Origin of the sequence: Pseudovibrio sp. W64, from assembly GCF_001623145.1 — a bacterium.
Taxonomy (GTDB): Bacteria; Pseudomonadota; Alphaproteobacteria; order Rhizobiales; family Stappiaceae; genus Pseudovibrio.
This window is the reverse complement of sequence record NZ_LMCI01000028.1, coordinates 294,503-352,173: the sequence shown is the minus strand read 5'-3', so window position 1 is coordinate 352,173 and position 57,671 is coordinate 294,503. Positions and strand designations below refer to the sequence as shown.

The following is a 57,671-nucleotide window of genomic DNA, read 5'->3' as shown; positions in this document are numbered from 1 at the left end:
GGGTTCACGAACTTCAGTTCCTTCAACTTGCTCAGCCATGAACGGGTCCGTGAAATCCACCTTGCCAAGAAAATAGTCGATCAAGAAACCTCACGTGGTTTTAGTGTATGGCAGCAAGGCGATACCTACCGACTTTACATTACCGGTAAAGAAAACGGCTACCTGAGTGAACCGTTCGAGAAAAATGTAACGCAGCACACCGTAAAAGCAGAAGCGGCCCCCATGCCGAGCACCGAAAAGTTGAGCATGCGTGATACTATCAAGCTCCGCAAAGCTCTTGGAGAGATTTCTGTTCAACTGCCAGACGGTGTCATTCTCAAAAACTCAGGTCTAAGAAAGTTCGCTGCCCAGATGCCGGAGTTCCGTGAGACGCCTGAAGGAGTGCTCATTTCAAATTTGGATGGTTCACGGTTATTCCCAAACTCTGAGACTGGATTTTACACCAATGAGATGACTGGGGAGCATGTCTCTCCAGGCTGGCGAGTTTATATCGGGCTTACCAACTTTAAGCGGATCTTTCAGTCTGAGGGCATTCGTGCCCCCATGTTCTCTATCTTTCTCTGGACCTGCCTTTTCGCACTGCTTTCAGTCGGGTTGACGTTTATTTTAGGCTTGGCACTGGCTGTTACTTTGCAATGGCCTCATCTTCGCGGCAAAGCAGTTTACCGCATTCTTTTGATACTGCCCTATGCAGTTCCAGCCTTCATTTCGATCCTGATTTTCCGTGGTCTGTTCAACCAAAACTTTGGTGAGATCAACATGATCCTGAATGGGCTCTTTGGTATCCGCCCAAGTTGGATGACAGATGGAGGCATGGCGAGAACAATGCTCGTGATCGTGAATGTCTGGCTTGGCTATCCTTATATGATGCTGCTCGCGATGGGCTTTTTGCAGTCTGTACCAGAAGATCACAAAAAGGCTGCAACACTTGAAGGAGCAAGTGCCCTTCTAATTTTCCGCAAAATTACATTTCCGCAAATTCTACCGCCTTTCCTTCCGCTTTTAGTCGCAAGCTTTGCCTTTAACTTCAACAATATCGTGCTTGTTCTTCTCCTGACACGCGGACTGCCAGATATTCCGGGCACGATCATTCCTGCAGGTCAGACGGACATTCTTGGATCGTTTACCTACCGCATCGCTTTCCAAAATGCCGGTCAGGAATACGGCTTAGCAGGGGCAATTACACTTATCATCTTTGTTATTGTTGCCGCATTGGCCTACGCCAACTTCGTTGCCATGCGTCGCCAAGCAGCTAAGAGGGCAGCGTCATGATCGTAGAGCACTCAAGAAGACTTCAGTTGCAGAAAATCTTTGCTCATGCATTCCTTTTGAGTTTTCTGGCTCTTATCCTCTTTCCCTTCTTAATGGTCATATCAATTAGCTTTCGTGAAGGGAACTTCACAACAGGTTCGATTGTTCCGGAGAGTTTGACGCTCGAACACTGGGCACTGGCGCTGGGGTTGGATTACACGCGAACAGATGGAACAGTGGTTGAGCCTGCATTTCCAGTTTTGTTATGGATGTGGAACTCAATCAAAATCGGGTTAGTCGCATCTATCGGCGTAGTCACTCTTTCTACGATCTCAGCTTACGCGTTCAGTCGCATTCGGTTTAGAGGTGCGGGGGTAATGCTGGATTCCATGCTGATCATTCAGATGTTTCCAGCCACACTAGCATTGGTAGCTCTCTTCTCAATCTTTGATGGCCTCGGAGAAGTATCGCCCGTGCTCGGTATCGATAGTCATTGGTCGTTGGGTTTGGTTTATCTGTCAGGGATTACACTACATGTTTGGACCATTAAGGGTTATTTCGATAATCTGGACCCAGCCATGGACAAGGCAGCGCAGGTTGACGGCGCTACCCCCTGGCAAACCTTCCGCTTCATCTTCCTGCCATTGGCAGTCCCAATCATCGCTGTCGTCTTTGTCCTGTCGTTCATTGGCATAATCAACGACTACCCTTTAGCATCTATTCTGCTGCGCTCAGAAGAGAACCTGACACTCGCAGTAGGATCGCGGCTTTACCTTAATGAGTTCAAGTACCTCTGGGGAGACTTCGCCGCCGCCGCCATCTTATCAGGCCTCCCAATCACTGTCGTCTTCATGATAGCCCAAAAATACCTCGTCGCAGGCCTTGGCGATGGTGCGGTCAAGGGATAGGTGATGCTGCCTTCAAAGCAAAACGTTGACCGCGGTGAGGCAAGCAGTGGTTGACTAGCAAAGTGAGATGCTGAGAGTATGATGGTCGTTGAATGTCAGCTATTGGTCACGTTGGGTAATTCTAGATCGCACATAAGAGCTACTGTAGAAGTCTTCGGGTGACGGTATCTCAACCCATGTTGGAAGCGATCGAAGGTCCGGCTTTAGCCCTATCAGAGTGAAACTTTATTTTTTTCGCATCAATGCTGCTACAATCTCTGCCTTGTCGCTATGCCGCGCGCTATCGAGGTACGCATAGTGTCGCCGCGCTGTCGTTAAGTCAGAATGCCCTAAGATGTCCGCGATATCAGCCAGATCAACCCCACTCAAACGCAGATGAGATCCAACGGTGCGGCGCAGGTCATGGACTTGCAAGTCAGAAATGCCAGTCTTCTTGCACACATCATTATGTGCACCATAGAGAGTATGCTCATTTACAGCTGTGTTCCCCTTACCAAAAGAAGCAAAAACATAATCACAGCCTTTTACTGGAGGGATACTTCTCAGGTGACCGACTACTTCTTGGGCAAGTCGAAATGTCTTCTCCCCGGTCTTCGTTGGCTGTGACACCGCCCCCATCTCCAAGTCAAGCTGGTCCTAGTGCAGACTGAGCGTGTCTTCCTTTCTTCGGCCAGTCATCAGAAGAAAGCGCAGAGCATGGAGACCCATGATCCAATGCCGCCCACCGGCCTGAACCTCTTCCAGCCCATTCCAATACTTGCTCTGCTCCTCTGAACTCATAAACCGTGTTCGCGGCTTACGAGGACTCCTCGTTACGTGGAGCCAAGGATTAGCAAACGAAAGAGGGAGCAAACCCTGGGAGATCGACCAGTTGATTATTACCTGGCTTGTGATCGCCGCAGTATTTGCTGCGATCGGGCCATGCTTCTCAGAAAGCAGTCCAAACTTCATGCGACACCTATCGACTGTCAACGCTGCCGGGCTTAAGTTGTACCAGTCCTTAAACTTGTTTTTCCAATCAGATTTGTACTTTGCCAGGGTAGTGTTTGCGACCTCCCCCTCTCTGCGCTTGAAGTAAATCTGAGCAAGCTCATCCAGGGTCTCGATATGCATTAACCCTTCGCGCATAGCTTTTTTCATTTTGCGCAGTTCCTCACGCGCTTCATCAACACTGAGTTCTGGGAAATACCCCAGCGTCTCATACAAGCGCTGACTTGCAACTTTGACGTAAGCACCGAAAAGGTTCTTTTCTTTGCGCCAACTGTGACGAGCAGCCCCTCCTCTACGGAATCGGAGAGCCGGATACGTTTGTCTTCATACTTAAAATTTTTGAGATATAAGTTGGTGAGCCGGGTTGCCATGGAGATGGCTTAAATCACACACCCCTATATGAACACGAAGAATAACTTACACGCTAGTCACATGACCATTAAAACTTGCGGCATTTCGATATAACTCGAAATAACCGCAAGCCATTCAAATTAAAAGAAGAGATAGCTCAGCCTAAACCCATCAAACAGCACCCGGATAATTCGGGCTTTCGCGTGTAATCGTGACGTCGTGGGCGTGGCTTTCACGAAGGGAGGCGCCGGAGATGCGGACGAAGGTTGCGCGGTCTTTGTACTCTGGCAGGTTCGGCGCACCGACATATCCCATGGACGCACGAACACCACCTGCGAGCTGGTGCAGAACGGAAGAGAGAGGACCTTTGTAAGGCACCTGTCCTTCAATACCTTCTGGAACCAGCTTCAGCTTATCAGAGACCTCTGCCTGGAAGTAACGATCTGCGGAACCACGTGCCATTGCACCGACAGAGCCCATACCACGATAGGCTTTGTAGGAACGCCCCTGATGCAGATAAACCTCACCTGGGCTTTCTTCGGTACCAGCCAGTAGTGAACCCACCATGCAGGAGCCTGCACCTGCTGCGAATGCTTTTGCCATATCGCCGGAGAACTTGATGCCACCATCTGCAATGATTGGCACGTCAGCCTTAGCAGCCTCGGCTGCGCACTCAAGGATCGCTGTGAGCTGAGGAACGCCGACACCAGCAACAATGCGCGTTGTACAGATAGAACCCGGCCCGATACCAACCTTCACGGCATCTGCACCAGCTTCAATCAGCGCTTTTGTTGCAGCTGGAGTTGCTACGTTGCCAGCCACCAGCTCTACACTCGGGAAGCGCTTCTTGATTGCAGCTACCTGATCGATCACTGCTTGCGAATGGCCGTGCGCGGTATCCACAACCAGAAGGTCGACATCAGCCTCAATCAGGGCCTCAGCGCGGCGCATGCCATCTTCACCAACGCTGGTTGCAGCACCAGACAGAAGGCGTCCCTGCCCGTCCTTGGATGCATTCGGATTGAGCTGTGCCTTTTCCATGTCTTTTACAGTAATAAGACCAACACAATACTGGTTCTCATCAACCACCAAAAGCTTTTCGATACGGTGTTGGTGCAACAGACGCTTGGCTTCATCCTGACGAACATTGTCACGCACTGTGATCAGGTTGTCGCGGGTCATCAGTTCACAGACCAGCTGCTCAGGGTTTGAGGCAAAGCGTACGTCGCGGTTGGTCAGAATACCAACGAGGCGACCTGTAGCAGTACCGCCGCGACCACCGTTGTCAACCACTGGCACGCCGGAGATCTTGTGCGCCTCCATCAGATTGAGAGCGTCTTCCAGAGTTGCATCGGGACCAATCACCAATGGATTGACGACCATGCCGCTCTCGAATTTCTTCACCTGACGGACTTCTTCGGCCTGACGTTCTGGTGTCATGTTCTTGTGGATGATGCCGAGGCCACCAGCCTGTGCCATAGCAATCGCTAGGCGCGCTTCTGTCACTGTGTCCATTGCGGAAGAGAGGATAGGCAAATGCAAATGAAGATTGCGAGAGATTCGCGAGTGCAGTTCGACCTGCGCTGGCATGATCTCAGAATGCCCTGGAAGGAGCAGAACATCATCAAAAGTCAGCGCTTCGTGACCTGAAGATGGTTCGTAAAATGTAGGCATTGCCAAGTTCCCTTCGGATGAATATAGACCGCCCTGACCCACTCCCTGCTCAAGTGGATTTGACTGCAGAGTTGTCTGAAAAGATAGAGAAGTTGACGCGGGTCACTACCACGGCTTTTGCGATTTGAAAAGGGGCATTTATCAATTTCAGGCCGCGGATTGCATATTTGAGCCTCACTCCATTGATTTTACTAAATTGCCAGTATCACCGATGAGTGTTGGTAGACCGAGTTCCTTTAGGGTCAGCTTTCTAGAACAGACACCTTCAGAGATACTCAGAGGCCTCAACAGACACCCCTGAGTGAATTCAGACCGGAAAGCTCCGAGTATGCCGCACCGCCTCCGCATGACGACTGTGATCGTTGGCATGACGCTTTTGCTGGTGCAGCTGGACGCCACAGTGCTTGGAGTTGCGATCCCCACGATCGCCCGCGACCTGAAAATCAATCCACTTTCGTTGCATATGACCATATCGCTCTATCAGCTCACATTAGCGGTGTTTATTCCCATTTCTGGCTGGGCAGCTGACCGCTTCGGCTCAAAACGATTGTTCGTTGGTGCAGCGCTCCTGTTTATGAGCATGTCGGTGGCTTGCGCTCTTTCAAGCAATCTGACCCATCTTTTAATTGCCCGGGCAATTCAGGGATTTGCCGGAGCCTTTTTGATGCCGATTGGACGCCTAACAGTCATCCGCATGGCAGGCACGAAGAACCTTGTGCAAGCGATGGTTTGGGTCGTCACGCCCGCTGCATTCGGGATCGCCTTTGGACCCTTTCTGGGCGGCATCATTGTGCACTACCTCAATTGGCGCTAGATCTTTTTGATCAATGTGCCGGTTTGCATTGCCGTTGGCGCAATGAGCAGCTTTTACTTTCGCGATTACAGGCGGAAGAACAAGGTGCCCTTCGATTTCCCAGGGTTCATTCTGCTTGGAAGTACTGCCGCATCGCTCCTGGCTGGGATTGCTAATCTAACGAAGATCGCGGGCGATGCATTTATTCCCCTTGGCCTTTTTGCGGCAAGTTTATCATTCGCCCTGATCTTTATTTGGCATGCGCGGCGTGCTCCCCATCCAGTGATTGACCTGAAGCTCTTTGCAAATCTCAGCTACCGTGTCTCGACCTATGCAGCTGTCCCATTGCGCATCGGCGTCGCTTCCTTTGCGTTTGTGATGCCACTCATCCTGCAAATCCCTATGGGCTTAGATAGCTTGACAACCGGCCTTCTCATGGGGGCTGCTGCCATCGGTGCCCTGCTTTCACGCGTGGTCGCTCACCGATTAATCAAAACATTCGGCTTTCGTGGTGTCCTGCTGCCCTGCACCGTTGCTCTTTCCGCTCTAACGATGGCTGTAGGCTTTGTCTGGCTTACCAAGTCACTTGCAGCAGTCACACTCCTTATCCTGCTCACGGGCTTCACACGAAGCCTTGTGTTCACATCTGCTAACACAGCAAGCTATGCAGATCTGACCAGATGTCTTGTTAATCAGGGTGTGAGCTTTGCAGGGCTGGTTCAGCAACTGTCCATTTCACTGGCGGTTGGTTTTGCTGCAGCCATTTTGCATGTTCGACAGAATATCACAGAAGAGCCCATGCTCTCCGGGCCTGATTTTATCTGGCTTTCCGTTTGCACTGGTCTGTTTGCATTGCTGCCTGTTCTGTTTTTCTGGTTCCTCCCTGTCAATCTTGGAAAGAACAAGGTGGATGAACAGGCACATTTGCATCATTAAAAAAGGCTGGTCGAAACCAGCCTTTTTGAAAACTATTTAGACCCTCTGTAGCCCTTGGCGAGAATGAACATCTCAGGGCTGCCTTTGCGGCTCGCTGGTGGTTTGATATGCACCACCGACTTAAATTCCTTTTTCAGATCCTGAAGCAGCTTTGCCTCAGCGCCTCCAGCAAACACCTTGGATAGGAATGCGCCGCCTTCGTTCAGGTTCTGACGAGCAAAATCGATCGCGATCTCGAACAAATAAGTCGTACGCAGGTGGTCTGTCTGACGATGACCTGTTGTCGGTGCCGCCATGTCTGACATCACCAGATCGGGACGATGCCCGCCGAGCGCTTTCATCAACTCATCAGGAGCATCATCATCCAGAAAGTCTTTTTGAAGGATCACAACACCCGGGATCGGTTCAACTTCAAGATAATCAATCCCGACCACCAGTGGCTCATCATCCATAGAGCCGACGATTGGCGCAGTTAGCTGTGACCAACCACCCGGGGCACACCCCAAATCAACCACACGCATACCCGGCTTCAGGATTTCATGCTTCTCATTGATCTCGATCAGCTTGTAGGCCGCCCTGGAGCGATAGCCATCGACCTTGGCACGGCGGACGTACGGATCATTAAGCTGGCGTTGTAGCCAGAGCGTTGAAGAGTTGGACCGTTTACGCGCAGTTTTCACGCGCTGAAACATGCCCCGATCACCTGATCCACGACCACTTGAGTTGCCGCTCATCTGTTATATTCCTTTCTAGGGGTGCGCCGGCGCTTATGGTTGGAGTTGCTCCAGACTTTGTCTGCAGCCATCATCTCCATCAAAATACCTTCTCGCAGTCCTCTGTCAGCAACACGTAAACGCTGACAAGGCCATCTGCGGCGTATTCCTTCCAAAATTGCGCAACCTGCTAGCACCAAATCGGCTCGGTCCTCACCAATACAAGGGTTTTCTACCCGTTCTTGGTAGGACATATTCAAAAGCTGGTTAATCATGGCTGAAACATCTTCCTGTTCCATCCATGCTCCATCAACGCGGCGGCGGTCATAGCGCTTAAGACCCAAGTGGACCCCGGCCAATGTGGTCACCGTCCCGGATGTTCCCAGCATATGGACATTTCCGCGCTCTATAGCACGGGAGAGTTCATTGCCAAGAGGGAAATTCTCCAATCTTTGCGAGACATCATCAACCATGGCTTCAAAAACATCTGGCGTAACGTGCACGCCGCCATGTCTTTCTGCCAGATTTACGACACCCAGAGGCAGAGACGTCCATGTTCGGACAAAGCGCGTCAGTGCATACCCGCGCGCACCATATCTGTTGCGCAGATCGAGCCAGACAATCTCAGAGGATCCGCCTCCAATATCGAAAAGCAGAACACCATCAGCCTCAGGATCGACCAGAGAAACGCACCCAGCAACAGCTAAGCGTGCTTCAGTCTCCTGACTGACGATCTCAAGCTCCAGCCCCGCTTCTTTCTTGGCACGGCTGACAAACTCCTCGCCATTTTCAGCTGCCCGGCAGGCTTCGGTTGCAATGAGCCGTGCCCGCTGAACGCCCCGCTCGGAAATCTTTTGCTGACAAACCTGCAAGGCCTCAATGGCTCGAGAAATGGCGTCATCGGAGAGTTTCCGGTTACGCCCGACACCCTCCCCCAAGCGTACAATCTTGGAGTAGGCATCGACAACGCGAAACCCACGCTGCTCTGGTCTGGCAATCAACAAACGACAATTGTTGGTGCCTAGATCCAAAGCTGCATAAAGTTCCTGAGACCCTGCCGCCTGATGCCTGTGGCGCGAAGGAAAACGATGCGTCCCATCACCACGCGTATCCGCATGATGATGGCGTCGGTTTGCATCACTTTCGCGAGATCTGTAGCCTTGAGAAGGACGCGGAGATTGTTGCTCTACAGGCCCTGACTGTCTGGCCTGCGCTGACCCATGCGTTTTGGCCTCCTCCTTAGGTGCAGGAGCAGGTTGTATAACTTCTACTGATGTGCCGCCCGGATCAATATTGACAACGGGCGCATGTAGTTTCTGGTTTAGGAGCGCACGTCTTTCTGCCCGATTAGGCTTTGCGCGACGTGCTTTCCTCTGCCGCTTGGCGCCTTCAGGACGAGAACTACCGGCCTCTTCCGCAATCCCAGCAGAATGACCAGCTTCAGCGCGGTGCAAAGACGCATTTTTGGCGTCACCACCCTGGCGCTTTCTATGGCGTTGCTTCCGTCTGCCCTTTTTCGAGCTTCCCGGGACGCCGGGCGTTCTCGCTCCATCCGAAGAGGACCGCTCACCCGTTTTCTTCAAGTGCTATGCCTTTGTGCAGTCCTTGAGGCATCTAAATGCGATCTGGACTGAAGTCATTTTAAGTTGGCAACATTGTAACAGTTTCATGGCAAACAGCAATCGCCCCATTTGAATGGTACAGTCCTAAATTTAAACGAATTCTCTCAAATTGCAGGAAACTCCAGAGGCTTACAGTTCGGCTCGCCGGTGGCCGGAGTTGATACAGCTGTGCCATAGCCAGAGCACATTTGCGCATAAACACGCAGAGCCATGCCCTTATTCACAAGAGAAGGGCATGAAATCCGCTTAGCCCACTGATTTTGTTAAAACTCACGAGAACCAAGTTGACAAGGTCCGGTCCGAACACTAAAAGCCCTCTCACCGACGAATTGAGCAGCTTGCTTCACTTTGTTGGTTGGCAGTAGCTAACGTGCTGTTATTGCTGGGGATTAGTTTAATGGTAGAACAGCGGACTCTGACTCCGTCGGTCCTGGTTCGAGTCCAGGATCCCCAGCCAATTATTCACGTATCAAAAGCTTCAACTGCCAGGTAGGGAACACTTCCCTCCTGTTCTGCTGGGGATTAGTTTAATGGTAGAACAGCGGACTCTGACTCCGTCGGTCCTGGTTCGAGTCCAGGATCCCCAGCCATATTCTTCCATACATCACATCTAAACAAATTGACTGAGCGGCTCTCATATTCCGCTAATTGACGGTTTTGTGCGTCTCAAGAACACTGCTTGCGTCTTCAACGGTTGCAGAGGCCCTGTCATGCCCTTTTCTCCCAAACGGATTGCCGTTTTTGGTGCCAGCGGCGCGATTGGCTCTGCTTTTGTCAATGAATGCCTTGATCGCTATCACACGGCGACTGTGTTTTGTTTTGCCCGTTCTTTAGAGCGCATCCCAGTCCATGAGCGTGTTGAAAGTCGGACTTTCTCATTAGAGGATCCAGAAGGGCTCAATGCCAGTGCAGATGCAATTAAAGCAGCTGGTGGGCTTGATCTGATTTTCGTGGCCACGGGGCAGCTTCACAGCACCACCACGAAACCAGAGAAAACTATCCGCGCCCTCACCTACGCCGGAATGGAAGAAACGTTTTGCACGAACACGATCTTACCAGCGATGATCATGAAGTACTTTCTGCCGCTGTTACCCAAGCATAAGAGGGCCGTTTTTGCAGCCATTTCAGCACGCGTTGGCAGCATTTCTGATAATTATCTTGGGGGATGGTATTCATACCGGGCCTCAAAAACAGCCCTTAACATGCTCATCAGGTGCGCTGCGATTGAGATGCAGCGCACGCATCAAAGCTCGGTGATTATTGGCGTGCATCCGGGCACGGTGGATAGCTCCCTATCAAAGCCGTTTCAACGCGGCATTCAAGAAAGCCAGTTGATGCAACCAAAGCAATCCGCTGCAATGTTGCTGGATGTGATCAGTAAGGTGGATCAGTCCCAAACCGGCAAATGCCTGGCCTATGACGGGACTGGAATCGCACCCTGAGCGGTCATTAAGCGTCGATAGCGGCTTTCAAAACGTACTGTTCAAAAACATCGCGGCTTTGCGTCAGAAGTGCTTCACACCACTCTTGTGTATCAACAAAGAGCGCGTCCTTGAGCTCCTGCCTGATTTCGGCGGCCAGCTCTGGGGCTACAGTGTCCCGATTGCGTTTCAACCAGTTGTCTCGGCGATGAGCGTCCAGCACTTGTTCAAATGGGACTGTGCCAAACTCCAGGATCAGCTTGGTTGGTGGGACCACCAGATCCAAACTGTCCAAAGTATCGCACATGAAACCGCCAATGAGGCTCCACTCCGCCTCTTCACCCGGCTTTGAACTGAGGTCCATCACCTCACAGAAGCCGCAGGGACCAACACCAGTGTGCAGATCAATGATCGTTGCACGTTTTGCGCCTTGTCCATAACAGACAATGACCTGCTTTAGGGTTTTGGTGGACCAGGAGGTTTCCTCCCCACCATAGAACAGACCCATTGGGACCGTGTACTGCCCCTTCAACACTTTTTGCGTCAGAGCGCCAGCCCCGTTCTTTTCCGTATAAGCTTTGATTTCGGCATTGGCAGCCTGCCACTCCTCGCCTGTGATCTGCGGCGCACAAATGGCAGGGTGCAGCTCCTCATAGTCTGGGTTTTGAGGAAGGTCTCCATCAAAACTAATGGAGTTGCGATTGTTGTCGACGTTGTTCTCATCTGTCCGCGTAAATATCGCGCAGCCAGCAGGATTAACTGCATGCACCCAGACCACTTTTGTATTGTCTGGCAGCTGCTCCAGATAGCGCTGCATCAAGTCCAGCTGAATTCCAGAGCCCGCTGTGAGTTCTGTTCCATGCACGCCAGAGGTGATGAACACCACATGCTCACTGTCTGGCTTGCCTTGCAAAGCAACAGCCATCTGCACAGGTCCCTCTTCACTCTTGAAGGTTGGGTGCGGGATGATCTCTGTCTCAAATCCAAGTCGACTGGCCAGGTCCATGAAACGCTGTTGAGCTTGGAAATAGTCCTCAGAGAAAATGGGATTTGCAGGCATTATGTACTCTTCAAATAACGGGATGAAGCTGTGATATATCGGCGGTTACATTACACACCTAATTGACCCGGAAAGAATAATCTAGTCTGTTGTTCCTTATCTCTTTTTTCTCGCATCACATGCAAGTTTTCAATCAATTGCGATGATGCGTCTTCAGATCAGGCTGCCGCTGCGCACCCATAGAGTTAGCAGCGATCAGCTTCCCGGGAGCGAATAATGAAAAGAAAACTGATACTAGATGTGGACACCGGCACGGATGATGCTGTTGCCATTATGTTGGCTGCTTTGCATGAAGATCTTGACCTGATTGGCGTAACCACTGTGAACGGGAATGCCGAGCTGCATTATTGCACAGATAATTCCTTGCGTGTTCTCGACTATATCGGCAAGCCTGAGATTCCGGTTTACGCTGGTTGTCACAAGCCTCTGGTACGAAATGACTTTCCAACTCCCCGCACCAAAAACGATCTGACCGAGAAGATCCACGGCAAACATCTTCCTCTGCCGGTAACCGCTTTAAAAGCACAAAAGCAGCATGCTGTTGAGTATCTGGTAGAGACCTACCGCAGTGCGACTGATCCAATCACGCTGGTTCCGGTTGCGCCACTCACCAACATTGCTGCAGCGCTGGCTGTTGAACCAAAGTTGGTAGACCTCATTCCTGAAGTCGTGATCATGGGTGGTGGTCATGATGTTGGTAATGTGACCCCTGCTGCGGAATTCAACATCTGGGCTGACCCTGAGGCTGCTTATGCAGTCTTTAATGCTGGCTTTGAAAAGCTGACCATGGTGCCGCTGGATGCAACACACAAAGCGCTGGTGACAGCAACGCAATGTCGTCAGTTTGATGAGCTGGGCACGCCTGCTGGTAAGGCAATGGCGGCTTGTACAGGCCATCGCATTGGCATTCACGACAAGATCCAGAAGATGGATGTTGAGCACAGCGCCCCAGTGCATGATGCGCTTTGTATCGCGCACCTCATTCAGCCAGACGTGATTACGCTGGGAGAGTACCCGGTCGATATTGAAACACAGGGTGCGCTGACTGTTGGGCGTACAATTGTTGACAAGAACCACCGCGGCACCAAACAAGCCAATTGCAAAGTGGCCTTTGACGCGAATGCGGCACTCTTCGTGGACATCATGATGAAGACGTTCGCCAGCAATAAGTAAAATTAGAAAGCGCCGAGAGCATCAGGCTGTCGGCGCTTTTAAGCACCTTACTTTGTGAATGCTATTTGATTGGCATTGCCGAGCATCCAGCGCGACCCGAACTTATCAATTGCAACGCAGCTTGCAGATGCTTCAGATCCGAACATCAGGCATTTCACTTTGACTGCGGTCGCCAATTGACGGCGCAAAGAGTAATGATTTTCCGCAGGCCACATCAGACCAACGCGAATAATCCCATGTTGGTGATAGATATTGAGCTGGCGTTTATCGACAACTTCCGCTCGTCCGCTCACTTCTGTCAATTGCTGTATGCCCAAGGCATTACCGAGTGAGACTGATATCATCAATGTCGACAGACCTGTCAGTATCACCATCAAAAACTTAAGTGAGCGCATCATTTCTCTCCGTGGTCGCACCTTTAATTCCATTAGGGAAAATCAAAGCATACCACGATCAAGGCGCACTCAATGCGCTTTATTGCATTTCTGTGACAATTGAGGGGTATTGTAGACTTCAGTGATCTGATGCTGTGCAATCAAATGGCTCATGCCTTCAATTTTATCGTTTGGTTTTGAGGGGAAATCAGATCTTTGGACTATAATTCGCTCTGCAATTTGCATCTGAAAGGCTGGGTATAGATTAGATGCTTCGTTCTAGTGTTCATCAACTGTTTGACGAGCTGGTCTCCTGCGAGCAATTTCTTGATAATTGCGGCGAGCTTATGTGGCGCGACAAACTTCGCCAGACCCGTGTCGTTGACGCCGCCGGCAATGAGGCGCTCGATCTGGATTTGCTGCTCTCCTACTTTTCTCAAAGTGAAGCGTTCTTTGAGTTGGAGCTGTCGCAAGATCTCGGCCACCGTGTGAGTGAGACGACCGAGCTGGGCGCAAACTCCCACCTGGTCACACTGCGGCTGGACATCTTTTATCTTGCGCAGAAATGCCGAGATGAAGGCAATGCAAGTATTGTTATCATCTCGGCTTGTCCTTAATCGCAGTTATTCTGCTGGCGTGTTCGTGGTGCCCAGCGCTTTATCAAGCTCACTGTGCAGCTTCTCTTCACTGGCTTTGCGTGGCTTCGTGAAGCGCATCAGCAGCAAGTAGGCCGCTGGTGTCACGAAGAGTGTGGAGAGTGTTGCAAAGCCTAAGCCACCAACGATTACCCATCCCATCTCAATGCGCGCTTCTGCCCCTGCACCAAAGGCCATGACCAGCGGCACACCGCCAAGGACCGTCGAGACCACAGTCATGACAACTGGGCGGAAGCGGATGAGGCATGCATCATGGATCGCTTCAAACACTGAACGCCCTTCCTCCCTCAAGGTATTTGCAAACTCCACAATGAGAATGCCGTTCTTGGCCATCAAACCAACGAGCAAGATGATACCGATCTGAGAGTAGACGTTGATGGAGCCACCCGTCAGGCCGATAGAGATAATCGCTGCTGAAATGCCAAAGGGCACTGTGCAGAGAATGACAAAAGCGCTCATGAAGCTTTCAAACTGCGCAGCGAGCACAAGGAAGACCACCAGGATCGCAAAGAGGAAGGTCATGTACACGTTGGACGTGGTTTTCTCCAAAACCGCTGCTTCACTCAAAAGCGTGACGTTGGTGCCTTCCGGCAAAACCTCTTCAGCAACTTCTTTCATGTCAGAGATTGCCTGCGCAAGATCATAGCCGTCATTGATGGAAATGGTGACGGGGACTGCTCTTTGCTGCTCTTCACGCGTCAAGCTTGGTGCCACGGCCTCTTCTTCAATGGAGACAATAGAGGACATCGGCAACATGGTGCCGTCTTTGCTCTTGATGAAGATGTTTTCCAAATCACGGGTAGAGCGCAATGGTAGACCACCTGCTTCCATGACCATTGGAATACCGTCATCTTCTACGAAGAGATCCGCTACTGAGGAGCCATCAAGCAGCATGCGCAGATTGGAAGCGATCCGGTCGGAAGACAGTCCCAGATCATTTGCGCGTTCTCTATCTACACTCACCAGCAATTGCGGCTGTGTCGTCTCATAGGACACGGAGGCAAAGCCAACTTTGTCACCGTAACGAGCCTGCATCTCCGAGACGATATCATCTGCATTTTCGGCTAGTTCATCATAGTTGGTGCCGGTCACAGCAAAGCGAAGTCCCTGCCCAGCGCCGCGAATTCCAATTGTATTGGGTTGAGCAACACGCACCTTCAGGCCGGGGATTTTAGCGGTCTTGCGTTGTAGTTCGTTGACAATTTCCTGCTGACTGCGATCTCGCTCTGCCCAGTCTTTCAAAGACATAACAAGGAAGCCGCGATTGATCTGCCCCCCCATGCCAACAAGGCTCATGACGCTTCGGGCCTCGCCATTTTCAACATAGGGCTGAGCGATATATTCCAACTCGCTCATCTTGCCCGCGGTGTAGTCCAAACTTGCCCCTTGAGGTGTCGATGCAATCATGAAGATCACAGACCTGTCCTCAGTCGGGGTGAGCTGCCTTGGCAGTGAGGTATATTGGGATGCACCCAGAATGACGAAGAGCGTTGCGGCGCTCAGCAATATGAATGGACGGCGTAATGTCCAATCCAACGTGCTGGAGTACCAGCGCTCAATGGCAGTCCCCATATTGGAGATCACAACCCAAGCTGCAGAGGGTTTGTGCGTGTCCTCATAATTTTTTGTACGCAGCAGACGGGATGCCATCATCGGCGCGAGTGTCAGCGCAACGAAGGAGGACAGCATCACGCTGATTGCAAGCACAAAGCCAAACTCAGAGAAGAGCTTGCCGACACTGCCTGGTAGGAATGAAATTGGAATAAACACAGCAGCCAGAGTTGCCGTTGTGGTGATAACTGCGAAGAAGACCTCACGCGTACCAAGGATCGCAGCGGCACGCGGCCCCTGCCCTTTGTGAACGCGTTTAGAGATATTTTCCAGAACCACAATTGCATCATCAACCACCATACCGGTTGCCAACAACAGCGCCAGAAGCGTCAAAACGTTTGCGGAGAACCCCGCCAGCCAGATGCCAACCAATGCACCAATCAAAGCGACAGGAACAGTTACGGCTGGAATAAGCGTGACGCGGATGGACCCAAGGAACAACAACATCACACCAATCACAATGCTGGTGGAGAGGAACAGCGAAAATACGACTTCCTTAATTGCACCACCGATGAACGTGGCATCATCACTACTGACGTTGACTTCCACATCGTTTGGAAGCTGATCCTGCATACGCTCTATTTCAGCGCGAACATCGTTGGAGATATCGATCGTGTTTGAATTTGCCGAGCGAATAATGCCCATGCCGACAGCACGTTTACCGTTATAAAATGCGCCAGAGGATGCGCGTTCCGGCCCATAACTCACAAAGGCAATATCGCGAATTCTGGTGGTCTCATTGAGCTTGACCATGCCGATTTGCTCGGCTGTTTTCACATCGGAATTCGCGCGAACAAAGAGCTCCTGATCACCTGTTTCCAGTGAACCGCCAGAGGTATCAAGCGCGAGTTCTTCCAAGACAGAGCGAAGATTGTCCGGTGTCAGGCCACGAGAGGACATAGCCTGCACGTTGATCGCGACTTTGAAGACTGGTGTTTGAGAACCATACAAATCAACACTGGCAACGCCAGGCACGGATGTGATGCGATCAACAATCTCATCATCAACAAACTTGCTGAGTTCCTCAATGCGCATTTCATCAGAAGTTACGACAACGCGCATAACGGGATCTGCATCCGCGTCGGCCTTTACGACAACCGGTGTATCCGCATCTTCGGGCAGGTTACGCCCTGCTCCGCTTACGGCATCACGAATGTCATTGGCTGCTTCACTGACATCGACACTGTCATTGAACTCGACAGTAATCCGGCTGCGGCCATATTTTGAGTTGGAAGAAATGGATTCAATGCCTGCGGTGCGCGAGATCGCTTTTTCCAGCACACTGGTTATCTCGGCATCCGTAACTTCTGGCGGAGCACCTGAATATGTGGTCGTGACCGTCACAACGGGTCGGTCCACATTGGGCATTTCGCGCACTTCAACACCTAGCAGCGCTGCAATACCTGCTACGATAATCAGGAGATTTAGGGTAATCGCCAGAACGGGGCGCCGTACACACAGCGCATACAGTCCGCTCAGATGACTTTCCCGTGTAGAATTTTTATCGGTTGTCATAGAAACACCTTGGGGTCAGTCATTCAGGAGCTGGATTTAGTCGTGCTATCAGCCGATATTCCAGATTGAGAACCGGAGCTTTTAACTGGTTCGCTCTTATCGGTTTGACCTGTGTCTGGCTTATTCTTGCCTTGACCGTTACCCTTCCCTTTACGCTGTGCACCAACGTTCTCATCTGAGGTCTGCGTCTCACTCACGAGTGGGGCGTTTACACCTTCGGGCTTGGTCAGAGTAAAGCCCGGCTCAGCCTGAAGCGTAACTTTCGTGCCTGGGCGCAAGTCGCGAACTGACTCTGTAATCACGATATCACCTGGCTCTACCTCACCTTCGATCAATACCCGGTCAGCGCTGCGTTCAATGACGGTTACGTCGGTTCTCAAAGCTTCACCATTTTCCGCTAGCCAGACATGTGGGCCGGACCGATCCCATTTGAGCGCGATGGACGGAACAGATGGCCATTCATCCCCTTCCAATTGGACACGAGCATCAAAAGCGATCCCAGATCGGAGGAGATCGTCAGGGTTTGCGACTGTTGCCTGAACTTTCAAAGTGCGGGATTCAGAATTAACGCGGTTTTCCAGAGCTGTCAGCTCGCCACTGAACGTATGCCCCGGCATGGCTTCTGTGCGCAGTTCCACCGTATCTCCGCGTTTGACCTTGTTCGCAAACCGTTCTGGTACGACAAATTCCACCAAAATGCTGGAGCGGTCATCCAGACCCGTGATCCGAGAGGATTGCGTTACATAGTCACCAATTTCGACATCCATAATGCCGAGAATACCTTCAAACGGAGCTCTCACCAGTCTGCGATCAAGGTCGATGCTGGCTTTGTCCAAATCCAGCCGGGCCTGATTGGTTGCCAGCAGAGCGTTCTGCATCTGGACCGTTGAAATGGTCTGCGAGGACATGAGTTTTTCGTATCGCTCAACCTGTTCCTCGGCGTCTTTCAGCGCGAGCTTGGCGCGATTGACCGCAAGCTTCTCTTCCGCATCATCCAGACGTAAAACCACATCCCCTGTAGAGACTCGCGTTCCTGCCTTGAAGGGTAGCTCTTGAATACGTCCGGAGCTCTCCGGATAGAGGTCTGTCATCTTGGCTGCACGACCCGTACCAATTGCGCGGACGAACGTGTCCGTTACGCCTGTGGTCACATTGCGAGCACGGGCCAGAATTTCCTGACTGCCACCGCCACGTTTTCCGCTGCCACGCTTGCCCTGCTGTTTGTTGTCAGAGCCCTTCACGGCCACATCAGCCGTCTCAACTGGCCAGAGCGTTAGTCCAACGGAACTGAGCAATGGGACCGGCTTGGAGAACAGAGCCGGTTTGCCGATATATAATCCTGCAACGCCAACTACGACGGCGATCAGACCAACTTTTACAGCCTGTCTAGAACGGGACATAAACACCCAACTCCTACCAGAATTTGCAGTACTTACGGCTATTCAGGCTCACTGGATCAATGAGGAGCCTCTTGGCGATTCAAGTATGCATGAAAGAACACTTTAGTTGAGAGTGTTTTACATTGCTTTTGTGAGACATGTGCATTTTGAAGTTTGTAAAAACGTAATGACATTGTCTGAACTGGCGTTTTGCTACAGTTCGTTACACTTTCATTGATCTGCCCCGCGCGTTTTCCAGAGGCAGATGCACAAAAGGCCTGACAGTGATATCAGGCCTTTCAGTCATTTTCACGATGCAGCGTTTAGCTAGACGCTGAGTGGTTCCACCGGGTTACTTGCCGGACGCACCACAACGCGCGAGCCGTCTGGCACACGGTTATACAGGTCAATCACGTCCTGGTTCAGCAGGCGAATACAGCCGCTTGATACGTTTTTGCCGATAGACCAGTGTTCGTTGGTTCCATGCAGGCGGTACAGCGTGTCTTTGCCATTCTGGAACAGGTAAAGCGCGCGGGCGCCCAGCGGGTTCTCGATGCCTGGCGCCATGCCATAGCGGAATTCTTCAAGCTCTGGCTGGCGTGCGATCATCTCTGCTGGCGGTGTCCATTTTGGCCACTGGCGCTTGTACTGGATGACAGCATCGCCATTCCAGCTGAAGCCAGCACGGCCCACACCAACACCGTAGCGCATGGCAGTGCCATCACCGCGCACCAGATAGAGGAAGCGGTTGGATGGGTCGACAACAAGCGTGCCGCCAACTTCCGGACCGGTGTAGTTCACCACCTGACGGAGGTACTTGCCGTCTGGGATCTGGTTGAGATTGACTGCAGGGATGGGGAATTTTTCTTCCGGCATCGGGCCATAAACAGCCTTGTAGTACGGATCCTGGCGAAGGTCGGCCACAGTCTTGCGTTTTGGAGCACCGGTTGTCTGACAGCCTGCCAAAGCGAGGGCTGCTGTTCCGATTACAAAACCACGTCTGGACAAACTACCTTTGTTACAATGCCTCGCCTTCTCGGCAGTTGTACTTAAAAAGCTCATGGTCACCCTATTATTGTTCCTTAAGTTAGATTGCCGAGCATGTTGCAATAAGCATATCGCACAGCCGATTTGCGTTTCTAACTTGTCTCTATCAATAACTAATTGAGGAAGACAGATGGTCACGACAATTTGAACCTATGCACAATTCACTATGTGGATTCAAAGGGTGCGACCATCAAGGCCTTAATGGGTGTGTCTGGCCTGCAAATGGCTGGATTGCGGCCAGTTCAAGAACAAGATGGCTTTTCTACAGATGTTGAGTAAACCTCTCTCACCTGAAGCAAGAGAGGCAAAGACCTCAGCTTTTGAAGCAGTTAGGGTTTGTGATGTTCATGCCAATGACGTGCAATGTCGATGCGGCGCGGCACCCAGACACCTTGTTTTTGGGAGACATAATCCAAGAAACGGGCAAGAGCTGCTGTTCTGCCGGGACGTCCGGCAAGGCGGCAATGCAGGCCGACAGACATCATTTTGGCCGCTCCGTCTTCTCCTTCTGCGTAAAGCGTGTCGAAGCTATCTTTCAGGTAGGTAAAGAATTGGTCACCGCTGTTAAAGCCCTGCGGTGTTGCAAACCGCATATCATTGGCATCCAGCGTGTAAGGGATGATCAAGTGCGGGCCGTTTGGACCTTCAACCCAATAAGGCAGATCGTCTGCATAGCTGTCTGAGCTGTAAAGGAAGCCCCCCTCTTCCATAACCAATTGCAGTGTGTTGACGGAACTTCTGCCCGTGTACCAGCCATATGGGCGCTCTCCGGTCGTCTCTTTGTGGCTCTTGATCGCCTGCTGGAGATGCCAGCGCTCTTCATCAGCGGAGAAATCTTTGTATTCAATCCATTTGAGGCCGTGAGATGCAATTTCCCAGTCAGCCTCTTTCATAGCCTGAACTACTTCAGGATTTCGCTCTAGTGCCGTGGCAACGCCATAGCACGTCACCGGATGTCCATGTTTGCGGAACAAACGCCACAGACGCCAGAAGCCAGCACGCGAGCCGTACTCATACATTGACTCCATATTCATGTGCCGCTGGTTCAGCCATGGTTGCGCCCCAACAATCTCAGAAAGGAAAGCTTCAGACCCAGCATCTCCATGAAGGATGTTGTTCTCGCCGCCTTCTTCGTAATTGATGACAAACTGAACCGCGATTTTCGCATTGCCTGGCCAGTTAGGGTTCGGCGTGTTCCGGCCATACCCAATCATGTCGCGTGCATAATCCATCATGAAATACCTTTTTGAAGTTTGTTGGAAACACTTCACCTCAAAACAGCAAGACAAGACAAGTAGGTTTGTGCAGAATTCCAATGCACAACTCTTCCTAAGCTCACAAAAAATGGCTCAACTTGTGATGGCAGACACATTCTTTTGTAGAAATCTCATTAAATTTGAAGGGTAACCATTGAAATTTTGAGCACGAGAACAATCTGAACCCTATGTAACGCGACCGGGACATCCTGTTACATTTCTACATTTGACAGTGATTAAAGCTTTCAGTAAAAAGTTTCACATATATCTAGTCGATATATATCGAACGTGACTAGACTTTAGCTCTAATCGATTTTAAGTCTTTTAAGTTCAGTAAGTTATTCGACCTCACGCCTATATGAGGTCTCTTTTAACACTCAGTGCGATGTGGTGGGGAATGAGCACACGTAAATTTTGTCTTGCCATATTATCCAGCGGGGATGCTACTGGATATGAAATTCGCAAGACTGCGCAAGAAGGGCATTTCAGTCATTTCATTGAAGCCAGTTACGGGTCAATTTATCCGTCGCTTGCCAAGATGGAACAGGACGGTCTTGTGACGTGGCGCGAAGAAATTTCACCAGGCAAACCTTCTCGGAAAATCTATTCTATTACACAGGCAGGTCGTGACGCTTTTGTACAAGAGCTGTCTGAGACCCCTGTCGAAGATTTGTTCAGATCCCCGTTTCTTCTGCTTGCTCTTTATAGCCGCTGGGTTGGTGGCGAGTTTATTTCCAAGGAGATTGACCGCCGCATTGAGCATCTGGAGCTCAAAATCGGGGGCATGACCCACGAACTTGAGATTTGTGAGGATCCGGCAAGCGCGTGGACACTGGAATACGGCATTACCACACTGAGTGCTTCCCTTAATTACATGAAAATGAACCGAAGCAAGCTTGAGCGCATCGCCAGCGAGCGTGTCTCCCACGCTCAAGCAGCTGAATAATCGCCTAGAACCGGCGGAGAGAAAAATGGCAATTCGATTTTCACATGTTCTGGCTTTGGGGCTTACAGCCGGAATCGGTATCTGGATGGCGACCGGCACAACTGTGGTTATGGGTCAGGGTACGGGCGAAGGTTCGACTCCACCACCAGCAGAGAGAGTGAAAGCTCTCGGCTCTGTTCCCTTTGCCGTAAAAGTGCAGACACTTGAAGCAACTGTACGAACTCCATTTTTGGAAATGCGCGGACGGACGCAGGCTGATACGCGCGTTGAAGTGCATTCGGAAACTGCTGGTGTGGTACGTACACGCCCAGCAACGGAAGGCATGTTCGTTCGTAAAGGTGATTTGCTCTGTTCTCTTGATCGCGGCGCACGTGAAGCACGCGTTCTTCAGGCCAATGCAGCGCTGGCTCAGGCCAATATTGATTTTGAAGCTGCCAGCAAGCTGAACAACAGAGGCTTTTCTGCTGCGAACCGAGTGATCGCGCTTAAAGCGACAAGCGACGCGGCCAAAGCCCAGTTACAGGAAGCTGAACTTGAGCTGGAACGTACAGCAATCCGCGCACCTATTGATGGGATCATCGAGACGCCACTGACAGAAGTGGGCGCGATGCTGGGTGTTGGCAAAGTTTGCGCGACAATTATGGCACCGGACCCAATGCTTGCGATCGGCGCCGTTTCAGAATCCAACATTCAGGCTGTAAAGATTGGCCAGACCGCTGTTGTGAATCTGGTGACCGGTCAAACCGTTGAAGGCAAAGTGAGTCATATTGCGAGCTCTGCCAATCCGGACACACGTACTTTCCACGTGGAAGTTGAACTGCCGAACTCTGATTTTGATTTGAAGGACGGTGTTACGACCAGCACTCAGCTGCAACTTGCCAATGAGAAAGCCCACTTTGTATCGCCGGGCATTCTGACCCTTGCTGACAATGGGGATATTGGCCTGCGCGGCGTTGGTGCAGACAACAAGGTCATTTTCTATCCTGTTGAGATGATCGGCGGAGACACAAAGGGTGTCTGGCTCAAGGGGCTGCCAGAAAAAGTGACCGTTATTACTGTTGGTCAGGACTTCGTCAAAGAAGGCCGCGTTGTTCATCCCGTTTTTGAAACCGCGGAGGTTTCACAATGATCTCCATGCTGGAAGGGGTGCTCCAACGCCCCAAAACAGTTTTTGTGATGATGCTCTTCATGGTGATCGCAGGCATTATGTCCTACATCGCGATTCCCAAAGAAGCTGCGCCTGATATTGATGTTCCTTTCTTTTATGTTTCTGTCAGCCAGTCCGGTATTTCTCCAGAAGACGGAACCCGCCTTATCGGTCAACCGATGGAGACTGAACTGCGCGGTCTTGAGGGACTGAAAGAGATCACGACAATCGCCGCCGAAGGGCATGTGGGTATTTTGTTGGAGTTCGACATTAATGTCGACAAAGACAAAGCGCTGACGGACGTTCGTGAAAAGGTTGACACGGCGAAGACCAAGATCCCTGAGGACGCCAAAGAACCGACTGTCAGTACCCACAATATGGCTCTTCAGCCAACCATGACCATCGCCCTTTCCGGTGATGTTCCTGCCCGCACGCTTTACCGTCTTGCAGACCGTTTGAAAGACGAGATCGAGTCCATTGCGTCGGTGAAAGAAGTGGAGCTGACTGGCCAGCGTGATGAGCTGCTGGAAGTGATCATTGATACGCTTAAGATGGAAAGCTACTCCATCAGCCAGAGCGAGCTAATCAATGCACTTCGGCTGAACAACCAGCTGATTGCTGCAGGCTTTATTGATGGAGGTGCTGGCCGCTTCAACATCAAAGTGCCAGGTCTGATCCTTGATGCGGATGATGTGTATTCCTTACCGGTGAAACAAGCTGGTGAAGGTGTCGTGACACTTGGTGATATCGCTACGATCAAACGTACCTTCAAAGATCCAAGTACCTTTACACTTGTAAATGGTCAGCCTGCTGTTTCTCTGGATGTGATCAAACGCATTGGCGAGAACATTATCGAGAACAATGCTGCTGTTCGCACTGTTGTTGAAGACGTTACTGCAGACCTGCCAAGTACAGTATCTGTGAGCTATATGCTCGATGTATCAGACAACATTTTTCAGACCCTAAACTCTCTTGAATCTTCCATCATGACAGCAATTTTCCTCGTGATGGTTGTTGTTATTGCTGCTCTTGGTTTGCGGTCTGCCATCTTGGTTGGCTTGGCTATTCCAACAAGCTTTATGTTGGGCTTCCTGACACTCACGACCATCGGTATGACCGTGAACACCATGGTGATGTTCGGCCTGGTGCTGACTGTTGGTATGCTGGTTGACGGCGCGATTGTGATGGTGGAGTACGCAGACCGTAAGGCAGCTGAAGGTATGCCTCCACGGGATGCTTACATCCGTGCTGCCAAGCTGATGTTCTGGCCGATTGTCTCTTCCACGGCGACAACGCTGGCGGCTTTCCTGCCAATGTTGCTGTGGCCGGGCGTACCAGGCGAGTTTATGAGCTACCTGCCAATCATGGTGATCATCGTTCTGTCTGGCTCTTTGCTGACGGCCATGGTGTTCCTGCCCGTGACAGGTGGTATTTTGGCCGCTGTCTTTGCGTTTATGAGCAAGTATGGCGAGCATCTTCTGGCTCTTATCGTTGCTGTAGGGCTGGCTGCCGTCGTCTCCAGCCTGACACCAATCGTTGCGGTCCTTGGTCCTGCATCAAAACTGCTTGGGGCCGCTATCGTCATCATGGCTTATTTGCCGTTGATGAAGATGTTCAAACCAATCCTCAACTATTCTCGTGCACGTGCTGAGCGCCGTAAAACGGAAGAGTTGGCAGCCGCAAAAGTGTTCTCCGGACATGGTCCGTTTGACACATCAAAGCTGCGCGGTATTACGCGTGCCTATATTGCCGTACTGGAGTTTCTGGTTCGCAAGTGGTGGGCCGGCATGCTGGCGATCGTTGCCATGCTGGTTCTTTGTGGCAGCATCTTTATGACCTTTATGAGCAACAATGCCGGCACAGAGTTCTTCGTGGATGAAGAGCCTGAGCAGGGTAAGTTTTATGTGACCGCGCGCGGCAACATGTCTGCTCTTGAGGCCCTTGAACTGGTTCGGGACGTTGACAGCATCATTCTGGCTGAGCCGGGCATTGAAAATGTCGTAACCCGCGCCTTCCCTGTTGGTGTGCGTGGTGGCGGTGGCAACAACGCTCCTGCGGATCTGATTGGCTCCATCGACATTGAATTTGCTGACTTCTGTTGCCGCCCGTCGGCAAAGGAAATCTTTAACAGCGTTCGTGAGAAAACATCTCTGCTTCCGGGTATCAAGGTTGAGTCCCGGCAGGTTGAGGGCGGTCCTCCAACTGGTAAAGACATCCAGTTGCAGATCAACTCAAACAACTATGAAGCAGCTGTCGCAGCAGCAGACCGCGTTCGCAATCACATCGACACTGTTGATGGCTTGCGTGATCAGGAAGACAGCCGTCCACTACCGGGCATTGACTGGGAACTGTCCATCAATCGCGAAAAAGCGGCTCGTTATAAAGCTGATATCGCAGCTGTGGGCGCTATGGTTCAGCTTGTAACCAACGGTGTTCTGATTGGTGACTATCGCCCGTCTGACTCAGAGGATGAAGTGGACATTCGTGTTCGTCTTCCTCAGAACGAGCGGACTTTGGACAAGTTTGATGAGCTGCGCCTTCGTACTCAGCTGGGTCAGATTCCCCTCTCCAACTTTGTGGAGCGGACACCGAAGCAGAAGGTTTCCAGTATTACACGCCGCAATGGCATGTTCTCTCTGGACGTTAAAGCTGGCGTTGATAAAGACCGCTTCCTCGTGACCGAGAAAGAGGCAGAGATTCAGGAATGGATCGATGCTCAGCAATGGCCGGATGGTGTGTTCATCAAGTTCCGCGGGGCGAATGAAGAGCAAGCCAAATCTCAGGCCTTCCTGATGAAGGCAATGATTGGTGCGCTGTTCCTGATGTTCATCATTCTGCTGACCCAGTACAACAGCTTCTACCAGAGCTTCCTGACGCTCTCGACTGTGGTAATGAGTGTGTTTGGTGTGCTGCTTGGCATGTTGGTGACGGGACAGAAGTTCTCAATCATCATGACCGGTACAGGTATTGTAGCGCTGGCAGGTATCGTGGTGAACAACGCGATCGTTCTTATCGATACCTACAATCGTTTCCGTGAAGATGGGCAGAGCCCGGTAGATGCAGCACTGCGTACAAGCGCTCAGCGTGTCCGTCCAGTGATGCTGACCACAATCACCACGATTGCGGGCCTCATTCCAATGGCAACGCAGATCAGCTTTGACTTTGCCAATCAAGTCACGACCTTTGGCAGCGTCACTGCAAGTTGGTGGGTGCAGCTCTCAACAGCGGTGATCTCCGGTCTGGCGTTTTCAACCATGTTGACGCTGGTTGTGATCCCGATTGCTCTGGTGATGCCTATGCATCTTGCGAATGGTTATGGGCGGGTTAAAAACAGACGCAAAGGCCAGATGTCTGCAGATCAGTATGCGCTTGCAAATGGCAATCAGGATCCGAGAGAACCAACCTTTGGTGATGAGGCTTCTGAAGAGGTCAAGCGGGTTCCTGAAGCCGCAGAGTAAGGCTTTCACTATAACAAATGCGAAAGAGGCTGCTTCGGCAGCCTTTTTTTATGCTTGCTATAAGAGCGAACAACGCGCTTGTGGCCCGCGCAGTCCAGTCTTCGCGGTCTTCGCACCTAAGCTAGCTTCCTCTTCCCCACTCGCAGAGCTCACAAAAAAGGCCGCGGAATGATCCGCGGCCTTTTAAAATCAGATAGCAGAGAACAGTTACTCGCTGCTTTTTTCCTTGTCCTGTTTAGGATCAGGAACGCCAGCTTTCGCGATATCCTCGAGGCTGACTTTCAAAGATGTCTTGTCTTCAGAAACGCTCTCCTCTTCGATCTCGGTAGCCACCACATCACAATCAGCTTGGCTGCCCTTGCCGTTCACACAGTGGATCTTATAGGAGCGCCATGCGAACGGGATGGAGATGAGATAGCCGGTGCTGATCACGGTCAGGCACTCGAACGGGTAGCTTGCACCAAGTGCAATGATACCGACAGCGACAACAAACAGCGGTAGAACCCATTCGCGGCGAATGTGGGTGCCGATCTGTTTTCCGGAGAAGGTTGGCAACTGACTGACCATCAGGAGGCCGACGAACATGGTGTAGAGCGCAACTGGCAGAGCAAGCTCGTTCCAATGTGGCACGCCCAGACGTTCCAGATAAATCGGCAGCAGAACTGCCAGTGCGCCCGCTGGAGCGGGAACACCCGTGAAGAACTTGTTGGCCCACTTTGGTTTATTCGGGTCATCCAGTGCCACGTTAAACCGCGCCAGTCGCAATGCCATGCAGATGGAGAACAGCAGAGAGGCGATCCAGCCGAGGGAGCTGGCATCTTCCAGCATCCATGCGTAAAGGATAATCCCTGGGGCAACACCAAAGTTCACGAAGTCGGCGAGCGAATCCAGCTCAGCACCAAACTTGGTAGACCCTTTGAGCATGCGTGCGACACGTCCGTCCAGAGCATCCAGAATGGCGGCGAGGAAGATGGCGGCAATCGCCATATCCCACCTGTCTTCCATGGCCATGCGAATGGCTGTCAGGCCGGAACATAGCGCCAGCAAGGTGACGACGTTTGGTAAAACAATACGAAGCGGAATACGCTTGCGCGCTGCCCCTTTCGCATTGGTGGTTTGACCTCCCGGTTCATAGGGAGGAAATGGATTTGACACGCTATACTACCTTAAGAAACGCGGGCAACGATGTCGCCTGCTTCTTCATCTTTCAGATTTGCCAGAATACTCTCACCAGCAATCATGGTCTGGCCAAGGGCAACTTGTGGTTTTGTCCCCTGAGGCAGGTAAACATCAAGACGGGACCCAAGGCGGATCAGACCGAAGCGATCACCTGCAGAAATGTTTTCGCCCTCTTTCACGAAGCACACAATACGGCGTGCTACGAGGCCGGCGATTTGCACAACACCGATACGGGCGTTGTCGTTTTCAATGATCAGGCCATTGCGCTCATTGTGCTCACTTGCCTTGTCCAGTTCCGCATTCAGAAACTTTCCGGCCTTGTAAGCCACACGCGTGATGCGGCCTGCCATTGGCGCACGGTTTACGTGGCAGTTAAAGACGTTCATGAAGATGCACACACGCATCATCGGCTGATCGCCCAGATCCAGCTCCCGTGGCGGGATAACGGACCCCATCAGGCACACAGTTCCGTCTGCGGGGGAAACAATCAGGCCGTCTTTAACGGGAGTGACGCGTGGCGGATCGCGGAAGAAGTAACAGACCCATCCAGTCAGGAAAAGGCCGATCCAGAAAAGGGGCGACCAGAACCATCCTAAAATGATGGTCAGGACAGCTGCAATGGCGATAAACGGGTAGCCTTCTTTATGAATAGGAACCAGTGTCTTGGAAATGCTGTCCGCCAAAGACATCTTTACCACCTTTGCTAGAGTGAGGGGTTCAGCTATTGAACCCCTCAGACGTTAAGTTTCTGCTCATAGAGCAACTCAGAGAGATCTGTGCAAGCAACTCTAGCTTATTTAAACAGAGATTCCCCTGATTGCGCGCGGAGCAATCACTTGAACCCACTATTTCTTATCAGTTATGCCCTCAATTAGGCTTTCCTCAGCACTTTTGCCCCTGGAAATGAAGCCCTGATCATCTTCACGCATCTGCGCAAGACGCGCTTCCGCTTCACTGACTTCACGCTGGCGGCTCCACATGGAAGCGTAGAGACCGTCATTTGCCATCAGTTCAGCATGCGTCCCCTGCTCAACCGCTTCACCAGCCTTCAGAACGAGGATCTGATCTGCGTTCACCACGGTAGAAAGACGGTGGGCGATGACAAGCGTGGTCCGGTCTTTGGAGACAATATCCAGAGCCGACTGGATTTCCTGCTCTGTATGCGTATCCAAAGCCGAGGTTGCTTCATCAAGAATGAGGATCGGCGGGCTTTTCAGGATGGTCCTTGCAATCGCGACGCGCTGCTTTTCACCACCTGAAAGCTTCAGGCCACGTTCGCCCACTTCACTTTCATAGCCATGTGGCAGAGCTTCGATGAAGTGATCGATCTGAGCCAGCCGAGCTGCCTCTTTCACTTCTTCCTCTGATGCCCCTACGCGGCCATAGCCGATGTTGTAGGCGATGTTGTCGTTGAACAGAACCGTATCCTGAGGAACCATACCAATGTGATCGCGCAGGGATTTCTGCGTCACTTCGCGGACATCCTTGCCATCAATGGTGATGCGGCCCGAGGTGACATCATAGAAACGGAACAGCAGACGGGAAATCGTGGACTTGCCCGCACCAGATGGACCAACAATCGCGATGGTGCTGCCTGCAGGCACTTCGAAGTTCACGCCTTTCAGGATCGGGCGCTCTTCGTCGTAGTGGAAGTGCACGTCCTCGAACTTGATGGTGGCTTCTTTAACCTTCAGGTTCTCCGCAAGCGGCTCATCCTGAATTTCAGGTTCTACGGCCAATACGGAGAACATGGCTTCCAGATCAGCAATGCCCTGACGGATTTCGCGATAGATGAAGCCAATGAAGTTGAGCGGAACCGACAGCTGCATGAGCAGCGCGTTGATCATGACGAAATCACCGATGGTCTGCTCACCGCGCTGAATTGCCATGGCGGACATAACCATACATGTGGTCATACCTGCACCAAGGATCAGCGCCTGCCCGAAGTTGAGCCAGGAGAGCGAGGTCCATGTTTTGATCGCAGCGCGCTCATACCCGCGCATTGCCTTATCAAAACGGCCACGTTCCATTTCCTCGTTACCGAAATACTTGACGGTTTCGAAGTTCAGGAGGCTGTCAACGGACTTGCTGTTTGCATCATTGTCCGCGTTGTTCATGTCACGGCGGATCTGGATACGCTTATCGGAGGCGACGACTGTGTAGTAGACGTAGGCAAAGACCGTTGCGCCAACGACTAGGACATACCAGAGGCCAAACTGGAACCAGATTACAACAGCCATCATCGCAAATTCGACGACAGTCGGGATACCACTCAGGATCGTGAAACGAACGATGCCTTCAATCCCCTTCACTCCGCGGTCGATCACACGGGTCAGGCCACCAGTGCGGCGTGACAGGTGGTAGCGAAGAGACAGCGCGTGAAGGTGCTGGAAGGTCAGATTGGCCAGTTCGCGAACGGCGTGGAGGCCAACGCTTGAAAAGATCGCGTCACGGATCTGGTTAAACCCGACAGCCATTGTTCTGGCGACATTGTAGGCCAGGACCAACATGATTGGCGCGACAAGAATTGGCGGCAACCATTTTGGCAAAACGCTGGCGTCAGTCAGGGCATCGGTTGCCCATGCATAAAGATAGGGTGCGAAAACGGTAATAATTTTTGCGACAATCAACGCCGCGAGGGCCAGAACGACACGCTTTTTAAGCTCCGGCCTTGCATCTGGCCACATGTAAACCCAAAGAGTTTTCAGTGAACGAAGCAAGCCTTTATCGTCTGCATCCAAAGCAGGGGCGGATTTTGCCTGCTGTTTTTTGCTTGTTGCAGTCATGCTAGTGCCTTGTTGCCCGGCGCGCTTCTTAAAACGCAGAAGCGGTTGGCGAATTTGGAATGTCATATCAGAAGGGCAATGATCCAGAACGCGTTCATTGCCATCAGATTGGAGAGAGTCTTTCGCCCTCTTTTGGAGCGTACCCTTATCCGAAAACCGGAACCACTTTTCGGGAGTACGCAGTAAGATCGCAAACCAGAGAAAGCGCTGGATTGCTCATCCAGCGCTTTCCTAAAGATCAATCTGGAAAGCTTTCTCTTCTTAAATAGGACGTTCGAAGAGAAGAATCCAGATCAGTTATTAATTGTTTTCCAATTCAGGTCAGCCACAGGCAACATGAACACCTGTCCCGGGAAGATCATATCCGGATTTTGGATCTGCTGGCTGTTGGCCTGATAGATGGTGGTGTAGCGTGTGCCCTTACCATAGAGACGACGGGAAATGGTCCAGAGGTTATCGCCGCGGCGGATGATAACGTTCGGCAACTCGCCAATGCCAACGGTAGCAGACGCTCCTTTTGAACCAGACCCTTCCGCAACAAGGCGAACCGGGATCATGGCAACGTCATTCTCACCTTTGGTGAAGACAACCTGTGCGCGGGCTTCCACTTTACCGTCGGTGCTCTCGACTTTGTCAGCTCTGACTTCCACATTGCCAGCAGGGATTGTTTTTTCAGCTTCCACAAGCCAGCGACCTTCGGTGCCTGCCTGCGCTTCGCCAACAAACTCTTCGCCTACATAAACACGAACTTGCGCGCCTGGCTCACTTTCGCCAGCAACGAAGACCTTGCCCTTCTCAGTTTCAACGGCTTTGACAATCAGCTGCGGCTCTTCAGTTGTGGCTGCAACCGGTGCTGCAGGTGTCTCAACGGGCGCCGGAGTTTGCGTTGCAACTTCAACAGGAGCTTCAGCAGTCTGTGCTGCTTCTGGAGCAGGCGCGGATGCTGCGTTTACAAGTGCAGGCGTCTCAGTGACAGCGACTTCAGTTTTTGCAGGCGCTTGCGCTGATTTTTCAACCGCCGCGTTAACCGGAGCTTCTTCCTTCGCACCAGGGGTCTGTGCAACGGCAACTTCAGCAGGAGCAGTCGTTTCAGGTGAATCTGCATTCGCTGTTGCAATGGGCTCTGCAGTCACAGGTGTTTCTGGCAGCTGGAGAATTTTCGATGGTGCGTCTGGCTCATTCAGAACAACCAGAACCTCACCGCTTTCGTCTTTAGGCACAGACACTGCGATGTGTTGCTGCGAGCCGCTCTTTTCCTGAGTTTCCTGATTGGTCGCTTCAAGGCTGACATCGTGATCGCCCGGCTTCAGCGGTCTTTCAAGAACAATTGCAAATTCACCGCTGTTGTTCGCAATGCCTTTGCCGACCACATCCCCGTTGGAGATGAGTGCAACAATGGAACCAGCTTCAGCGCGGCCAGCGACAACGGCATCGCCTGACGGCTCAACGCGCATCACATCAAAACTTGGAACATTGTCGGTGGTAACAGCGGCGGTATCCAGCTGAGTGGTCACTTCAGGGGCTTTGCCAGCTTCTGCCTTGTCCGTCTGAGTGCCCGACGAGTTGAGCTGTACTTTGCCATTAGCAGCAGCCTCCAGCTTTGCAACAGCCTTTTCAGCTTCTGCAACAACCGAAGTATCTTCCTTGCTCAGGTAGTACGCCCCCGCACCGATTGCGCCTGCAGCAACAGCCACAGCAACTGTCAGCAACCAGTTCATCCCCGATTTCGACATGGTTCTCAATTGCTCCTCAAGCAGACCATAGTTCACTCGACATGGCATGCTTTGACATTATATCAGATTGTCCGGATATCAGTTTATCCGGCTGTCTCTTTTCCTTAGCTTTAGGCAAAAAGGACAGACTTTAATCGTGTTTGTTATACATGTTTAACCCGAGGGGCAAGGTGCACCATGTCAGGCAAGTTGCGCATATGGTGAAGTTAACCTCATTTTACGAGCCTTGCTTGACGTTCCCCCTAGCCTAATGCGACAGAATACCTATGAAAACCTTGAAAAGCATCTGCGTATATTGCGGCTCCAATGCTGGAAGTCAGCCGCTGTTTGAAAAAGCGGCGATTCAGCTTGGTGAATTGTTAGCCCGTGAAGGGATTCGACTCGTTTATGGTGGCGGATCCATTGGACTTATGGGAGCTGTTGCGAAAACTGTTCTTGAAAATGGCGGTGAAGTCACCGGTGTCATTCCGAAGTTCCTGATGGAACGAGAGGTGATGCTGGAAGACGCTCATGAGCTGATCGTTACTCAGGACATGCATGAGCGCAAACGCACCATGTTTGAAAAAGCTGATGCGTTTATCGCACTGCCCGGTGGGATCGGCACTCTTGAGGAACTTGTGGAGATGCTGACCTGGGCTCAGCTTGGCCGCCATGACAAGCCCATGCTGCTTCTCAATCTTGACCAGTTCTGGACGCCTCTGGTGGAATTGCTCGACCACATGCGTAGTCTTGGCTTTATTCGCCCGGACAGCGACATCACCTACGAGATCACCGAGGATGTTGGTCAAAGCGTCGATATTCTTTGCAAGGCCATTGAGGGCTGCAAAGTTGAACATCCTGATTTGAAGGATATGTAACAAAAAGGCCGCTGAGTATTCAGCGGCCTTTTTAATTGTAGTCCAATTCATTGTTACGCCAGCTTCGCAACGCGGCGCCTTGCCATCACACCGTCGACCGAGAAGATGACGAGTGAGAACCAGATCATTCCAAACGCAAACAAGCCCTCAATCGACAGCTCTTCGCCAAACAGCCAAATGGCGCTGAGGAAGTGGATGGATGGCGCGATGTATTGCAAGAAGCCAATATAGATCATCGGCAAGCGGCGCGCTGAAAAGGCGAAGACCACCAATGGGACTGCTGTGATCACGCCTGTGAACAGCAGCAGAGACAAGAACCATGGGTGTTCCACCGGAATTGCCGGATAGATGCCACCGGTGCCAGCCTGCGCGAAGTACCAGATGCCGACAAGTGCAAATGGTAGGACGAGCAGGACTTCCACCAACTGGCCAGCAACGGCGCTTACAGGGGCTTGCTTGCGCACATAGCCATAGAGCGCAAAGCTGAGGGCCAACACAACAGACACCCACGGCAGTTCACCCACCTCAAAGGTTTTGTAGAGCACGGCAAAGATGGTGATCGCCAGCGCTGCGAGCTGTGCTTTGGACAGACGTTCGGACAACAGCACAACTCCCAAGCCCACGCTGACGAGCGGGTTGATGAAGTAGCCGAGGCTGGCATCCAGTACCCTGCCCGTTTCCACCGACCAGATAAAGATAGTCCAGTTGATACTGATGACGGAGGCCGACACCAGAAGGTAGCGCAGACGCGAGAAGTCGCAGAAGATCGCTAGGATCTCCTTGCGCAGTTTGCTCATGACCAGAAAGGCGCCAAGAAACAGCACGGAGCCAATCACGCGATAGCAGATCACGATGATCGCCGGCATGTCTGCTGTGAGCTTATAGTACATGGGAGCAAAGCCCCACATGAGATAAGCAGATACTGCTGCGATCAGTCCAGCCTTGAACGCTTCTGGCGTGCTTAGCGGATCAGCAGCGGACGCTGACTGGCTCATTCAACCCTCATATTACAACGTAAACAGGCGCCAGAGATCCTGACGCCAGTTAAAAAAGGAAGGCGTGGCCGCGCATCCGCGACCACAAATCGTTTCGTGCTCAAAAGCCTTTGGCAGCCTTTGTCAGGCTGTTTCCAGCTCATTCGCTTTGAAAATGCAATAACGAACGGAATCGACCAGGGCTTGGAAGGATGCATCTACGATGTTTTCAGAGACGCCGACTGTGAACCAGCGCTTGCCGGTTTTCTTGTTCTGGCTTTCTATGAGAACACGCGTGATCGCGCTGGTGCCACCGTTCAATATTCGCACTTTATAATCTATCAGTTCAAGGTCAGCTATCAGGCTTTGGTATTTGCCGAGGTCTTTGCGCAGCGAGAGATCGAGTGCGTTGACCGGGCCATTCCCTTCAGCCACCGACATGAACGTCTCACCGTCCACTTCCACTTTCACAACCGCTTCGGAGACCGTGACACGCTCACCCAGTGCGTTGTAGCGGCGCTCGACACCGGTGCGGAAGGACAGGACATCGAAGTAATCCGGCACGGAATGCAGGCGTCGGCGGGCAAGCAGCTCGAAGGAGGCATCTGCGGCTTCATAGGCAAAGCCCTGCGCTTCCAGTTCTTTCACCTCTGCCAGCAGACGATCAAGGCGCGGATCGGCTTTGTCAGCTTCAACGCCAAGGCGTTTCAGTTCATTAAGCAGGTTGGACTTTCCAGCCTGATCGGAGACAAGCACACGGCGTTGGTTGCCGACCATTTCTGGTGGGATGTGCTCGTAAGTATCCGGATTCTTGAGGATGGCAGAGGCATGAATGCCTGCTTTGGTGGCGAAGGCGTTAGCGCCGACATAAGGAGCGTGGACGTTGGAAGATCGATTCAAGATCTCGTCAAAACTCCTTGATATTGCGGTTAATTCTGTCAGGTCGTCAACAACAATGCCAAGTTCGACCAGATCACGATACGGCTTTTTCAGCAGCATGTTTGGGATCAGGGTGATCATATTGGCGTTGCCGCAACGCTCGCCGATGCCGTTGAGCGTGCCCTGCATCTGACGGACGCCAGCAACAACAGCCGCCAGCGTATTTGCGACCGCATGGCCGGTGTCATCATGAGCGTGGATGCCCAGGTTGCTGCCCGGCACCACTTGCATCACTGCATTGACGATCTGTGTGACTTCGTGTGGAAGCGTGCCGCCGTTAGTATCGCATAAAACCACCCAGCGCGCACCAGCTTCAAAAGCGGTTTGTGCGCAGGCCAGAGCGTAGTCCGGGTTTGCCTTGTAGCCATCAAAGAAGTGCTCACAGTCGATCATGGCTTCTTTGCCCGCCTCGACGGAGGCTTTGACGGTGTCTGCGATGCTTTCCAGATTTTCCTCGTTGGTGCACTTCAGCGCAACATCAACGTGGTAGTCCCAGCTTTTTGCCACATAGCATGTGGCGTCTGCTGCCGACTGGAGGACCATTTGAACACCGGGGTCATTGCTGACAGAGCGCCCAGCGCGTTTGGTCATGCCAAAGGCGGTGAAGGTCGCTTTCTTTGTTCTTTTTTCGGAGAAGAACTGTGTATCTGTTGGGTTTGCGCCCGGGTAGCCGCCTTCAATATAGTCGACGCCCAGTCTCTCCAATAAGTCGGTAATGGCAATTTTTTCGTCCACGGAGAAATCAATGCCGGAGGTCTGAGCCCCATCGCGCAATGTCGTGTCGAAAAGATACAGACGCTCTTTCGTCATAGTATGCCTACCCTGCTTATTGTCCTGAGTTCACCCTCAGGCTCCCCTCATGTGACGGAGGTTTCCCTATTGTCTCCGTAGGATTTCTCAAGGCACGTATTGCGGGCGCCTTGAGAAAACTTAGCAAGCCTAACGGGTTATCCCGGATAGAACCATGGAGCAGACTTCAAGTTTCCTTGTGGTATCTGCGTAGTCCATGGCTCTGAAAACTCGTTAAACGCAGGACCAGGTGGTCTCGATTTCACCTGTTTCCTTGTTTTTCATGTCTTTGAGCACAATGCCGTCGGCTGCCAGCTCATCGCGGATGCGGTCGCTTTCAGCAAAGTCTTTTGCCTTGCGGGCATCCAGACGTTTTGCAATCAGCTCTTCCACTTTGGCCTTCAGCTCCGGAGAGGCATCTGCTTCAGCTTTTTCTTCTTCCTGAGCTTTGGAAAATGATTCAAGATCAAAGCCCAAGAACTTGATAGAATTAGCTAATTTTTGTGCAGCGTCGGCATCTCCCCCGCGTGCATCGCGGGCCAGTTTGTGAAGAGCGGCAAAGGCACGTGGTGTGTTCAGGTCGTCTTTCAGGCCTTCCAGAACACCTTCATCCAGTGCGCCATTTTCTTGTGCTGTAACACCGAGCTTCTTCATCAGCTCAATCCAGCGGGTGAGCTGCTTTTCACCTTCTGCCAGACTTTTGAATGTAAAGTCGATTGGCTGGCGGTACTGGGTTTGAAGCAGAGCATAGCGGATGGCCTGACCAGACCATTTACGTCCATCCCCCTCTTCCGTGTCCAGCAGCTGGTGAACGGTGAAGAAGTTGCCCAGAGATTTGGACATCTTCTCGCCTTCCACCTGCAGGAAGCCGTTGTGCATCCAAACATTTGCCATGGCATGCGTGCCGTGAGCACATCTGGATTGTGCAATCTCGTTCTCATGATGCGGGAACGTCAGATCGACACCGCCGCCATGGATATCAAAGGTCTTGCCCAGGTGCTTTTCAGACATTGCGGAACATTCGATGTGCCAGCCCGGACGGCCTGGTGTTTTGATGCCACATGGGCTTTCCCAACCCGGTTCATCCGCTTTGGATGGCTTCCAAAGCACGAAGTCCGTCGGGTCTTTTTTATAGGAAGCTACTTCAACACGCGCACCGGCGATCATCTCGTCCAGTGTGCGGTTGGAGAGTTTGCCGTACTCGGGCATGCTTGGCACATTGAAGAGGACATGCTCGTCCGCGACATAGGCATGGCCTTTGTCGACGAGTGTCTCGATCATCGTTTTCATCTCTTCGATGTGGTCGGTTGCCCGCGGCTCAATATCCGGCGCTTGTGCCCCCAGCGCAGCCATGTCCTCATGGTACTGGCCAGCGGTTTTTTCGGTCAGCTCACGAATGGAAATACCTTCGTTTGCTGCGCGCTCGTTGATTTTGTCGTCCACGTCTGTGATGTTTCGCACATATGTGACATGCTCTTTGCCATAGAGTTGACGCAGCAATCTGGCCAAAACGTCAAAAACTACGACTGGGCGCGCATTACCAATATGGGCGTAGTCATAAACGGTGGGACCACACACATACATGCGCACGTTGGACGCATCCATTGGCACAAAAGTTTCTTTTGTGCGTGTCAAAGTATTGGTGAGCAGAAGTCCCTTGCCGCCCTGGGCTGTGTCTGCGCTCATAATGGTTCGTCTCCTGGCCAGCTGGCCGGGCGTTCATCTCACGCAGAATCAAGGCAGGATAGAACGGCCACAGCCAGCGTTGTCGCTAGCTGCAAATAATGATGGTGCAAGAAGAAGTGTGCATCGCCGTTTTCATATGTTGCTTTTCGCTGATTGTTGCTTACAGGTCAAGTCTTAGTCTCACCAGATCACCCACATTTCTAACTAAGTTAAATACAAAATTTCTACCCGAAGATGCAATTCTAAGGGAAAGCTAAGAAAAAACAGGGAAGTAAAACGTGTCTCACAAGAGTATCTGTGCCACCGTTGTCGCTGCAAGTCTGATTGGAATGAGTTCGCCTTCAAGTGCGACCGGTAATGCCACCTCCTCTGTGAACCCTATAGACCCGCTGAATTTTAATGAGACTGCGGCCTCACCACCAGCTGACACGCCTTCCCCGGACAATCTTGTACTGCCGGACATTGATCCCTTAGTCCTGCCAGAAAACGAGCTGCAAGCTCCGGATCTCACCGGACCTGCCGGACAGGTTCTGGATCCATCCCTGTCAGAGCTGTCTGAGTTGGAGCAAACCATCCGGGATCTGATCTTTTCTGAAGATGAAATCGAGCAAGCTGGTTTTAGTTCGCGGCAAGTGGATGCCCTGGCAGAGGCTTACTCCTTACGCAACTTCCGCCCTGTCTGGTTTGAAGACCAGTCTTTGACGCCGCTTGCCAACCGTTTGATTGACGAGATTCGCAAGGCCCCAACCCATGGGCTTGATCCGCAAGCCTATGGTGTCCGGCAGCTGGCTTCCATTCTGGATGTGATGGAAGCGTCCAACGCAACGGCCACTTTACGTGAGATCGCTGTTGTTGAACTGCAGCTGACCCACGTTTTTGCCAGTTACGGCGCCCACCTTGCTGGCGGCGTTGTGCGCCCGACTAAGGTGCTGAAGAATGTATTTATCACCCCGCAGGTTCCAAAGCTGAATGACATGCTTACTCAGCTGGAAGAAACCCGGTCTGTTGAGCAGTTGTTTGCCAGCCTTGAGCCAGAGGCCCCGTCCTACGATCTTTTGAAAGACCAGCTGGCCCGATATAACGCGGCCCTCACCTCTGATTACCCTGTCTACATCGAAGATGGCCCGAGCATCCGGCCCGGTGACACAGGCGCACGGATTTCGCAGCTGGAGAAACGCCTACAAGCCGAGGGCTATGCGCCCTATTATTCCGGATACTCCGGCACCACAGAGCAAGACGTGGCGCCCGCCTTTTACAATGAGGATATGGTTGCGCTCGTAAAAAGCTTCCAGAAACGTCATGGTTTGAGCGTGGACGGCGTTGTTGGCAAGAAGACCCGGGCAGCGCTGAATGCCTCACTCACAGACCGCCGCGATCAAATCCTAGTTAATCTGGAACGCATGCGCTGGGATGATCCGCTTCCTTCTGGCCGCTATGTGAAAGTCAATGTGGCTGAACAGATTGTGCGGGTGATGGAAGGCACGAACGTGCTTTATGAGACCCGCACGGTGGTAGGTAAGCCTCGCCATGCCACGCCTTTGTTCTCTGACACTTTTGAGTATGCAGAGATCAATCCCACCTGGGGGGTGCCATGGTCCATTGCCACCAACGAGTATCTGCCCAAGCTGCGCAAGAATGCTTCTGCCTTGTCTGGCAGCGGGATCAACGTTTACAAGAATGGTCGGCGGGTCGATCCGACGGCGATCAACTGGAATGCTGTCAGCAAACGCAGGTTCGGGTATCAACTCCGCCAGAAGGCTGGGCGGAAAAACGCTCTCGGTGCGGTGAAGTACATGTTCCCGAACAAGCATAATATCTACCTGCACGACACACCGTCCAAGCGCTTGTTTAACAAGGATCAGCGTGCGTTTAGCCATGGCTGCATCCGGGTGCAGGATCCATTTACATTCGGGGAAGTGCTGCTCTCCGGTTCCGGCCACAGCCGCGCCAAAATGGAAAAGCTGCGCGCCCGGGGCAAAACCGTTCGCCTGAAACTGAAAGAGACCGTGCCAGTGCATCTGCGCTACTACACCGCTTTTGCTGGTGATGATGGGGAACTTCAGTTCCGGGAAGACATCTACAAGCAGGACAAAGCGATTCTGGAGGCTCTGCTCACCTCGCAAGATGCATTCAAGATAAAGATGGCCTCAACCTACTGACCTGACAAATATGCGCAAATTGCCACGTCCCTTATCAGGGATATGGTTAATAGTGCATATTTGAATTAGCTGTGCTAATATATCCCCAATAGAACTGCATTTCATAATTCAAACGGGGGTTGATTATGCTGAAGCAGGCTATGGGTGCAATGATTGTGGCAAGTGCTATCTCAAGCCCGATCATTTTCCTTGCGGTTTACCTGTTTATGAACTCTGCGTGAGTTCAAAGCCATCTCTTCAGATGGTGCTGATAAAACTGAGAGTTCCCCAAATTTTAAGGGCAGCGTTCCACGCTGCCTTTTTCTTTGCATGAATTTCGCTCACCTAAAACAGTTAAATCGGCAAACTGGTTGTTTTGTGTTGCTGGCAAGGTGATGTTGAGGTGGTTGTGTGTGGAGGCTGGGCTTCAGGCGGCAGTGCCTCTTGCCATCATACCGGACGCAGCGAAGCAAGGGTCCCGTATCCAGTGCAATTCCTGCTGAGATTATTAGTAGGTGAGGCTCTGGTTCCCGCATCGCGCTTCGCTTGCGCGGGATGACGGCGCTGGGTGACGACGCGGGTTGCTGGCTGGGCCGAACAAAACTTATCCCCGTCACCTAAAAGCTCCCCTATCCTATATCTCGTGCCCACGCATTCGGGCAGGAGTGGACCGTCCATTCCGCGGCGTGGGTGGGGTTGGGCTGCCGGCATGAGGTAACGTATCGTGTCGGGAGGTCCGGTGAAGCGCCATACCCTTTTGAGACCACAGTGGTAGTAGGGAGTTTGGGGTCGTTCCGGAGGGCGTCCGGTGGTGACAAGAAATTGTCGATGACAGGGAAACCTGTCAGTGGCACGGGAACGTGTCATTGACACGGGGACATGTCAGTCACGTCTGTCCGAGAAGGAGCCCGCGCGTTCATGATAAAAGGCCCGGGCGAGGCGAACAGCCATTGCCGAAGAAACATTATTTACAAGTAGCGCAGGCAAAGCCTGTTCGCCTTGCTCCACCCGTATAAACGGGATCCTCAAATACAAACACCGCCGGGATTGCCCAGCGGTGCTCAAAGTGCTTGAGGCGCAGATGTCAAATCAACGCGTATTCTTATCCGAAAACCGGAGCCGCTTTTCAGGAACAGGCTTTAGTCATCCAGATAGTCAGCACACTTTTCCGGAACCTGATCGCCCCACGGCATGATCGGCACGGTAGACGTAGAGTTCTTCGGGCTGCCTTCTACGAGCTTGTCGGAGTACACCAAATAGACCAGCACGTTCCGCTTTGCATCACAGCCACGGACAATGCGCATTTTTTTGAAGAATAGCGAGCGGCTCTGGCGGTAGACTTCATCGCCTTGCTCAAACTTGCTTTTGAACTTGATGGGGCCAACCTGACGGCAGGCCAACGAGACATCTGAGGTTTCTTCCTCCAGTCCGAGCCATCCGGAGAAGCCACCTTTTTCAGGCACTGTGAAGTGACAGGCGACGCCCTCGACTTCCGGGTCATCCAGTGCATAGGTCGCCAACTTGTGGTCCGGGCTCAGGAACTTCCAGACAGTTGACTTCTTGAAGATCAGATCCGGCTCCTGTGCCTGTGCAGCGGTGCCAAGCATCCCCAGCGTTACTCCAAGAACGACCGTCGCGGTGCTCACCATTTTCAGGACTGATTTTCCAAGCGCAGAGATCTGCACGGCTCCCCTCCATTTTCAAAAGAACAAATCAAATCACTCCCGATATAGGAGGTTTTTTGGCAACTACCAGCAAGAGAACCAGAGAATTTTGTAAAACCTACCGGAATCCGTTGGTTTTGCCCCAATAAGGCCATAGAATAGCTTATCTCTAAGATTTCTCTGAGGAAACCAGTATTGCGGGCTATGACCATTTCCAGACTCCCCTTCGCGCACTCATGCGCAGCCGTGGCTCTTGCCCTTGGCGCCTCCCTAATTTGGACCGGCAGTGCGTTTGCACGCCCTCAGGTGTGCGACAGGCTTGAGACGGAGTTTATCGAACTTTCTGAGCAGGTCGAAAGCAATGGCAGCTCGAACAGCTGGCAAACGGCCTATGAAGAGCAGCTGGTTCATATCCGCAATGTGCAGTCCCAGATGTCCAACTTCGGCTGTGATGGCTCCTTTGGCCCTGCACAGTGCCAGCAGCTGAGCTCCTCTCTTCAGCAGATGAATGAGAATCTGACCTATCTCGACAGTCAAAGACAGCAGGAACTGTATTCCAGCGTTTTGCAGGACCGACTTACTGAAGTGAAGCAAGCGCTGGTTGATCTGAACTGTTCTGATCGTTCTGACCAGCAAATCCAACCACTGACACCGCCACCCGCGCAGGCCAATCAGCCTTTGCAGCTGGAGCCTCGTTCGACCGCTGGTTTCTCCTCTGGTGGACAGCAGTATGCAACCATGTGTGTGCGCAAGTGTGATGGCTACTACTTCCCGATCAATCCGAATTCCAGTGCGGAAGATCTGGCGGAAGACGGAGAGATTTGTCAGGCGCTGTGTCCAAGTCAGGACACTGAGCTGTATGTCTTCCAGGTTCCTCAGGAAACACCTGCCCAGATGCGGTCTTTGTCCGGTGCGCCTTATACGTCGCTTGCCAATGCCTATCTGTTCAGACAGCAGAACAACCCGGCCTGTTCCTGTGATGCAGCGGGTGGTCAGCCTGGCAATCTGGAGCCATCACCTGCGATCCCACCTCTGGAGCAGGCCCTTCCGGGTAATCAGCTGGAAGATCTGACACCGGGTGCAACAGCGACGTATCCTGCTATTCCGAACCAGAGTGAGCTGCGTCAGACTGTAAATGCAACAGAGGCCCAGAGTGATATCTCCGAGCCTCCACTTGTTCAGAAGAAATTTGTGCCGCGCGAGGTTGAACCGCGCACAGGCCCTATCAGGAAAGTCGGTCCAAAGTTTTTTCCCGACCGATAAGAGGTAGCATGTTCTTCAGGTCTGGACCGTGTGCCAGACCTGTGATTGCCTTGCGTAGTGGCATGAACAGACCTTTGCCTTTACGGCCTGTCTCGGCTTTGACAGCTTTGGTCCACTCGCCCCATGTTTCCTCGGTCCATGGCTCTTGCGGCAGCAGAGCCTTAGCCTGAGTGATGAAGTCTTTGTCTTCCTCGGCAATGTCTGGCGTGGCAGACCCAACGATCAGCTCCCACCATTTTTTCGCATCGCTTACGGTGGAGCAATTCTCTTTAACGGCTGCCCAGAACGCGTCATCCCCTTCAACGCCATCTGCTTTCAGGCGGTCGGCGACATCAGCAAAGCTCATGGCATGGACGAGTTTTGCAGTCAGGTGACCCACATCTTCCGGGTCAAACTTTGCAGCTGACTTGGAGATGCCAGAGAAGTCGAGCATGTCTGCCAGAGCTTCCATGGTTGGAGCTGGTTCAACTGCGTGACTGGTGCCTGTCAGCACTGCAAGGGAGCAGACTGCCATTGGCTCATAGCCCTCTTCCCGCAGTGAGCGGATAGACAGCGCGCCAGAGCGTTTGGACAGGCCCTCACCTGATGCAGTGGTCAGCAGGTTGTGGTGACCAAACTCAGGAACTTGTGCCCCCAATGCCTGGAATATGGCAATCTGAACACCAGTGTTAGCAATGTGGTCTTCACCGCGAATAACGTGCGAGATACCCATATCCGCATCATCCACGATGGATGGCAGCGTGTAGAGGTAGGTTCCATCTGCACGGATCAGCACAGGGTCAGACAGGGAGGCAAGATCAACGGTCTGACGACCACGGATCACATCATCCCAGTGCACTTCTGTTCTGACAGTGGAGAATGCATCATTTTCTGCGTGGTTTGGCAGTTTGAAGCGCCAGTGTGGTTTGCGGCCTTCTGCTTCATATTCAGCGATCTGCTCATCCGTGAGCTTCAGGCCAGCACGGTCGTAAACAGGAGGACGGCCCAGAGCACGCGCACGGTTACGGCGGCGCTCCAGCTCTTCAGGCGTCTCGTAGCATGGGTACAGGAGGCCAGCGTCTTTCAACTTGGCAGCTGCTGCATCATACAATGCAAACCGCTCGGATTGTTTTTCCACGCGATCAGGGTTGATACCCAGCCACTTCAGGTCTCCGGCAATGCCCACTGCATACTCTTCTTTAGAGCGTTGCACGTCGGTATCGTCGTAGCGCAGAACGAAATTGCCGCCCTGCTTTTTAGCAAAGAGATAGTTGAAAAGCGCCGGGCGCACATTGCCGATATGGATGTGGCCAGTCGGAGATGGCGCGAAGCGAACGGTAACACTCATGGCTGAGCCTTCTCATCAATAAACAAGTTTGACACTCGGGTATCGCGTTGGCTGGTACGGGTCAACCAGCCAATCTCCGATACCTACGGAATATCTTGGGTTTTAGGTTCAGTTACCGGCTTTTGCAGAATTCAAGCTGGAGAACGAACCAGCATCAGCTGCGGCTTTACGGCAAACAAAACCAGGCCCAGGCCAAGGCAATAAAGGCTGGAGAATGCAAACTGAGTGTCCAGCTCAATACCGTTATCCAGCAGGATACCCATAAGCCCCGGAGCTAACGCAGAGGCAAAGACCATCATGGCCGAATAAACTGCACGGATAGACCCCAGATGAGCTGTTCCATAAAGTTCGGCTAGAACAGCAGAGGCAATCGCCCCCCAGGAACCAACGGTTATGGCGAGGATGATCATAGCAATTGGCACAAAGTACTCTTCGCCGCCAAAGGCAAACACGAGCACACTCACACCAAGAGGAACAACAGAAAGCGGGAGCAATGAGACGGCAGAGAAACGGTCAATCAACATACCAGCAGTCATAGAGAACACGGCGCCAGCCGCTGCATAAAGTGGCAGATAGGATGGGATTACAGTCCGTGCCCAGCCCTTTGCTTCCATAAAGTGGACCTGATGGAACATGAGGCCTGTGACAAGAAACGGTACAGCGAGCACGGCTGTCATAACCACCCAGAACCGCCAGTCCGACATCACCTGCTTTCTGGTCCAGCTCACAGCAGGACCATTTGAGCCTGAAGACTCAAGCGGGTTTTCCGGTGTCCGGTCCTTCTTGAGGGTCAGATAAGCCAGAGGAAGGAAGACGACGAGAAGCGTTATGCCCGCTGCGGACCAGAGATCCCGCCATGAGAATGCGACCATGAGCGAGACAGCGGCCAATGGCAAAAGCGCTTCGCCTGCCATGTTGCCAAAAGAGGCCAGGCTGAGAGCCTTCCCTCTGGAGCCATGAAACCAGCGCGACATGGCTGTCTGCGAAGTATGGGGGAGCATGCCCTGCCCGAACAGGCGTAGGCCATAGAGGCAAATTGCAAGTAATATTATGGAGTTATGCCAGCTCATTAAGAAACTGAATCCGGCAAGAATGATAATTGCAGCACAGCCGACGACCACAGGGCGATAATAATCGACTATCCTGCCCAAGTAGATGAGCGTTGCAGCACTTGCCAGTGTCGCGAACATGTAAATTGAGCCGAAATCACCGTGAGAGAGGCTATAGGTCTCACGGATCTGGGAGGAAAATTGCGCGATGAAGAAGGTTTGACCAAAGCTGGAGCCAAACCCGAGCAGAAACCCGCCCGCGACCCAGCGCAGATTGCGCTGGAGAAATTGGAAGAAAGTCATAGACTTAACCTAAAAAGCGTAGAAAGTGATTCAGGCAAGGCGTGATGCTTGCCTGAGCACCAGAGATCAAGTCCAGAGCGCGGCTTGCTTGTTCTTAAAGTAAGATCTCAAGCCGCGTGTGGTTCTAGGTTCGATCCCGGAAACGGTTGGTGATTGGGTAGCGACGATCGCGCCCAAAGTTCTTTAGTGTGATTTTAACACCCGGCGCAGCCTGACGACGCTTGTACTCTGCGATGTAAAGAAGGTGTTCGACTCGATGGATGGTTCCTACAGAGTGGCCGCGCTTGGCGATCTCGTCAAGGCTCAACTCTTTTTCAACGAGACAATGCAGGATGTCATCCAGAACATCGTACTCTGGCAGGCTGTCCTGATCGGTCTGATTTTCACGCAGCTCAGCTGTTGGCGCTTTGACGATGATGTTGTTCGGGATCACCTCACCCGCCGGCCCCATCACACCTGCCGGATGGTTTTTGTTGCGCCAGTCAGACAGACGATAAACCTCGGTCTTGTAAAGATCCTTGATCGGGTTGAAGCCGCCATTCATATCCCCATAAAGGGTGGCGTAGCCGACAGACATTTCTGACTTGTTGCCGGTGGTCACAACCATGGAGCCGAATTTGTTGGATACCGCCATAAGGATGACACCGCGAGAACGGGACTGCAGATTTTCCTCGGTGATACCACTCTCAGTGCCGGCAAATACGCCAGCCAGCGTCTGCTGGAATCCCTCGACAGGCTCCGCGATTGGAATGGTATCGTACTTCACGCCGAGAGCATCTGCGCAGGCCTTGGCGTCCTTGATGCTTTCCTCGGAGGTGTAGCGGTATGGTAGCATGATGCAGTGAACACGATCAGCGCCCAGAGCATCAACGGCCATGGCCGCACAGATCGCACTATCAATACCGCCGGACAGGCCAAGTACAACGCCCGGGAAGCCGTTCTTGTTCACGTAGTCTTTGAGGCCAAGCACGCTGGCAAGCCAGTCTGCTTCCTGTGTATCTGGCATTGGAACGATGCGAGTTGGTTTTGCGAACCACAGACCTTCAGCATCTTTATTGAAGTCGAGGTAATCTGTTTCCTCGGTGAACTGACCGAGTTGCATCACCAATGAGCGATCATGATTGAGGGCAAAGGATGCGCCGTCAAACACGAGCTCATCCTGACCACCAACCTGATTGCAATACACGAGCGGAAGGCCCGTTTCGACAACACGAGAGAGCATGATCTGCATGCGCTCATCTATTTTATCGCGGTAGTAAGGAGACCCATTTGGAACCAGCAGGATTTCAGCGCCTGTCTCTTCCAGACATTCGCAAACCTCATCGGACCATGTGTCTTCACAAATCGGAACACCAATGCGTATACCACGGAAATTCATCGGACCCGGATTGGGTCCAGCATCAAAGACACGCTTTTCATCGAAAACGCCATAGTTTGGCAGGTCGACCTTGTAACGCAGGCCCTCAATGTTGCCGTTGTCGAGCAGTGCGACGGCGTTGTAGAGCTTATCCTCTTCGGCCCATGGCAGGCCAACGAGCAGCGCGGGACCACCATCAGCCGTTTCTTTTGCCAAGCCTTTCAGTTCACGCTTACAGGCAGCTACGAAGGCTGGCTTCAAGACCAGATCCTCTGGCGGGTAGCCAGCCAAAAACAGCTCAGAATACAAAACCAGATCAGCGCCTTGTTCGGCGGCCAGCTTTCGGTGATGACGCACTTTCTCAGCATTACCGGAGATATCACCAAGGCAAGGGTTGGCCTGTACGACGGCCAAACGGAACTGGTCTTTAATCATCATATAAACTTCAAAGGCTTTAGTGGATGGAAGGGGTGGCCCTGTTTGCTTCGAGCTTTAATAGCTTTGGTTCTCGTGTACCGCGTTTTTGTAGCAGAGAAAAGTCGATCCATCACATAGTTGACGGTTGAGGAAAGGATTCACAGGGTGAAAATCAATCTGACGACTTCTTCTTCACCTGCCCAGAATCTTTCGCCTTTGCCATGAGGTCCAGATGCTGTTGCAGCCTTGTGCCCATTGGCATCTGTGCCATGTCCCTGGCCTGAATAGGCTCATCCCCCTGCATCACGATGGCCTTCAGGCGATCATACAGAATTGCGGGTGCGATTGGTTTGGCAAGGAAGTAATTTACGCCAGCATTGCGCGCTGCCACAACAACGGAACGGCGGGAATCAGCCGTAATGACGATTACCGGGGTCTTGGCAATTTCAGAATCTTCGTCCTGCCTGAGAATACGGAGGAAGTCATTGCCATCAATCGGGTGCATGATCCAGTCGCACAGCACAATATCGGGCCTGCGATCGAGCAGAATTGCGATCGCGTCGGCCCCGTCGCCTGCTTCGTAGATGGAACGCACGCCAAAGCCGGAGATCATAGTGCGCAAGATGGAACGCATGTAGTTGTTGTCATCCACAATAAGGATTGAATAGCCAGACAACAAAGAATCGCTCTGAAGCAACAAACTCTCCCTGAGGGCGAAAAAACCTAGAAAAACATCGAGCAGCGAAAGGCAGGAGGCACATCATTCCAATTTTCTATGTGCTTCGCATATAAATATTTATCAAAAAAAGAGGGGCTGCACAATGTGCAACCCCTGATCATCATATGAATACTCTAGATAGAGTTAAGTGTTCACTGCAAGGCGTGTATCAGATTCTTTTCTGAGGTTCTCTGCGATTTTGAACGCCAGCTCCAGAGCCTGATCCGCATTGAGGCGAGGATCGCAATGGGTGTGGTAACGATCACCGAGTTGTTCTGCGGACAATGCGCGTGCACCGCCGGTACATTCGGTTACGTTACGGCCAGTCATTTCGACGTGAACACCACCTGCATGAGTGCCTTCAGCGCGGTGAACCGCGAAGAATGCTTCTACTTCACGCAGAATACACTCGAACGGACGCGTTTTGTATCCGTTTGCAGTGATGGTATTGCCGTGCATCGGGTCACAGGACCAAACAACTTTCTTACCCTCACGCTCAACAGCGCGTACCATAGCTGGGAGATGTTCGAACACCTTGTCCTGACCGAAACGGGTGATCAGTGTCAAGCGACCAGCTTCGTTTTCAGGGTTCAGAACGTCGATCAGCTTGATCAGCTCTTCAGGATCAAGAGATGGACCACATTTGAGGCCAATCGGGTTCTTGATGCCACGGAAGAATTCAACATGTGCATGATCCAACTGACGCGTACGATCACCGATCCAGAGCATATGGCCGGATGTTGCGTAACATTCGCCAGTGGTGGAATCGATGCGTGTCAGCGCTTCTTCGTAGCCCAGAAGCAATGCTTCATGGCTGGTGAAGAAATCGGTGGAACGCAGCTGAGGTGTGTTGTCGGGATCAACACCGCAAGCACGCATGAAGGAGACGGCGTCGGAAATACGATCTGCCATTTCCTGATAGCGGTGTGCCTGCGGGCTGTCTTTTACGAAGCCGAGCATCCACTGATGGACGTGATCCAGATTGGCAAAACCACCTTGCGCGAACGCACGGATCAGGTTCAACGTCGCAGCAGACTGACGGTAGGCTTTCACCTGACGCTCAGGGTCTGGAATACGAGAGTCTTCGTTGAACTCGATACCGTTGATGATGTCACCACGGTAGCTAGGCAGTTCAATATCGCCCTTCTTCTCAATATTGGAAGAACGCGGTTTTGCAAACTGACCAGCAATACGGCCCACTTTTACAACTGGCTGCTGCGCACCATAGGTGAGCGCCACGGCCATTTGCAGGAATGCTCTAAAAAAGTCGCGAATGTGATCAGCGTGATGCTCTGCAAAGCTCTCCGCACAATCACCACCTTGCAAGAGGAATCCACGCCCCTCGGCAACATCAGCGAGCTGCGCTTTCAACTTGCGCGCCTCACCTGCAAACACGAGCGGCGGATAAGTTGCTAGGCGACTTTCAACGTCTGCCACTGCTTCCTTATCTGGATAGTCCGGTACCTGCACGATCGGTTTTGATCGCCAGGAATCCGGTGTCCATTTGTCCGCCATTTTAAAACTCCATCAATACGGAATGCTGCCAGCGCGCCCTATGCGCCTCTCTTTGGCAGCGTTAATTCTTTGAGCTGTTCTCATCATGAGACAAAAGCCCAGAAAGGCTTATACACGCAGCCCGTTTATCTGACTAGGGGGACGTATACGTTGTTTTATCGCTGTAGGTTGAGGATACCTCAAAAAAATCAGGCCCTATGAGAATCCATCAAACCAATCTGCTTTAGAGCTACTATGTTCTAATAAATTAGAACTTGATAGACAATTATTTCAAAGCGCCCTTCAAGATCGCAGATGAACACTTGTGTAAAGATACATGAAGCGTTCACACTCGCGAACCATGAACCTAATTTCAGCGATTTAAATATTGAGCATTCACAGATTTCAGCAGATCGTCAATCGTGCCCGCAAGTTCTTTGGACAGAACAATAGCACGCGGATAAAACGGCTCTGCGCGATCATTTAGAATTGGTACACGATCCCAGCCGTCCGTGGTTTCCATGAAGTGCAACAATCCTTCATGACCCCATAGGCGATGGAATCCAGCCATGACGCAGTCAACATAGCTTTGCAGGATTGGGTGCTCGTCATTGCCCCAGTGCGCGTACTGATCCTGCACCTGATAGAGGAACGTGTCTGATGGCATCTGCCTGCCACAATCGGGCACGAAACTATCATCACTGAGGGATTTGCGGTTATAATGCCATTCACGTTTATCTAGCGCAGGCAGGTTTGCTTTTGTATCAAGCACCATCGCACCACGAATGACAGAGCCCTCTTCACGACGGACACCTAATGCGCAAACACCAACGCCTGACATGCGGCCATTGCCTTCTTTGCCTTTGGAGCAACCACGCCATTCCCGCTTCCAGTCACTCAGTTGTCCGGCTACCACTGTCGTGCCTGCGGGCAATGTTTCTTCATTTACGAGAGAGCCATAACCAAAATAGCAAATCTGGTCCTGTGTGAGGTCAGTCACGGGTATTCCTATCAAAACGAGAAAGATGCCCTGCTCCGGCAGCAAGACAAAAAAGAACCGCTAGCAAAGACTAGCGGCTCTTTGGAAGTCAACTAAAGTTTAATTCTTGCGGATACGCTCAGATGGTTCGCGCATTGTCACCAATTCTTCCGCAGCAGTCGGATGCACCGCAATGGTGCGGTCGTAGTCCGACTTGGTGGCACCCATCGACAGGGTCACACCGATGATCTGGATAAGTTCGCCAGAGTCTGGGCCCATGATGTGAATGCCGAGGATTTTGTTGGTATCCGCATCTACAAGCATCTTGAGGAACATCTTGCCTGGCTTGCCGGAAAGTGTGTTCTTCATCGGACGGAAGGATGAGGAATAGATATCGATGTTGTCGAAGCGCGCCTCAGCTTCTTCCTGCGTCAGACCTGCCGTACCAATCTCAGGCTGAGAGAAGACTGCGGTCGGGATCATAGAGTGATCGACATGCCACTCGTTGCCACCATAGGTGCTATCAGCAAAAGCGTGACCTTCACGAATAGCCACTGGGGTCAGGTTGGCACGGTTGGTGACATCGCCCACAGCAAAGATGCTTGGTACAGAGCTCTGGCTCTGTGGGGTTACGACGATTGCACCTGCTTTGTCCAGTTCAACGCCAGCTTCTTCAAGACCGAGGCCTGCTGTGTTCGGGCGTCGTCCGATTGCGTAGAGCACCTGATCGGCTTCGATTACTTCGCCGGCGTGCGTGGTCACTGTCAGACCGCCCTCATGCTTCTCAATGGATGCAATGGTGGACTTGGTTTTGACGGTGATACCTTTTTCCACCATCTGCTCATGCAGACCGGTACGCACGTCCATATCGAAACCGCGCAGAATTTCTTCACCGCGATACAAAAGCGTGGTCTCAGACCCCATGCCGTTGAAGATGCCAGCGAACTCGACAGCGATGTAACCGCCACCGACAACTATGGTTCGCTTCGGGAACTCGGAAAGGTGGAATGCTTCATTGGATGTGATGGTATGCTCGCAGCCGACAAGACCTGCATCAACGTTTGGCGTTGCACCAACAGCTACAAGGATACGTTCAGCTGTGATGACTTGATCGGTAGACAGCAAACGAACGGTGTTCGGCCCCTCAATCACTGCGCGGCTGTCGTGCAGTTCAACGCCGGACTTATCCAGATTGCGGCGATAAATGCCTTCCAGACGGGTGATTTCCTTGTCTTTATTTTCGACAAGCTTATCAAAATCAAAGGTTGGCGTGCCGTTCAGGCTCCAGCCATACCCGTCCGCATTTGCGAATTCCTCGGTGAATTTAGATGCGTAGACAAAGAGTTTTTTGGGAACACAGCCGCGGATAACGCAGGTCCCGCCATAGCGAAATTCTTCAGCAATACCGACACGGGCGCCATGGGTTGCTGCGATGCGCGCTGCACGTACGCCGCCAGAACCGGCCCCAATAACAAAGAGATCGTAGTCGAAATTAGTCATTACAGCCCACTTTCGTTTGCAATAAACCTTATGCAACGACGTTTCGTTACGCTCTAAGGTCTTGTCTTATAAAAACGTAGGCTCAGATTTGGGCCAGATACGCCCAAATTTCAAGGGGCGTATCTGATCTAACTGTTCATTTTGGATTGCGATTTCGTGATCGCTTATTGAGCAGCCATTTCAGCAAGTTTCTTCCGTGAAATTGCAACCATATCGGTGCTGACTGCATCACTCCACTGCTTTGCAGCACCGATCGTCAATGCAGACAGTGTACCCGACAGGTCAGCAAGGCGCTTCCCGGTGTCGGAGTTGTAGAAGGTTGCGATTTCATTGAGCTGCTCTTCAGAGAAGCGACGAGCCCATACTTCATAAATCACACGATCCAGCTCCTGACGACGCGGGATAAGTTCAACAGCAGCCTCATTCACAGCGATGTCGATCTCAGCGCTCATTGCCGGATTAGAACGAATAAACAGGGTACGAGTACGCTCTGCAACATCTGGAAGGATGTTATCGAAGTTCTCGATGGACTTTGTTGCACGAACAGCCGCTTTTGCAGCTTCGATGTGGCTTTCAGAAATGGAATTGTCCTGAGCCATAACCGGGCTGGAAATCAGCACACCAGCAACGACCAGTGATGCAACACCTGCAATTGCTGCAGACTTGAACTTAGCGAGCATAAAATGGCTCCCCTATATTTTAATCAGCTGTCCTAAAATGACTGTCGGGACAGCTTAAGGTTCCAAGACACGAATTTCATCAGTACCGGCAACATAGGCCCGTACTGCCATATCAATAAACAACCCGTGCTCAACGACACCTGGAATAACCTCCAGGCGTTTTGCCAGTGACTTCGGATTGCTGATTGCCTGTAGGTTGCAATCAAGAATGTAGTTACCGTTATCAGTTACAAGTGGCTTTTCCCCTGCCATACGCAGGATCATCTCACCTTGCAGCCCCTCAGCGTCCAAGCTGTTTTGCATCATCTGGCGAGTGGCCTCAAGCCCGAACGGAACAACCTCCACGGGAAGCGGAAACTTTCCGAGGGTATCAACAATTTTGCTCTCATCAGCAATCACAAGCATGCTTCCGGAAGCCGCCGCAATTATTTTTTCACGAAGCAGCGCTGCGCCGCCGCCTTTGATAAGGTTCAGCTGCGGATCAATTTCGTCCGCCCCATCAATAACCAGATCCAACACTGGCGTTTCATCCAGTGTGGTCAACGGCACTCCGAGCTCGTCGCAAAGAGCTTGAGAATAAGATGAGGCTGGCACACCGATGATCTCAAAGCCATCCTTCACCATCTCTGCCAGAAGGCGGATCAGTTCATTGACTGTTGATCCAGAACCTATCCCCAGCTTCATGCCGGGCTTAACTTCCTTGAGTGCTGCAGCTGCGGCCTGCGCCTTCAAACTCATTGCCATCTGACTAATTTCTCTTCCCCGGACCCAAAGCTTGTTCGGAAACGTTCACAGACAAGAACAATTCTGCCTAGTTATTGCGCTTGGGTCTACTGTGACATAACTCCTGCTGATTACCATGAGGTGTGTGTCCCGCCAAGCAGCAATCCACCCAACACACTATAGGTTTTCCTCGCAAATTGACTTCACGGTGAATTTCGGTAGTGTGGCGCGGATTTTCTCAACAGAAACGAGCTTATGTATGACAACACCAGTTCTGGTTTTCGACCTAGACGGTACTCTCCTGGAGACCATGGGAGACCTCACAGCGTCGATGAATCATGTTTTGGTAGAAGCCGGGTTTGAAGCCATTGAGCCTGAACGGGTCAGGAAAATGGTCGGCGCTGGCGTGAAAGTGCTGATGAGCCGTGGGCTCGAGGCAAGCAAGATTGAAGTGACAGATGAAGTTCTGGAACCATTGCTTGCCAAGTTTATTCGCTACTACGAGACTCATATTGCAGATAAGACCCATGCTTTTCCGCAGGCGCTGGAAACAGTTGCACGGCTGAGAGCTGCTGGCTGGAAAACAGCTATCTGCACAAACAAACTGGAAAAACTGGCTAAACCGTTGGTTCGTGCCATGGACATGGAACACCTGTTTGACGCTGTTGTGGGCGGAGACACCTTCTCCAAAAACAAGCCGGATGCGATGCCAGTCTTTGGTGCAATCGACATTGCCGGTGGCTCTCGCGCAGGCTCCATTTTCATTGGCGATTCCAAGGCTGACATCAGCGCTGCACGTAACGCTGGCCTGCCCGTGATCGCCGTGGATTTCGGTTACACAGACATTCCTGTCCGCGAACTGGGGCCTGATGTGGTGATTTCTCACTACAATCAGCTGGAAGCGGCAGTCAAAGAGTTGAGTGCTGAGAACGCACCAACCTAACTCTCTGATATAGATACAAGATACTCTGCCGCCCCTGTTTGTTCAGTGGGCGGCAGTTTTGTTTACAGCCGCAAATCCGTCTCAATTCCCCCACGTAAACCCCATCAATAAATCACTGCTTGGTTCGATTTTTCGCTCAATGCAGTCACATTCCCCTGCGAAACATTCAGTCAATCGGAAAGCTCTGTTTTCCAGTAAATGAACATCAACACGGGAACACTGCGCCACATCAGGTGCAGGTCAATGGCTGCATGGTTAAAGCTTCACTCGTTTCGCTGTTTGCGATCATTCTGGCTAGTGCGCTTGCACAACTGGCGAGCTCTGCTTTGCTAACAAGCTTGCCGCTTCAGATCGCCAGCATTGGCGGCTCTGCCTCTCAAGCCGGCCTTGTGGCAGGGGCTTACTCTCTTGGCTTCATGGTTGGATGTATGCGCGGTGTACGCATGATCAACCGGATCGGACACATCAGAGCCTTTGCTGGCGCTGCTGGTTTGACAGCTCTTCTCGTTTTGCTTTTCAAGAACACAGAGAGCATCATTTTCTGGACTGTACTCCGGTTCTTCATGGGGGCGGCATTTGCGGTTTTGTTCGCCACAGCTGATGCATGGCTGAATGAGTCTATCAAAGACGAAGTTCGTGGGCGTATTTTATCTGTGAACTCCATTGTGATTGGTGCAATGGCCATTCTCTCACAGATTTTCGTTGCCAAATTCACCGAGGTTCCACTGCAAATGCTGGAACTGCTCAGCGCTGTACTGCTTGCAGCTGTCGTATTACTCTGCATGACCCGCTCTGTGCCACCACGCACATACAAAGCCAAGCGCATTAAGTTCAAAGAGATTTGGGCTCAGTCTCCTGTGGCTGTGCTGGGCGCTTTTGCTTCCGGTGCTATTGTCACCAGTCTTTTGACTATTGTGCCCTACTCCCTGTCCAAGGCCGGGGTTGGAGGCAGCACCACAGCTCTAATGATTGCGATGATCTATATTGGCCGCCTGATGTTCCAATGGCCGTTTGGCTCTCTTGCTGACCGCATGGACCGCAGATGGCTCATTCTTGGCTCTTCGGCACTGATCACCGTCATCATGGTTACCTTCCTGATTGCTGATCCGTTCACTGGCTGGAACTCTGGCTTCCTGCGTAATTATCATCTGCTGAGCATGCTGGGTCTGGTGCTGGTTGTTCTTGGAGGTCTCTCCTTTCCGCTGCAATCTATCTGCGTGGCACACGCATTTGAACGGAAACCGGAGAGCAGTGTTGCGTTGTCGACTTATCTGCTTTTCATCTGGGCTGCGGGCAGTGTTGCAGGTCCAACTCTCATCAGTATCCTTGCACCAGTGCTTGGCTCCAAGACGCCTGATCTCATTTTGATAGGTCTTAGCGGTTCGCTTGCTCTGTTCACCGCCTATCGGCTTTATGTGGCGAAGCTGTTCTTCGTACGTCGCTCGTCACGTAAACAACTCCTAAGTGTGAGCAACATGCCTTATGCAAGTTATCACCAAGCTCAACCCTCTGAAAAATATAAGTAATGCGAAGCCTATGGTGTCAACGGGGCCGCCTCCAGCGATATATTTGGAATTCTTTTGGGAAAAGTTTCTTCAGGGGCTTGCGAGAACCCGTCAAAGGCCCTAAACACCTCCTCACGCCACACGGCGTACCACCCTACGGGGGCGATTAGCTCAGTTGGTAGAGCGCTTCGTTTACACCGAAGATGTCGGGAGTTCGAGTCTCTCATCGCCCACCATTCTTCTTATGAAGGCTTTCAGTCTCCCGATTATTCGCGGAGGCTTTTTTATTTTCTTCCATTATTTTCCTTGTACATACACTCCGCCTCCCCATATTGCCCCAGAGGGTTTGGAAACATGTTGTGCCTTGGCGTTTTCGTGGTGCACATCACAACTCTTTGTTTTGAAGCAGAAATTCTTTGAAAGTCTGAAACAGTTTTTCTAAGATGGGCTTCTGAAATTTGGGCAGTTTTAAAGATCAGGACCACGTCTATGAACCGGATATTTTTGTTTATCGGCAAGACTTTTGCAGCGTCTGTGATGCTGTTCTTTTTCGTGGTTCTTTTCCAAACCGTGATGTATGGCGGCCCGGCACGTGATGTTGCAGCCTTTATCTCGGGCGCAGGCGGCGTTTCTTACACTTCTTTTGTCGCGATCCGAAATCGGAACGCCTGATTAAACTATTCGATCCGCGTTAAGAAAGGGAGCCGAAGCCCCCCTTCTCTGTCCTTCTTATATCTTCAGATCTTCGCCTGTGCCAAAGTTGTCGGCGACATAATCCAGATCCTTATCACCACGCCCTGACAGATTGACGAGGATTGTCTCTCCCGGACACTCCTTGGCGAGCTTCATCGCGTATGCGACTGCGTGAGAGCTTTCCAGTGCAGGAATGATCCCCTCATAACGCGAGAGTGCCCAGAAGGCTTGCAGGGTCTCATCATCGGTCGCTGAGCTGTAGTGCACCTTACCGATATCATGCAGGTAGGAGTGCTCAGGTCCGACACCTGGATAGTCCAAACCAGAGGCAATTGAATGCACTGGCGCAGGGTTGCCTGCTTCATCTTCCAGAACACGGCACTTGAAGCCATGGAGCATGCCCGGCTTGCCGAACGTCATGGTTGCTGCGTGCTGTCCAAGCTCAGGCCCTTTGCCCATTGGCTCGACACCGTGCAGCTTGACTGACTTATCCTGAATGAAGCCAGAGAAGAGGCCCATTGCGTTTGAGCCGCCACCAACACATGCCACAGCATGGTCTGGCAGATTGCCGGTCATCTCAGTGAACTGCTCACGGGCCTCAATACCTACGATCTGCTGGAAGTCACGCACCATACGCGGGAATGGGTGTGGGCCTACCACAGAACCGATTGCGAACAGAGCCTCATCGGCCTGCTCCAGATAAGATGTAAACGCGGAGTCCACCGCCTCTTTCAGCGTGCGACCGCCGAAACCAACCGGTACGAGCTTTGCGCCCAATAACTGCATGCGGACGACATTTGGGTGCTCTTTCTCGATGTCCACTTCACCCATGTGAATTTCGCAGTCGAGCTCAAAGTAAGCTGCTGCTGTCGCCAGAGCCACGCCGTGCTGGCCTGCCCCGGTTTCTGCGATGAGTTTTTTCTTGCCCATGTGCTTTGCCAGAAGTGCCTCTGCCATGCAGTGGTTGAGCTTGTGGGCGCCGGAGTGGTTCAGGTCTTCCCGCTTTAAGTAAATGTTCGCGCCTGAGCCAATCCGGTTGGACAAATTGCGTGCATGCGAGATGGGGGTTGGGCGGCCCTGAAAGTGCTTGCGGATGTAGCGCAGCTCATTGATGTAGGATGCATCGCCAGAGATCTTTTCGTAGGCTTTCGCGATCTCTTCGAACTGAGGCACCAGCTCAGGCGGCAGAAATGCACCGCCATACTCACCAAAGTAGCCTTCTTTGTTCGGGAACTCTTTTAAATAATTGTCCATCAGCTCACGCTCTCCCAGCCCAATATCTATATGTATGGGACTGATGCTACTTTAAGCCGTGCGGGGCAATCCATCTGGTAATTGGAACTAGTCACTGATTTCTTGGCAGATAAACAAGCACTTAAAGCACCGCATGGCCTTCCATGCAGTGGTGGAACAGAATTCCCGAAAGTCGGGATGAGCAAGGCGGCAGGCAATACCTTCGCTGTTTGTTAAGTTAGTTTCTTCGGCATTGGCAACACGCCTTGCCCGGGTTTTCTTGGGATGAACAACGTCGCCTCTTTTGCCTATAAGGTACGATAGTCAGTTTCCTGAAAAGACAGTGGCTTATCCAGTCAGGTTTCCCTGCTCAGACAGTTCCTCCGTCTTTGACAGACACGTCAGCAAAAGTGGATTTCCCACCGGTACATCTGCATCCGTCACCGCGTGATACCCTATAT

General features: G+C 52.0%; 42 protein-coding genes, 3 tRNA genes and 2 pseudogenes (1 of these 47 cut by a window edge). 18 read left to right on the top strand and 29 right to left on the bottom strand.

Annotated elements, in window-relative coordinates; all coding sequences use genetic code 11:
* On the top strand, positions 1-1,272 hold the 3' portion of the coding sequence (gene malF / locus PsW64_RS12515) for a maltose ABC transporter permease MalF (RefSeq protein WP_063303802.1). 285 nt of this gene lie to the left of the window's left edge; only the last 1,272 of its 1,557 coding nucleotides appear in the window; its start codon lies off the left edge, out of view; it ends in the stop codon at positions 1,270-1,272.
* Positions 1,269-2,159, top strand: coding sequence for a maltose ABC transporter permease MalG (malG, locus tag PsW64_RS12510; RefSeq protein ID WP_063303801.1), 891 nt, complete (start codon positions 1,269-1,271; stop codon positions 2,157-2,159). Before malF ends, malG begins: the two co-directional genes overlap by 4 nt.
* Positions 2,160-2,384: 225 nt before the next feature.
* Here malG and PsW64_RS12505 read toward each other — a convergent pair whose 3' ends face one another.
* The 3 genes from PsW64_RS12505 to guaB form a co-directional block, all read right to left on the bottom strand.
* Positions 2,385-2,768, bottom strand: a complete 384-nt coding sequence (locus tag PsW64_RS12505) for a tyrosine-type recombinase/integrase (RefSeq protein WP_057466146.1) — start codon at positions 2,766-2,768, stop codon at positions 2,385-2,387.
* A 27-nt stretch (positions 2,769-2,795) separates the two neighbouring features.
* Entirely contained in the window at positions 2,796-3,365 is a 570-nt protein-coding gene (locus PsW64_RS12500; protein ID WP_152986878.1) for a hypothetical protein, read from the bottom strand.
* A 306-nt stretch (positions 3,366-3,671) separates the two neighbouring features.
* On the bottom strand, positions 3,672-5,174 hold the full coding sequence (gene guaB / locus PsW64_RS12490) for an IMP dehydrogenase (protein WP_063303799.1): 1,503 nt from the start codon (positions 5,172-5,174) through the stop codon (positions 3,672-3,674).
* Positions 5,175-5,502: 328 nt separating this feature from the next.
* Between guaB and PsW64_RS28395 the strand changes: the two are divergent.
* A pseudogene (locus tag PsW64_RS28395) lies at positions 5,503-6,903 on the top strand (MFS transporter).
* A gap of 32 nt (positions 6,904-6,935) precedes the next feature.
* On the opposite strand, the gene PsW64_RS12480 reads toward PsW64_RS28395, so the two are convergent.
* Both PsW64_RS12480 and PsW64_RS12475 read right to left on the bottom strand, forming a co-directional pair.
* The gene (locus PsW64_RS12480; protein ID WP_057466074.1) at positions 6,936-7,637 is read right to left on the bottom strand and encodes an RlmE family RNA methyltransferase; all 702 of its coding nucleotides are present in this window, start codon (positions 7,635-7,637) and stop codon (positions 6,936-6,938) included.
* Complete coding sequence (locus PsW64_RS12475) at positions 7,634-9,070, bottom strand: Ppx/GppA phosphatase family protein (RefSeq protein ID WP_063303798.1); 1,437 nt, start codon at positions 9,068-9,070, stop codon at positions 7,634-7,636. Before PsW64_RS12475 ends, PsW64_RS12480 begins: the two co-directional genes overlap by 4 nt.
* A 551-nt stretch (positions 9,071-9,621) precedes the next feature.
* Here PsW64_RS12475 and PsW64_RS12470 point away from each other — a divergent pair.
* From PsW64_RS12470 to PsW64_RS12460, 3 genes are all read left to right on the top strand, one after another.
* Positions 9,622-9,695 (top strand) — tRNA-Gln (locus PsW64_RS12470).
* 59 nt (positions 9,696-9,754) lie between these two features.
* Positions 9,755-9,828 (top strand) — tRNA-Gln (locus PsW64_RS12465).
* A gap of 120 nt (positions 9,829-9,948) precedes the next feature.
* On the top strand, positions 9,949-10,680 hold the full coding sequence (locus PsW64_RS12460; protein WP_063303797.1) for an SDR family NAD(P)-dependent oxidoreductase: 732 nt from the start codon (positions 9,949-9,951) through the stop codon (positions 10,678-10,680).
* Positions 10,681-10,687: 7 nt separating this feature from the next.
* Here PsW64_RS12460 and PsW64_RS12455 read toward each other — a convergent pair whose 3' ends face one another.
* Positions 10,688-11,719, bottom strand: coding sequence for a DUF2817 domain-containing protein (locus PsW64_RS12455; RefSeq protein WP_082831093.1), 1,032 nt, complete (start codon positions 11,717-11,719; stop codon positions 10,688-10,690).
* 216 nt (positions 11,720-11,935) lie between these two features.
* On the opposite strand from PsW64_RS12455, the gene PsW64_RS12450 reads away from it, so the two are divergent.
* Positions 11,936-12,892, top strand: a complete 957-nt coding sequence (locus tag PsW64_RS12450) for a nucleoside hydrolase (protein ID WP_063303796.1) — start codon at positions 11,936-11,938, stop codon at positions 12,890-12,892.
* A gap of 47 nt (positions 12,893-12,939) precedes the next feature.
* On the opposite strand, the gene PsW64_RS12445 is transcribed toward PsW64_RS12450, so the two are convergent.
* Positions 12,940-13,287, bottom strand: coding sequence for a hypothetical protein (locus tag PsW64_RS12445; protein ID WP_063303795.1), 348 nt, complete (start codon positions 13,285-13,287; stop codon positions 12,940-12,942).
* A gap of 248 nt (positions 13,288-13,535) precedes the next feature.
* On the opposite strand from PsW64_RS12445, the gene PsW64_RS12440 reads away from it, so the two are divergent.
* Positions 13,536-13,883: a hypothetical protein gene (locus tag PsW64_RS12440; RefSeq protein ID WP_063303794.1), complete on the top strand. Its 348-nt coding sequence runs from the start codon at positions 13,536-13,538 to the stop codon at positions 13,881-13,883.
* Between the two features lie 6 nt (positions 13,884-13,889).
* Here PsW64_RS12440 and PsW64_RS12435 read toward each other — a convergent pair whose 3' ends face one another.
* From PsW64_RS12435 to puuE, 4 genes and pseudogenes are all read right to left on the bottom strand, one after another.
* Positions 13,890-17,048: an efflux RND transporter permease subunit gene (locus PsW64_RS12435; protein WP_063303793.1), complete on the bottom strand. Its 3,159-nt coding sequence runs from the start codon at positions 17,046-17,048 to the stop codon at positions 13,890-13,892.
* Positions 17,049-17,071: 23 nt separating this feature from the next.
* Positions 17,072-18,448, bottom strand: coding sequence for an efflux RND transporter periplasmic adaptor subunit (locus PsW64_RS12430; protein ID WP_063288381.1), 1,377 nt, complete (start codon positions 18,446-18,448; stop codon positions 17,072-17,074).
* 306 nt (positions 18,449-18,754) lie between these two features.
* Positions 18,755-19,489 carry a L,D-transpeptidase gene (locus PsW64_RS12425; RefSeq protein WP_208860381.1) on the bottom strand — a complete coding sequence of 245 codons (735 nt, stop codon included), beginning with the start codon at positions 19,487-19,489 and terminating at the stop codon, positions 18,755-18,757.
* Positions 19,490-19,806: 317 nt separating this feature from the next.
* Positions 19,807-20,706 (bottom strand): annotated as a pseudogene (gene puuE, locus PsW64_RS12420) (allantoinase PuuE); the annotation flags it as partial.
* A 421-nt stretch (positions 20,707-21,127) separates the two neighbouring features.
* Between puuE and PsW64_RS12415 the strand changes: the two are divergent.
* Genes PsW64_RS12415 through PsW64_RS12405 form a run of 3 tightly spaced genes read left to right on the top strand, consistent with a single transcriptional unit; the run spans position 21,128 to position 26,281 of the window.
* Positions 21,128-21,676 (top strand): PadR family transcriptional regulator, encoded by a 549-nt coding sequence (locus tag PsW64_RS12415; protein WP_063288378.1) that lies wholly within the window; start codon positions 21,128-21,130, stop codon positions 21,674-21,676.
* 25 nt (positions 21,677-21,701) lie between these two features.
* Positions 21,702-22,805 (top strand): efflux RND transporter periplasmic adaptor subunit, encoded by a 1,104-nt coding sequence (locus PsW64_RS12410; RefSeq protein ID WP_063303791.1) that lies wholly within the window; start codon positions 21,702-21,704, stop codon positions 22,803-22,805.
* Positions 22,802-26,281 carry an efflux RND transporter permease subunit gene (locus tag PsW64_RS12405; protein WP_063303790.1) on the top strand — a complete coding sequence of 1,160 codons (3,480 nt, stop codon included), beginning with the start codon at positions 22,802-22,804 and terminating at the stop codon, positions 26,279-26,281. The genes PsW64_RS12410 and PsW64_RS12405 overlap by 4 nt, the downstream gene beginning before the upstream one ends.
* Positions 26,282-26,488: 207 nt before the next feature.
* Here the strand turns inward: PsW64_RS12405 and pssA are convergent, their stop codons facing one another.
* The 4 genes from pssA to PsW64_RS12385 form a co-directional block, all read right to left on the bottom strand.
* Entirely contained in the window at positions 26,489-27,436 is a 948-nt protein-coding gene (pssA, locus tag PsW64_RS12400) for a CDP-diacylglycerol--serine O-phosphatidyltransferase (RefSeq protein ID WP_063303789.1), read from the bottom strand.
* Positions 27,437-27,447: 11 nt separating this feature from the next.
* Positions 27,448-28,149: a phosphatidylserine decarboxylase gene (locus PsW64_RS12395; RefSeq protein WP_063303788.1), complete on the bottom strand. Its 702-nt coding sequence runs from the start codon at positions 28,147-28,149 to the stop codon at positions 27,448-27,450.
* A gap of 156 nt (positions 28,150-28,305) precedes the next feature.
* Positions 28,306-30,246: an ABCB family ABC transporter ATP-binding protein/permease gene (locus PsW64_RS12390; protein WP_057466188.1), complete on the bottom strand. Its 1,941-nt coding sequence runs from the start codon at positions 30,244-30,246 to the stop codon at positions 28,306-28,308.
* A gap of 293 nt (positions 30,247-30,539) precedes the next feature.
* Positions 30,540-31,979, bottom strand: a complete 1,440-nt coding sequence (locus PsW64_RS12385; RefSeq protein WP_208980747.1) for an Ig-like domain-containing protein — start codon at positions 31,977-31,979, stop codon at positions 30,540-30,542.
* 266 nt (positions 31,980-32,245) lie between these two features.
* Between PsW64_RS12385 and PsW64_RS12380 the strand changes: the two genes are divergently transcribed.
* On the top strand, positions 32,246-32,836 hold the full coding sequence (locus tag PsW64_RS12380) for an LOG family protein (RefSeq protein ID WP_063293117.1): 591 nt from the start codon (positions 32,246-32,248) through the stop codon (positions 32,834-32,836).
* 53 nt (positions 32,837-32,889) lie between these two features.
* On the opposite strand, the gene rarD is transcribed toward PsW64_RS12380, so the two are convergent.
* From rarD to cysS, 3 genes are all read right to left on the bottom strand, one after another.
* On the bottom strand, positions 32,890-33,831 hold the full coding sequence (gene rarD / locus PsW64_RS12375; protein ID WP_057466058.1) for an EamA family transporter RarD: 942 nt from the start codon (positions 33,829-33,831) through the stop codon (positions 32,890-32,892).
* Between the two features lie 123 nt (positions 33,832-33,954).
* Positions 33,955-35,559 carry a citramalate synthase gene (cimA, locus tag PsW64_RS12370; RefSeq protein WP_063303786.1) on the bottom strand — a complete coding sequence of 535 codons (1,605 nt, stop codon included), beginning with the start codon at positions 35,557-35,559 and terminating at the stop codon, positions 33,955-33,957.
* Positions 35,560-35,772: 213 nt separating this feature from the next.
* Positions 35,773-37,224 carry a cysteine--tRNA ligase gene (gene cysS / locus PsW64_RS12365; protein WP_063303785.1) on the bottom strand — a complete coding sequence of 484 codons (1,452 nt, stop codon included), beginning with the start codon at positions 37,222-37,224 and terminating at the stop codon, positions 35,773-35,775.
* A gap of 278 nt (positions 37,225-37,502) precedes the next feature.
* Between cysS and PsW64_RS12360 the strand changes: the two genes are divergently transcribed.
* Positions 37,503-39,383, top strand: coding sequence for a L,D-transpeptidase family protein (locus tag PsW64_RS12360; RefSeq protein ID WP_063303784.1), 1,881 nt, complete (start codon positions 37,503-37,505; stop codon positions 39,381-39,383).
* Positions 39,384-40,501: 1,118 nt separating this feature from the next.
* On the opposite strand, the gene PsW64_RS12355 is transcribed toward PsW64_RS12360, so the two are convergent.
* Positions 40,502-41,011 (bottom strand): CreA family protein, encoded by a 510-nt coding sequence (locus tag PsW64_RS12355; protein ID WP_063288411.1) that lies wholly within the window; start codon positions 41,009-41,011, stop codon positions 40,502-40,504.
* Positions 41,012-41,230: 219 nt separating this feature from the next.
* On the opposite strand from PsW64_RS12355, the gene PsW64_RS12350 reads away from it, so the two are divergent.
* Positions 41,231-42,289: a DUF2865 domain-containing protein gene (locus PsW64_RS12350; RefSeq protein ID WP_063303783.1), complete on the top strand. Its 1,059-nt coding sequence runs from the start codon at positions 41,231-41,233 to the stop codon at positions 42,287-42,289.
* Here the strand turns inward: PsW64_RS12350 and gltX are convergent.
* The 9 genes from gltX to rpiA all read right to left on the bottom strand — a co-directional run bounded on the left by gltX (position 42,252) and on the right by rpiA (position 52,857).
* Positions 42,252-43,616 (bottom strand): glutamate--tRNA ligase, encoded by a 1,365-nt coding sequence (gene gltX / locus PsW64_RS12345; protein WP_063288366.1) that lies wholly within the window; start codon positions 43,614-43,616, stop codon positions 42,252-42,254. The two genes, PsW64_RS12350 and gltX, sit on opposite strands and share 38 nt — an antisense overlap.
* 131 nt (positions 43,617-43,747) lie before the next feature.
* Complete coding sequence (locus PsW64_RS12340) at positions 43,748-44,968, bottom strand: MFS transporter (RefSeq protein ID WP_063303782.1); 1,221 nt, start codon at positions 44,966-44,968, stop codon at positions 43,748-43,750.
* 124 nt (positions 44,969-45,092) lie between these two features.
* Positions 45,093-46,760 (bottom strand): NAD+ synthase, encoded by a 1,668-nt coding sequence (locus tag PsW64_RS12335; RefSeq protein ID WP_153042369.1) that lies wholly within the window; start codon positions 46,758-46,760, stop codon positions 45,093-45,095.
* A gap of 154 nt (positions 46,761-46,914) precedes the next feature.
* A complete protein-coding gene (locus PsW64_RS12330) occupies positions 46,915-47,439 on the bottom strand; it encodes a response regulator (protein ID WP_208860384.1) in 525 nt (174 codons plus the stop codon).
* A gap of 165 nt (positions 47,440-47,604) precedes the next feature.
* Positions 47,605-48,975, bottom strand: coding sequence for a class II 3-deoxy-7-phosphoheptulonate synthase (locus PsW64_RS12325; protein ID WP_063303780.1), 1,371 nt, complete (start codon positions 48,973-48,975; stop codon positions 47,605-47,607).
* A 352-nt stretch (positions 48,976-49,327) separates the two neighbouring features.
* Positions 49,328-49,954, bottom strand: a complete 627-nt coding sequence (locus tag PsW64_RS12320; RefSeq protein WP_063299346.1) for a gamma-glutamylcyclotransferase family protein — start codon at positions 49,952-49,954, stop codon at positions 49,328-49,330.
* A gap of 99 nt (positions 49,955-50,053) precedes the next feature.
* Entirely contained in the window at positions 50,054-51,433 is a 1,380-nt protein-coding gene (gene gor / locus PsW64_RS12315; protein ID WP_063288362.1) for a glutathione-disulfide reductase, read from the bottom strand.
* Between the two features lie 164 nt (positions 51,434-51,597).
* On the bottom strand, positions 51,598-52,113 hold the full coding sequence (locus PsW64_RS12310; protein ID WP_057466051.1) for a DUF2059 domain-containing protein: 516 nt from the start codon (positions 52,111-52,113) through the stop codon (positions 51,598-51,600).
* 54 nt (positions 52,114-52,167) lie between these two features.
* Entirely contained in the window at positions 52,168-52,857 is a 690-nt protein-coding gene (rpiA, locus tag PsW64_RS12305) for a ribose-5-phosphate isomerase RpiA (RefSeq protein ID WP_063303779.1), read from the bottom strand.
* A 238-nt stretch (positions 52,858-53,095) separates the two neighbouring features.
* On the opposite strand from rpiA, the gene PsW64_RS12300 reads away from it, so the two are divergent.
* The 4 genes from PsW64_RS12300 to PsW64_RS12285 all read left to right on the top strand — a co-directional run bounded on the left by PsW64_RS12300 (position 53,096) and on the right by PsW64_RS12285 (position 55,956).
* Complete coding sequence (locus PsW64_RS12300; RefSeq protein ID WP_082826871.1) at positions 53,096-53,779, top strand: HAD family hydrolase; 684 nt, start codon at positions 53,096-53,098, stop codon at positions 53,777-53,779.
* 251 nt (positions 53,780-54,030) lie between these two features.
* Positions 54,031-55,305: an MFS transporter gene (locus tag PsW64_RS12295; protein ID WP_063303778.1), complete on the top strand. Its 1,275-nt coding sequence runs from the start codon at positions 54,031-54,033 to the stop codon at positions 55,303-55,305.
* A gap of 139 nt (positions 55,306-55,444) precedes the next feature.
* A tRNA-Val gene (locus tag PsW64_RS12290) sits at positions 55,445-55,520 on the top strand.
* 253 nt (positions 55,521-55,773) lie between these two features.
* The gene (locus PsW64_RS12285; protein WP_063303777.1) at positions 55,774-55,956 is read left to right on the top strand and encodes a hypothetical protein; all 183 of its coding nucleotides are present in this window, start codon (positions 55,774-55,776) and stop codon (positions 55,954-55,956) included.
* 57 nt (positions 55,957-56,013) lie between these two features.
* Here the strand turns inward: PsW64_RS12285 and trpB are convergent, their stop codons facing one another.
* Positions 56,014-57,231: a tryptophan synthase subunit beta gene (gene trpB / locus PsW64_RS12280; protein ID WP_063288359.1), complete on the bottom strand. Its 1,218-nt coding sequence runs from the start codon at positions 57,229-57,231 to the stop codon at positions 56,014-56,016.
* Positions 57,232-57,671 lie beyond the last annotated feature (440 nt).

Coding starts and splice junctions, on each gene's coding strand:
- malG (WP_063303801.1), top strand. CDS start 1,269: ATGATCGTAGAGCACTCAAGAAGACTTCAGTTGCAGAAAATCTTTGCT.
- guaB (WP_063303799.1), bottom strand. CDS start 5,174: ATGCCTACATTTTACGAACCATCTTCAGGTCACGAAGCGCTGACTTTT.
- PsW64_RS12480 (WP_057466074.1), bottom strand. CDS start 7,637: ATGAGCGGCAACTCAAGTGGTCGTGGATCAGGTGATCGGGGCATGTTT.
- PsW64_RS12460 (WP_063303797.1), top strand. CDS start 9,949: ATGCCCTTTTCTCCCAAACGGATTGCCGTTTTTGGTGCCAGCGGCGCG.
- PsW64_RS12455 (WP_082831093.1), bottom strand. CDS start 11,719: ATGCCTGCAAATCCCATTTTCTCTGAGGACTATTTCCAAGCTCAACAG.
- PsW64_RS12450 (WP_063303796.1), top strand. CDS start 11,936: ATGAAAAGAAAACTGATACTAGATGTGGACACCGGCACGGATGATGCT.
- PsW64_RS12445 (WP_063303795.1), bottom strand. CDS start 13,287: ATGCGCTCACTTAAGTTTTTGATGGTGATACTGACAGGTCTGTCGACA.
- PsW64_RS12440 (WP_063303794.1), top strand. CDS start 13,536: ATGCTTCGTTCTAGTGTTCATCAACTGTTTGACGAGCTGGTCTCCTGC.
- PsW64_RS12435 (WP_063303793.1), bottom strand. CDS start 17,048: ATGACAACCGATAAAAATTCTACACGGGAAAGTCATCTGAGCGGACTG.
- PsW64_RS12430 (WP_063288381.1), bottom strand. CDS start 18,448: ATGTCCCGTTCTAGACAGGCTGTAAAAGTTGGTCTGATCGCCGTCGTA.
- PsW64_RS12425 (WP_208860381.1), bottom strand. CDS start 19,489: ATGAGCTTTTTAAGTACAACTGCCGAGAAGGCGAGGCATTGTAACAAA.
- PsW64_RS12415 (WP_063288378.1), top strand. CDS start 21,128: ATGAGCACACGTAAATTTTGTCTTGCCATATTATCCAGCGGGGATGCT.
- PsW64_RS12410 (WP_063303791.1), top strand. CDS start 21,702: ATGGCAATTCGATTTTCACATGTTCTGGCTTTGGGGCTTACAGCCGGA.
- PsW64_RS12405 (WP_063303790.1), top strand. CDS start 22,802: ATGATCTCCATGCTGGAAGGGGTGCTCCAACGCCCCAAAACAGTTTTT.
- PsW64_RS12395 (WP_063303788.1), bottom strand. CDS start 28,149: ATGTCTTTGGCGGACAGCATTTCCAAGACACTGGTTCCTATTCATAAA.
- PsW64_RS12390 (WP_057466188.1), bottom strand. CDS start 30,246: ATGACTGCAACAAGCAAAAAACAGCAGGCAAAATCCGCCCCTGCTTTG.
- PsW64_RS12385 (WP_208980747.1), bottom strand. CDS start 31,979: ATGTCGAAATCGGGGATGAACTGGTTGCTGACAGTTGCTGTGGCTGTT.
- PsW64_RS12380 (WP_063293117.1), top strand. CDS start 32,246: ATGAAAACCTTGAAAAGCATCTGCGTATATTGCGGCTCCAATGCTGGA.
- rarD (WP_057466058.1), bottom strand. CDS start 33,831: ATGAGCCAGTCAGCGTCCGCTGCTGATCCGCTAAGCACGCCAGAAGCG.
- cimA (WP_063303786.1), bottom strand. CDS start 35,559: ATGACGAAAGAGCGTCTGTATCTTTTCGACACGACATTGCGCGATGGG.
- cysS (WP_063303785.1), bottom strand. CDS start 37,224: ATGAGCGCAGACACAGCCCAGGGCGGCAAGGGACTTCTGCTCACCAAT.
- PsW64_RS12355 (WP_063288411.1), bottom strand. CDS start 41,011: ATGGTGAGCACCGCGACGGTCGTTCTTGGAGTAACGCTGGGGATGCTT.
- PsW64_RS12350 (WP_063303783.1), top strand. CDS start 41,231: ATGACCATTTCCAGACTCCCCTTCGCGCACTCATGCGCAGCCGTGGCT.
- gltX (WP_063288366.1), bottom strand. CDS start 43,616: ATGAGTGTTACCGTTCGCTTCGCGCCATCTCCGACTGGCCACATCCAT.
- PsW64_RS12340 (WP_063303782.1), bottom strand. CDS start 44,968: ATGACTTTCTTCCAATTTCTCCAGCGCAATCTGCGCTGGGTCGCGGGC.
- PsW64_RS12335 (WP_153042369.1), bottom strand. CDS start 46,760: ATGATTAAAGACCAGTTCCGTTTGGCCGTCGTACAGGCCAACCCTTGC.
- PsW64_RS12325 (WP_063303780.1), bottom strand. CDS start 48,975: ATGGCGGACAAATGGACACCGGATTCCTGGCGATCAAAACCGATCGTG.
- gor (WP_063288362.1), bottom strand. CDS start 51,433: ATGACTAATTTCGACTACGATCTCTTTGTTATTGGGGCCGGTTCTGGC.
- PsW64_RS12310 (WP_057466051.1), bottom strand. CDS start 52,113: ATGCTCGCTAAGTTCAAGTCTGCAGCAATTGCAGGTGTTGCATCACTG.
- rpiA (WP_063303779.1), bottom strand. CDS start 52,857: ATGGCAATGAGTTTGAAGGCGCAGGCCGCAGCTGCAGCACTCAAGGAA.
- PsW64_RS12300 (WP_082826871.1), top strand. CDS start 53,096: ATGACAACACCAGTTCTGGTTTTCGACCTAGACGGTACTCTCCTGGAG.
- PsW64_RS12295 (WP_063303778.1), top strand. CDS start 54,031: ATGGTTAAAGCTTCACTCGTTTCGCTGTTTGCGATCATTCTGGCTAGT.
- PsW64_RS12285 (WP_063303777.1), top strand. CDS start 55,774: ATGAACCGGATATTTTTGTTTATCGGCAAGACTTTTGCAGCGTCTGTG.
- trpB (WP_063288359.1), bottom strand. CDS start 57,231: ATGGACAATTATTTAAAAGAGTTCCCGAACAAAGAAGGCTACTTTGGT.